Below are 54,685 nucleotides of genomic sequence, written 5' to 3'. Positions count from 1 at the left end.
CTCCTCTTCGGGAGGCGCCACCGGGCCGGAGGTCAGACCTTCGCGACCTTCAGCATGTACCCGAATCCTCGCTTGGTCTGGATGAGCGATTCCTCCGAATGCGTGTCGAGCTTACGTCGGAGGTAGGAGATGTAGGACTCGACGATGCCGGCATCGCCGTTGAAGTCGTACTCCCAGACGTGGTCGAGGATCTGCGCCTTGCTGAGCACCCGGTTGGGGTTGAGCATCAGGTATCGGAGCAGCTTGAACTCGGTCGGGCTGAGCTCGACCGGGTCGTCGCCGACCAGGACCTCGTGCGTGTCCTGGTCCATGGTCAGCTCGCCGGCGCGGATGACGGCGTCCTCCTCGGCGTGCATAGTGCGGCGGAGGATCGCCTTGATGCGCGCGACGATCTCGTCGAGGCTGAACGGCTTGGTCACGTAGTCGTCGCCGCCGACGGTGAGACCGGTGATCTTGTCCTCGGTGTCGTCCTTCGCCGTGAGGAAGAGGATCGGCGAGGTGTAGCCCGCGGAACGGAGGCGCTTGGTGACTCCGAAGCCGTTCATGTCGGGCAGCATCACGTCGAGGATGATGAGGTCCGGCTCCTCCTCGAGGACTGCGGAGATGGCCTGCGCGCCGTTGCCGACCGCACGCACGGCGAAGCCGGCGAAGCGGAGGCTCGTGGTGAGCAGGTCGCGGATGTTGGGCTCGTCGTCGACGATGAGAATGCGGGGTCCGTCCATGGTCGACAGTATCTGCGCGTCAGCTGGACGAAGTCTGGGAGTCGCATGGCCGGGCTATCGACGTCGGCCCGACGTCCTCGGTGAGCCGTCTGGTCAGGAGGCGCGACGTCGCCGCACGCCGACGATCAGCATCGCGATCATCATCAGGAACGCGATCGGGAGGCCGACGAGCGGGAGGGCGAAGACGAATTCCCAGAGCGGGCCGCTGTACTCGCGGATTCCCAGCACCGGCGCGAGCAGGATGGCGAGGAACGCGAGGACCGTCACGACGATGATCGCGATGAACATGTAGGCGAGAGTGCGCTCGACGCGTCCGATGCCCGCGGGCTCCTGTGGCTTCACCCGTCAAGGATAGGGCGGCGCGCAGTCGTCTAAACTGATGGTTGCTTCATTTCAGGAGGGGTTCTGCATGCCTACCGGCAAGGTCAAGTTCTACGACGAGGAGAAGGGCTTCGGCTTCATCAGCACTGATGACGGCCAGGAGGTCTTCCTGCACGCTTCCGCGCTGCCCTCGGGGACCGCGGTGAAGGCCGGCACTCGCCTCGAGTTCGGCATCGCCGACGGCAAGCGGGGCGCTCAGGCGCTCTCGGCCCGCGTCCTCGACGCACCGCCCAGCATGGTCAAGCTCAACCGCAAGTCGGCCGACGACATGTCGGTCATCGTGGAGGACACGGTGAAGCTCCTCGACGGGATCGGCACCGGCCTCAAGCGAGGCCGCTACCCCGACAAGGCGCACGGCAAGACGATCGCGGCGCTGCTGCGCCGAGTGGCGGACGAGCTGGATGCCTGACGCCGACGAGACGACCGGAGGCGCCCTCGAGTGGTCGGACGACCAGCCGTTGACGTTCTCGGGCGACGCCGATCGCGCCGGTGACGACTCCGACGAGCCGGGATCCGAGACCGACGACGCCGATCCGGTCGAGCCGGAGCGGGTGTACGACCTCGATCCTGTGCTCGCCGGGTCCGAGGACCGCGCCAGAGCCGCACTCGCCGAGATCACGACTCCCGACATGATCGGCGCGCTCGTCGCGACGCTCGCGCAGGGCGAGCACGTCGTCTCGCTGCAGTTCGCGAACCTCATGCGCGGGTACCCGGGCTGGCTGTGGACCGCGACGCTCTCGCGGATCGACGAGAGCGAGGACGTCAACGTGCTCGAGGTCGAGCTGCTGCCGGGCGAGGGCTCGGTACTGGCTCCCGACTGGGTGCCGTGGTCGGTCCGTCTGGCGGACTACGAGGCCGCGCAGGAGTCCGGCGAGGGCGAGTTCGACGAGTCGGATGACGACGACGAGTCCGATGACGACGACGAGTCCGATGACGACGACGAGTCGGATGACGACGACGAGTCGGACGATGACGACGAGTCGGACGATGACGACGACTCGGAGGACGACGACTCGGATGACGACGACGAGGAGTCCGACGATGACGAGGACGACCTCGACCGTCGCTGACGGCGGGTCGCGACGTTCCGGCGGCCGGCGATGATCGACTCCGACACCCTGATCACCTACCCCGACGGGGCGACGACCGGCACCGGCGCCGTCGTGCACGTCGAACAGCTCGCCGACGGTCGGTGGGCGACGGTGCTCGACGAGACGCCGGCGCACCCGGTCGATCCCACGTGGCCCGACCAGGGTCCGGATCTCGGCGCGCTGGTCGTCGGCGGAGTCCGCCACGAGCTGCTCGACTGCCGGATCGGTGCCTGGCAGGACGGAGTGCTGCACGTCGGGGACCGGCTCCCGGAGCGCCTGGGCACTCCCGGGTGGAGCTTCGTCGTCGTCCATCTGCTCGCCGATCCGATTCCCCTCGGGGCGTCGGTCGCGGTCGAGATCGACGTCGCTCACCGCGAGCAGCTCTCGCGCGGCCACACCGCCTGCCACCTCGCCTCGCTCGCGCTCAACGCGGCGGTCGCCGATCTCTGGACCAAGGCCGCCCGCGTCGACTCGCTCGGGCGCCCCGACTTCGATCAGGCGGCGATCCAGAGCTCGCTCATTCGCCCCTCGGGCTCGACCGACGTCTACCGGCTCGGGAAGTCGCTGCGGCGCAGCGGGTTCGACACGGCACGCCTCCGGGACGAGCTGCCGGCGATCACCGAGCGGATCGAGGCGCTGCTCGCCGTCTGGGTCGATGCCGATCCCGCCGTGCGCATCGAGCGGGACGACTCCCTCCTCAGCACGCGACGGAGCTGGCGGTGCGACGTCGCGCCCGGAGGCGACGCGACGATCCCGTGCGGCGGCACGCACGTGTCGCGCCTCTCGGATCTCGGGCGGGTGCGCGTGGAGCTGTCGCTCGACGAGGACGCCACCTCGCTCCGGATGGAGACGCGCGCCTCTTGATCAGCGGCGGTTGCGGCTGTAGAAGAGCCCGATCGTCCCGAGCACGAAGCCGATCACGACCGTCGAGAACACGATCGGCGGCACGTCGACTCCCACGGCGACCGCGATCAGGACGCCGACCAGCGCGAGCGCCCAGGCGATGCAGCCGACCAGCAGCGCGGTCGCGTCATCGCTCGGGTACGCCGGTGGGCTCGGACGACGCTCGTCCGTCCTCAGCCACAGGCGCATCCGGATCGCCGCCTCAGTCGGCCAGGCGCTCGACGACGTAGTCGACGCAGGCGAGGAGCGAGCGGACGTCATCGGGCTCGATCGCGACGAAGGTCGCGACGCGCAGCTGGTTGCGTCCGAGCTTGCGGTAGGGCTCGGTGTCGACGATGCCGTTGGCGCGGAGGATCTTCGCGATCAGCGCCGCGTCGATCGAGGCGTCGAAGTCGACGGTCGCCACGACCTGCGAGCGGTGCTCGGCGACCTCGACGAACGGAGTCGCGATCGCCGAGGCCTCTGCCCAGTCGTAGATCGCGCCGGAGGACTCTGCGGTGCGCGCCGACGCCCAGGCGAGGCCGCCGTTGGCGTTCATCCAGTCGAGCTGCGACTCCATCAGGAGGAGTGTGGAGAGGGCGGGAGTGTTGAGCGTCTGGTTCAGGCGCGAGTTGTCGACGGCGTTCTTGAGGCTGAGGAATTCGGGGATGTAGCGGCCGCTCGCGGCGATCCTCTCGACGCGCTCGATCGCGGCGGGGGAGAAGAGGCCGAACCACAGGCCGCCGTCCGAGGCGAAGTTCTTCTGCGGGGCGAAGTAGTAGACGTCGGCCTCGGCGGTGTCGAAGGCGATGCCGCCGGCGGCGCTCGTCGCATCGATCACCGTGAGAGCGCCGTCGTCGCCGTGGACCCGGCGGACCGGCGCCATCACTCCGGTGGACGTCTCGTTGTGCGGCCAGGCGTAGACGTCGACTCCCTCGACGATCTCGATCTCGCTGCGCGATCCTCCGGCGGCCGACACGACGTGCGGCGGCTCGAGGAAGGGGGCGGCGGCCGCCTTGGCGAACTTCTGGCCGAACTCGCCGAAGGTGAGGTTCTCGGCGCGACGCTCGATGAGCGAGAAGGCGGCGGAGTCCCAGAAGGCGGTCGATCCTCCGTTGCCCAGGAGCACCTCGTAGCCGTCGGGCAGGTCGAAGAGCGTGGCGAGGCCGCTGCGGACGCGGCCGACGAGGTCCTTCACGGGAGCCTGCCGGTGCGAGGTCCCGAGCAGGTGCGCGCCCTCGGTCGCGAGGTGGGCGAGCTGGTCGTGCCGCACCTTGGACGGGCCGCAGCCGAATCGTCCGTCGTGCGGGAGGAGCTCGCGAGGAATGGTGACGTCCGGCATGCGTTAATACTAAGGTTCCCGGCTCGCCCCGCCTTCGAGTCACGAAGGCCGGAGCGCTGTGCGCCCTCGCGGATGAGGTCGTTCGGCGCCCACTAAGGTTGAGCGCGCCGAGACGGGAAGGCTGTCATGACGGATCTGATCGACACGACCGAGATGTACCTCCGCACCATCCTCGAGCTCGAGGAGGAGAACATCATCCCCCTCCGGGCCCGCATCTCGGAGCGCCTCAGCCACTCGGGGCCCACCGTCTCGCAGACCGTCGGCCGCATGGAGCGCGACGGCCTCGTCGTCGTCTCGGGCGACCGCCACCTCGAGCTCACGACCGACGGACGCCGCAAGGCGATCCACGTGATGCGCAAGCACCGCCTGGCCGAGCGACTCCTCCACGACGTGATCAAGCTCGACTGGGAGTTCGTGCACGAGGAGGCGTGCCGCTGGGAGCACGTCATGAGCGAGCAGGTGGAGCGCCGCCTCCTCGAGATGCTCGACCACCCCACGGAGTCGCCCTACGGCAACCCGATCCCGGGACTCGACGAGCTCGGCGACTCTCCGGCATCGCGCTTCGCGGACGGCGTCATCAGCCTGCCGCGCTTCGTCGCGGGATCCGCCGAGCCCAAGCGCGGCGTCGTCCGCCGACTGGGGGAGCCGGCGCAGGTCGACCCGGAGCTGCTGCTCCAGCTCAAACAGGCGGGCGTCATCCCCGGAGCCGAGGGCGAGTTCTCGGCGCTGAGCGGCTACGTGCTGGTGCGCATCGACGACGTCGAGGCGGGCATCGAGCTGCCGAACGAGGTCGCGGCGCACATCTTCGTCGTGGTCTGAGGGCCAGGCATTATCCGATCGCAGGAGTCGCGCGCATCATCCGCGCGGAGATCATCGGCGTCGAATGGTGACAAATCGGTAACGGTCGCTTACGCTCTGGGGAGCCCACCGGTCGAACCCCGATCGCTGGGCGCGGAGTCCGACGCCCCCTCGCCCGTCTCGGACCTCGTGAACTTCGATGCTTCGCGCATGAGACGGGACAGCTGCCTGGGCTGACGGGACGTCGGAGGATCTCCCCCTTGCCCCAGAACACTCCTTCCGGTTCACCCGACCGGTTCCGCTCCACCCACCCGAACCGCAATGCCGCCTCGTTCGAGAACCAGCCGCCCGTGATCCGGGCCCGGATGCACGACGAGGCACCCGTCGCCCGCCGTGCGGTCCCGACCGCCCCGGTTCGCCAGGGCGACGTGACCGACTTCGTCCCGTCTCCGCTCGGATCGCCGCGCAGGCGTCGCGGCCGGAAGCTCGGCAAGATCGCGATCGTCGGCTTCGCCGGTGCCCTGGTCGCCACGATGGCGCTGCCCGCCTACGCGTTCTCTCCCGGGACCGAGGACGACGGGCTGTTCGCCGCCTCCAAGGCCGACCTTCTGCGACAGGGTGATGCGCAGAGCGTCGACGTCGCCGGGAGCGTCGTGCTGGCCGCGATCGCGCGCGACGGCTTCTCGGCCGAGGCCGCGCCGCCGCCGCCCGAGCCGGAGCCCGTGGTCGAGCCGGTCGCCGAGACCACCGACGTCGCCGAGGCCCGCGCCGAGACGGCCGAGGAGTTCAACTCCTACGACGGTGCTTCGGCCAGCGAGCTCGCCGCGTCGGCACCGACCACCGGCTACAGCCTCTCGGCGGTCTTCAACACGGCACTGCAGTACCAGGGAGTGCCCTACGTCTTCGGCGGCGCCGACCCGAGCGGCTTCGACTGCTCCGGCTTCGTGATGTACGTCTTCGCGCAGTACGGCATCTCGATGCCGCACTCCTCGACCGCCCAGGGCGCTATGGGGACTCCCGTCTCGCTCGCCGACGCGCAGCCCGGCGACCTCGTCATCATGGACGGGCACGACGGCTTCTACGCGGGCAACGGCAACATCCTGCACGCGCCGTACGAGGGTGCGAGCGTCCGCGTGCAGCCGATCTGGACGTCCGACTACCGCATCGTCCGCATCCCCGGCTGAGCCTGTCCGCTGTACGTCGAGCCCGTCCCGAACCTCCGGGGCGGGCTCCACGCGTTTCGGCGACGGTCTCGCGGTGTGAACTGCGGGTAACGAATCCGGGAGTTCCTCTGGTGTTCCGGGCGTGAAGGGTTAATCTGAACCCCAGTCCGCTCGTGGCGAGCGGACCGGTTCGTCGAGGGACGGAGTGCCGGATGGCCGGGCGGAACGGGCACCACTGCGTGGGGCTGCGTTGGCGCGTGCGGCGGACCGACTCGATCCGGGCGGAGATCCTCTCCGCCTCGGTGCACTCCTCCGACACGCGGATACGACTCCACGACGTCACGCGCCTGCGCGCTGGGGACTCGAAGGGCGCTGTCATCATGACGGCGTCCTTTTTCGTGTCCGCGGCGACGGAGCGGGGCCGAGTGCGACAGCCCGGAGGTCAGTGATGCGCACTTTGGTTCTCAACGCCGGATACGAGCCGCTCGCGGTCGTGTCGTTCAAGCGGGCGCTCGTCCTGCTGATGACCGAGAAGGCGACGATCATCGCGGCCGACGACGAGAATCCGGTGCACGGGGCGGCCGGCGACTACGTGCGGCCCTCCGTGATCCTGCTGACGCGCTACGTGCGGATCCCGAACTCGCGGACCGTACCGGTCTCTCGGCGCGGGGTGCTGCGACGGGACAACCACCGCTGCGGATACTGCGGATCGCACGCGAACACGATCGACCACATCCAGCCCAAGTCGCGCGGTGGGCGCGACACCTGGGAGAACCTGGTCGCCTGCTGCCACCGCTGCAACAACGTCAAGAGCAATCGCACGCCGCTCGAGATGGGCTGGCGCCTGCGCACCGTGCCGCGGGTGCCGCGCGCCGGCTCTTGGCTCGTGCGCGGAGCGGAGCGCACCCAGCCCGAGTGGGACGACTACCTGGTGGCGTCAGCCGCGTGACGCGCCGCGGGCGCTCCTCTCGCGGCGTTGTCGTCGGTCGCGATACCGCCGGTATCGCTTCCTCCTCCGCCTTGCGAGAGAAACGCCCGCGACGCGTCAACGGTTGTGGTCACTCGTTGTCGCCGCCGGTGGCGTCGGAGGCATTGCCGGAGCGCTCGCCGGCCCAGCTCCAGTTCGCGACCTCGGGGAGGTCCTCGCCGAACTCGCGGGTGTAGGCGCGGGCGCGGATCCGGGAGTCCTGCATCTCCTGGCGGAGGCCGGCGGCTCTGGCGCCGAGGCCGGGGGTGCGGTCGATGACGTCGATCACGAGCGAGTAGCGGTCGAGGTCGTTCAGCATCACCATGTCGAACGGAGTGGTCGTCGTCCCGTTCTCCTTGTAGCCGCGGACGTGCAGGTTCTGGTGGCCGGTCCGCTTGTAGGTCAGACGGTGGATCAGCCACGGGTAGCCGTGGTACGCGAAGATCACGGGGCGATTGGGCGTGAAGATCGCGTCGAACTCGCGGTCGGAGAGTCCGTGCGGGTGCTCGGACTCGGACATCAGGCGCATCAGATCGACGACGTTGACGGTGCGGATCGCGAGGTCCGGGAGCTTCTCGCGGAGGATGCTGACGGCAGCGAGGGCCTCGAGGGTCGGCACGTCGCCCGCGCAGGCGATCACGACATCCGGAGACTCGCCCCGGCGCTCGTTGCTGGCCCACTCGAGGATGCCGAGGCCGCGCGTGCAGTGCGCGACAGCCTCCGCCATGGTGAGCCAGGCCGGGGCGGGCTGCTTGCCGGCGACGACGACATTGACGTAGTCGACGCTGCGGAGGCAGTGGTCGTAGACCGAGAGCAGCGTGTTGGCGTCGAACGGCAGGTAGACGCGCACGACCTCCGGCTTCTTGTTGACGACGTGGTCGATGAACCCGGGGTCCTGGTGGCTGAAGCCGTTGTGGTCCTGCCGCCAGACGTGGCTCGAGAGCAGGTAGTTGAGGCTGGCGATCGGGCGCCGCCACTCGATCTCGCGCGTGCCGTTGAGCCACTTGGCGTGCTGGTTGAACATCGAGTCGATGATGTGGATGAACGCCTCGTAGCAGGTGAAGAGCCCGTGGCGGCCGGTGAGGAGGTAGCCCTCGAGCCAGCCCTGGCACTGGTGCTCCGAGAGCACCTCCATCACGCGACCGGCGCGGGCGAGGTGGTCGTCGAACGGGCTGAGCTCGGCCTCCCACTGCTTGTCGGTGGCGGCGTAGACGCTCTGCAGGCGGTTGCTGGCGACCTCGTCCGGGCCGAAGATCCGGAAGTTGGTGGGGTTGGCTCGGATCACGTCCGCGAGCCACTCTCCGAGGACCTTCGTCGCCTCGGCGATGGTCCCGCCGGGCTGCTCGACGACGACCTCGTACTTGCGGAAGTCGGGGAGGCGGAGGGTCTGCCGCAGCAGTCCGCCGTTGGCGTGCGGCGTGGCGCTCATCCGCAGGTCGCCCTCGGGGGCGAGGGAGCGGACGCGGTCGGTGACGCCTCCGCTCTCGGTGAAGAGCTCGTCGGGGCGGTAGGACCGCAGCCACTCCTCGAGGAGGCGGGTGTGCGCCTCCGTGTCGCGGGCGTTGGCGAGCGGGACCTGGTGGGCGCGGTAGGTGCCCTCGACCTGGACGCCGTCGATCTCGGCCGGGCAGGTCCAGCCCTTGGGGGTCTTCAGGATGATCATCGGCCAGGCCGGGCGGGTTGTGTCGCCCTCGGCCGCGCGCTTCTTGATGGCGGCGATGCGGTCGAGCACCGTGTCGAGGACGGCGGCGAAGCGCTCGTGCACGCGCATCGGGTCCTCGCCGTCGAAGCCGCCCTCGACGAGGAACGGCTCGTGGCCGTAGCCGCGCATCAGGCTCTCGAGCTCGGCGTGCGGGATGCGGGCGAGGATCGTGGGGTTCGCGATCTTCCAGCCGTTGAGGTGCAGGATCGGCAGCACGACGCCGTCGGTCGCGGGGTTCACGAACTTGTTCGAGTGCCAGCTGGTGGCGAGTGGCCCGGTCTCGGCCTCGCCGTCGCCGATGACGGTGGCGACGAGCAGGTCGGGGTTGTCGAAGGCGGCTCCGTAGGCGTGGCTCAGCGCGTAGCCGAGCTCGCCGCCCTCGTGGATGCTGCCGGGCGTCTCGGGGGCCGCGTGGCTCGGGATGCCGCCGGGGAAGCTGAACTGGCGGAAGAGGCGGCGCAGGCCGTCCTCGGTCTCGTCGATGTGCGAGTAGATCTCGCTGTAGGTGCCGTCGAGGTAGGCGTTGGCGACCATGCCGGGGCCGCCGTGACCGGGACCGGTGATGTAGAGCGTCGGCTGGCTGCGCTCGCGGATCGCCCGGTTGAGGTGCGCGTAGACGAGGTTCAGGCCGGGCGTCGTGCCCCAGTGGCCGAGGAGGCGGGGCTTGATGTCGTCGCGGCTCAGCGGCGTCCGGAGCAGCGGATTGGCGAGCAGGTAGATCTGGCCCACCGCGAGGTAGTTCGCGGCGCGCCACCAGGCGTCGATCGTCTCGAGGGTGTCGGGGTCGAGGGGAGTGTCGTCGCGCGTGGCCCAGACGTGCTGGGCGGCGGTGGTGATCTCGGATGCGGCCATGAGGCAACGCTGGCAGCACCTGGCCGAGTGCGGAAGGGTCTTGTGGCCCGAGGCTCCGTCTCGGCCCCGGCTCAGCTCCGCCTCAGCCCCGGGGAGTGGCGCGGCGGAGGATCAGGAACCCGGCGACCGCGGCCAGCACCGTCGGGATCAGCAGGAGGGCGAACGCCCCGGTCGGACCGATCGTCGTCGCGATCTCGCCGATCGCGCCCCAGCCGTCCGTCAGGGTGACGAGCGCGAACAGAGCGAGCAGGAGCGCGCCGAGGGCGGTGAAGAAGATCGTCATCCCGCGGGACTGCCAGCGGACGTAGACGGAGGCGGTGGCGGAGCCGACGAAGAAGAAGAAGAGGAACAGGACGAAGGTCGCGAAGGCCTGCTCAGCCCACCCGGTCCCGGCGAAGTCGTCCGACCGGAACATGCTGCCACCGAGTCCCCAGCCGTCGGTCGCCGCCTCGAGCGCCGCGAGGAGGGAGTAGAGCACCGTCCATCCGGCGGAGAGGAGGACGAAGGTCAGCGCGCTGCCGAGGACGTAGTCGCGCCTCGTCGAGCCGTAGCCCAGGGCGAGGGCGAACGTGACGTTCGTGGCCTGGATCGCCACGATCAGCATGTAGATGAAGATGAAGAACGTACCCCCGGTGATCCTGACTCCGGAGTCGCCGCCGGCCGTCTCGACCCCGATCAGCCGGAGGACGAGCAGCCAGATGACGAGGCTCCCGGCGACGATGGCCGCGAGGATCAGCAGGGGTGAGTAGAGCAGCGTCGCCGGGTTGGCGAAGTGGAGGCGGACGACGGCGAGCAGTCGATTCGCCCGGGTGGGGCGCCGTCCGGTGGCGGTGATCGTCGTGGTCATGGTGCTGGTCCTTCCTGTGCGGTGGGCCGACGCTCAGGGCGCCGGGATGTCGGTGCGGTCGTTCAGCCGCGTGGCGTCGCGCGGCGGAGGATCAGGTGACCGGCGAGGGCGGCGAGCGCGGTCGGGATCAGCGAGAGCGCGTATCCGCCGACGAAGCCGACGCGGGCGAAGAACGCGCCGAACTCCGCCCAGCTCTCGGTGAGGGTGAGCAGCGTGACCGCTCCGAGCACGAGAGCGCCGAGCGCGGTGAAGAAGACGAGCATGCCCCGCTGACGCCAGCGGACGTAGGCGGAGGCGGTGGCCGCGCCGACGAAGAAGAAGAACAGGAACGCGCAGAGAACCGCGAAGACGCGCTCGAGCAGCGAGCCGTCGCCGAAGTAGATCGAGCGGAAGAAGTTGCCGCCGAAGCCCCACCCGCCGGTCGATTCCTCGAGGCCGCCGAGGACGGCGAAGAGCGCGGTCCAGGCGAACGAGAGTCCGATGAAGGTGACGGCGCTGCCGAGGGAGAACTCGCGTCGGGTGGAGCCGTAGCCGAGAGCCAGCCCGAAGCTGATGTTCACGGCCTGGACGGCGACCACCCCCATGTAGACGAAGATGAAGAACGTCGCGCCCGAGTACTGCATGCCGAGCGTCGTCTCGTCGATCTCGGCCTGAGTGTCGAGGTTCTGCAGGATCAGCCACCACACCGCGAGGTTGCCGAGGAAGATCACCATCAGGATCAAGAACGGCGTGTAGAGGATCGTGGCCGGGTTCGCGAAGTGGAGCCGGACGACGGCGAGGAGCCGGCCGCCGCTGCGGGAGCGGGTGTCGGTGAAGGCGGTCATCTCTCGTCCTTCCCGGTGGTGAGCTGCACGACGAGCTGCTGGAGCGAGACCGGCTCGAGCTCCAGTCCGAAGGCGCGGGCGCTCTCACGTCCTGCCTGGTCGAGCCGGGGGAGCGTGGCCGTGGCGAGGCCCCCCATTGCGGTGCGGCCGATGACCTCGCGGCTGCTGGTGAACGAGTCGACCGCGCCGCGGGGCCCGGTGACCGTCGCGGCCGAGCCGCGCAGCTCCTCCGTGTCGCTGTCGATGAGGAGGCGGCCGTCGTCGATGACGAGGACGTGCTCGAGGAGGTTGCTGACCTCGTCGATCAGGTGGGTCGAGAGGATGACGGTGCGCGGGTGCTCGGCGAAGTCGGCGAGCAGGCGGTCGTAGAAGAGCTGCCGGGCGACGGCGTCGAGACCGAGGTAGGGCTCGTCGAAGAAGGTCAGCGGGGCGCGGGAGGCGAGGCCGACGATCACGCCGATCGCCGAGAGCTGGCCGCGGCTCACCTTCTTGACCTTGCGGTCGAGGGGGAGGCGGAACTCCCCGACGAGCTGCTGGGCGAACTCCTCGTCCCAGCCCTCGAAGAACCAGCGGGCGCTCGTGAGGACGTGCTTGACCCGGAAGTCGTCGGGGTACTTCTGGCTCTCCTTGATGAAGCAGGTGCGGGAGAGGACCGCGGCGTTCTCGACGGGGGAGGCGCCGAAGACGCGGATGTCGCCGCTGCTCGCGAACTCCTGGCCGGTGAGCAGTGACATGAGGGTGGTCTTACCGGCGCCGTTGCGGCCGAGGAGGCCGTGGATCCGGTTCTCGTCGAGCGCGAAGCTGACATCGGTGACCGCGTGCATGGAGCCGTAGTGCTTGCTGAGGCCGGCGACCTCGATGACCGCGCTCATCGCGATCCCCCTTCGTTGATCATGGCGGCGAGCTGCTCTGTGGTGAGGCCGAGCTTGGCGGCCTCGGCGAGCAGCGGTGCGACGAACTGGTCGCGGAACTGCGTGCGGCGCTTCTCGACCAGCCGGTCGCGGGCGCCCTCGGCGACGAACATGCCGATCCCCCGTCTCTTGTAGAGGACCCCGTCGTCGACGAGCAGGTTCACGCCCTTGCCGGCCGTGGCCGGGTTGATGCGGTGAAACGCTGCGAACTCGTTGGTGGAGGGGACCTGGGTCTCTTCGGGGAGCGCCCCGGCGATGATGTCGTTCTCGATCTGCTCCGCGATCTGCAGGAAGATCGGGCGGGAGTCGTCCATGGGGGCCTCCTTCCCTGGCTGGTGTGTTGGTTAGTTGGTGCAGTAACTAACCAAGCAGGGTGCGGGGCTGCTGTCAAGGGTGCGCGGTCGTGGCGAGGCGACCGGTCGTCGGTACACTGGACCCGGCCAGCCTCTGTAGCTCAATGGAAGAGCGACTCCGTCCTAAGGAGCAGGTTGGGGGTTCGAGTCCCTCCAGGGGCACCACAGCGTCGGTACGAGAACCGTTGCCGACGTCGGCGCCTCGGCTGCAGGGCGGCCAGCGGAGAGCTTCTGCCGGTCCGAGCGGGGCGCCCTCTTGCCTGCGTGGGGCAGCACGCTGCGGCGAGTCGTGTGCCGCGGCGTGTGATGTCCGGTGGTCCGCGACGGCGGCGGAGGTGCGGGCGGTGGTGACGCCCGCGGTCACGCCTCTTCGCGCAGCCCGAGCGTCGAGAGCGCTGCCGCGGCACCGTCGACGCGCTCCGAGGCGTTGATCGTGGGTCCGTGCTGTGCAGTGACAGCGTCGGTGAGGGTGTCGCCGTGCAGGTGCGGGTGGTGCCAGATGGTCGCGGCGATGCCGTCGAGCACGTGCACGGTGCCGGCGGCCAGGACGATGACCCGCTGTCCGTCCGTGACCGCATTGCGATTCTCGACCTCCCGCCAGCTCTCGTCCGGTGCGGGTGGCGCCGAGAGCAGCTCGGCGGTGATCGGGACGAGCTGCTCCGCGTCGCGGTAGCGGACCCGGTGCACGCCTCCGAGGCCCGCTGCGAGGCGGGCGAGGATCGGGATGCCGTTCTCGAGCGCGGGCAGGGCACTGGTCTCGGGCACCAGCAGCGGGATCGCGTCGGCCAGGTCGAGGAGTGCGAGCCGGCAGCAGGCCGAGCTCGTCGGGCGAGAAGGGCCGCTTGGGCATGCCCTCCGCGGTCCGGATCAGGAGCGGCTTCTCGTAGGGGAGGATCCGCCCCTCCGGGGTGATGCCGGTCGTCTCGTCGGTCAGGTACCCGTAGGTGCGGCCCAGGGTCGCGGCGGCCGTCGTCTTCCCTCGACCGGAGGGCCCGACGAGCACGATCGTGGCGCCGGTCGGGTCGGCGAGGGCGCAGGCGTGCAGCATCAGGAGCGAGCCCCGCGCGGCCTCGATCGCCCGCAGCGTCACCTCCGCGATCGCAGCCGAGGCCCGATGATCGAAGGGATCCGTCGAGCTGTGGAGGGTGAAAGAACTGTCGCCCACGGAATCCGGAAGACTGACCGACGCGCGATCCCAGAGCGCTCTCATGGCGGCACGGTCCGCAGTGGAGAGACGACGCACATCCATCGCGATGGTCCGGTTCAACGCCCGAATCAGCACTGCAGTGTCCTCGCTGCCTCACGCCGGAGCGTGAGCCGTGGAGTCACGGTCAGGAGGGGTATCCAGGCATGTGGACGGTCGTGAACGACGTCGGAACCCCGTTTCCCGTTGCGTACACGATCAGATCGGATCCGCGTTCGAGCGTGCGGTTCGTGAAGCAGTCGAACGAGACGCTCTGCCCGGGCTGGTACACGTCGGAGCCGGTATAGAGTTCGGCGGCGTTATCGAGCTCTCCGCCACGGTTGAAGATCGAGTAGCTGTAGGCGTTGCCGGGGCCGCCGGCGATCACGGAGCGAGCGATGTTGGTGTCGGCGTACTCGAACACCAGCGTGAGGAGTTGCTGGGGCGTCTGCGACGTGTTCGTGACGGTGAAGACAGCGTGCACGATGCCGGTCCCCAGTACCTCCGGTGCGCTCCACGTTCCCGTCAATCCATCGAACGGCTCCGGAGTCACGCTCGCCTGAGCAGCCGGCGCGCAAACCGCTGCGAGGACGAGGGGCGCGGACCAGCCGGCGGCCTGGGCGAGGTGGCGACGCGAGAGGCCGGTCGACTCAGTGGCGGTCTCTTCGAGGTCAGTCATGAGCGTGCTCCAGGGCGTTCGGTCCGGCGAGGGATCGGAAGCGCGACGGCCGCCGGTCGGCGAGGCGGGCCCGTCTCCGTGCCGCACACCATCGGCGCGACCCGGTCGACCGGAGTGGGGTGCGCAACGGTCGACGCGCTCAGTGTGACCTACTCCGCCCTGATCGGCCGCGGATCGGGACACCCCCCTTTAAGCGCGGCTCCAGGTCTGGATCCGATTCTCGGGCCCGCGCCCGGAGCCTCGCCTTCTGGTCCACCCGGATCGTGCTGCTGCCTGAGCGCTGATCTGATTGCTCTCACAGCTGACGCCTGCGCACCGCATCGCTTCGGCGACCGAGTTGCGCCGCGGGGCGTGAAGGGCGGCGCTTCGCGGCGGTGTCCTCCCGGCGCCTTCCGCCGTGGCTCGGGATCCCTGATCCTCGGCGAGGTGGCGGTAGGTTCCGTCCATGAGACTGACGGCACTGCCCGATGGGGCGAGCTGGAACCACAGGGGAGCACGAGCCGGTTTCGAGGTCGCTTTCTTCGAGGTCCTGAGCGACGGGCATCGTGTGGTCGGTCACACGACCGCACACGAGTCCTCCGCGCTCTGGTCGGTCGGCTACGACGTGACGGCGGATCGTTCGTGGACAACAGTCGCGGTCAAGGCGGCGAATCTGTCGGACGCAGGGAGAGCCGAACTGACGCTGACGCGCGACTCCACGGGACGGTGGACCGCGAACGGTGAGCTGCGACCCGAGCTCGACGGATGCCTGGATGTCGATTTCGAGTCGTCCGCGGTGACGAACACGCTCCCCCTCCACCGTCTCGACTTCGTCGAGGGAGTCGGTGTCGACGTGCCGGCAGCCTTCGTCCGCGCTGATGACCTCCGCGTGGAGCGTCTCGAACAGCGCTACACCTTGATCGAGGCCGGCCCGGAGCAGATCCTGTTCCACTACGAGTCGTCGACTTTCGGATTCGCGTGCGATCTCAGGTACGACGGCTCAGGGCTCGTCGCCGAGTACCCCGGGATCGCGGACAGAGACGCCTAGGCGCACGATGAGCGAGCCGAGCCGTGTCAGAGCCCCGCGGGCTTCTCGGGGGTGTAGAGCCAGGTCTGGAAGAACGCCGACAGGTCGCGTCCCGAAAGGTCCTCGGCGAGGTCCTCGAGGTCGGCGGTGCTCACCGTGGAGTAGCGGTTCTCGGAGGCCCACCGCGTGAGCAGCGTGTCGAACGTCTCCGCACCGATCTCGTCGCGGAGCTCGACGAGGAAGAGCCCACCTCGGGCGTAGACGGGGCCGTCGAACAGGCCGGTCGCGCCCGGATCCGCGACCTTCGTCGACCAGAACTCGTCGTCGGCGGGGATCGCGGCGATCTCCCCGGCGGACTCGGCGACGCTCGATCGGCCGGCGTGCTCCTCCCAGAGCCACTCCGCGTAGGTCGCGAAGCCCTCGTTCAGCCAGATGTCCGACCAGACGCCCGGCGTGACGCTGTCCCCGTACCACTGGTGCGCGATCTCGTGAGCGACGGTCGTCTCGTCGGCTCCGCCGGAGTAGAAGGAGCGGCCCTGCGTCTCGAGCGCGTATCCGATCTCCTCGTCGTCGACCACGGCGCCGCCGGAGCGGAACGGGTAGCGCCCGAAGGTCGCCGAGAAGAAGTCGATGATCTCGCCCTGCTTCGCCAGGGCGGCCTCGGTCTGGACCCTGGTGTCTCCGGTGATGTCCCGGTCGATCGCGTCGATCGTCGTGACTCCGCCCTTCTTCGAGGTGACCAGGTCGTAGTCGCCGATGTTGACCATGGCGAGGTAGCTCGCCATCGGGCTGGTCTCGACCCAATGCGACGTCGTCCAGCCCTTCGAGGTGGTCGGGGAGCCGATCGGGACGCCGTTCGCGACCACTGTCTTGCCCTGCGGAACGGTGATGCTGAAGGAGTACAGCGCCTTGTCGGCGGGGGAGTCGTTGACGGGGTACCAGGTGGAGGCGCCGTTCGGCTCGCTGGCGACGAGAGCGCCATCGCTGGTCGACCACCAGCCGAAGGGGGCGCCGGTGTCGTCCACCGGGTTGCCGGTCGTGCCGGCGTACTCGATGCTCACGAGCGCGGGCACCCCCTTCTTCAGCGCGCGAGCGGGGGTGATGGTCAGTTCGTCACCGGACTGCGTCGCCACGGCTGCGCGCGCATTGACCGTGACCTTCGAGACCGTCAGGCCGGTGAGGTCGAAGGAGAACGAGCGGAGGTCCTGCGTCGGGGCGAGCGTCACGACCGCCCGGCCGCCGAGGGCGCGCGAGGCCGGGTCGTATCTCAGGAAGAGGCTGTAGGAGAGGGCGTCGAAGCCCGTGCTGCCGAGGCCGGGGAAGTACGGGTCGCCGGCACTGGTGCCGCCGTCGACGGGTCCTGCGCCGGCGGAGGGGGCTGCCGCGGCGGCCGGGGCGAGGAGGAGCGAGGAGGCGACGAGCGCGCTGAGCGCGAGGGTGGCGGGTGTGCGCATGTGCTCACGCTAACCGTCAGAGGTCTTGCGCGCGCCTTCCCTTTCTCCGCTCTGATCGCTCTCCTCGCGTCTCGCCTCCCGCGTCCTCTGCGGGAGGCGTGTCAGGCGACGCTGGAGACGTGCGGGAGGTCAGGCGACGCGGGAGCGATCCGAGCGGCGAGCCGCGGTGACGCGGAGGAGGAGGGTCGCCACGAGCACGACGGCTGCGGCGATGAGCGCGGCGATACCGGCGGGGACCGAGATGAGCTCGCCGGTGAAGCGGCCGACCGCCACCCAGGCGAGGCCCCAGCAGAGGGAGAGCATGGGGGCGAGGCGGCCGCGGCCGGTGACGGCGAGGAGCAGGCCGACCAGCGCGGCGACGGCCAGGACGACGGCCGCCCAGACGGAGGCGCCGGGGCCGTCGGCGGTGCCGAGGCCGGCGGCGACGAGGCCGGCGGTGACATTGGCCGCGGTGGCGACGCAGACCCAGCCGAGATAGAGGCCGAAGGTGCCGTCCGTGATGATCGCGTCGACGACTCCGCTGGTGCGGGTGGCGCGGAGGAGCACGAAGATGCGGGCGAGGACGGCGAGCAGGAGGGTGATCACCACGACGCTGAGGGCGAGGAGGCCGGCCTGCACGACGAGGATCCACGCGGCGTTCAGGAGCAGGCTCGCGGCCGCCCAGTAGCCGAGGCGGCGGTGACGGTCGCGGGTGGCCTGCGAGGGGAGGAACTGCCAGATCGCGTAGGCGATGAGGCCGAGGTAGATGACGCTCCAGATCGCGAAGGCGGGACCGTCGGGGGCGATGGGCGTCGAGGAGGCGGACAGCGCTCCTCCGGCAGCGTTCTGGATCTGCGTGCCGCCGGCGGCACCCGAGCCGATGAACGAGCCGACGATCGCGAGCACGGCGCTGACGGCGACGACGGACTGCCGGATGCGGTCGGCGCGGGTGGGGGATGCTGTGGCGGTCATGTCGCTCCTCGATTAGTCAGCTAGCTGATTAAAGAGCCTAGCGGGTTCGGGGCGGGTCGTGCCGACCAGTGGCCGCTCAGAACAGGCGGGTGGCCCTGACCTCCTCCGGCTCCTCGAGGTCGAGCAGGTGGCGCTTGCGGGCGAGGCCGCCTGCGAAGCCGGTGAGGGCGCCGTCGGCGCCGAGGACGCGGTGGCAGGGGACGATGATCGAGACCGGGTTGTGGCCGACGGCCTGGCCGACGCGCTGGGCCAGGTGAGGGTTGCCGAGATCGCGGGCGATCGCTCCGTACGTCGTCGTCCCGCCGTAGGGGACCGCCAGCAGCGTCGCCCAGACCGACTGCGAGAAGGCGTCGCCCTGCAGTGCCAGGGGTAGATCGAAGGAGCGGCGATCGCCCGCGAAGTACTCATCGAGCTGCTGCGCCGCGTCGCCGAAGATCGCGGCCGAGGGGTCCTCCTCGCCGATCGATCCCGCAGCGGGCGGATAGCGGTGACCGTCGAAGTAGAGCCCCGCCAGGGTGTCGCCGTCGGCCACCAGGAGCAGGTCGCCCACGACCGTCGGGATGCCGGCATGCCTCATCGGGCCAGGGTAGTGCTGCTCCCTCGGACGGGGTGCGTCCCGGGGCCGTGCCTCCGGAATGGCGGGGGAGCAGCGCGCGTTGCCTCGAGAATGACGATCGAACCCGCGGTGCTCGAGGATGTCCTGGCTTCGCTCGAGGTGACGCTCGGGGCGACTCGGCGCGCGACCCTCGCCTCCGGAGAGCGGACCGTGCTCGCGGCCGGCGCCGTCGTGCTCGTGTACGTCGCCGAGGGCGAGGTCACGGCGCTCGCTCCGGAGGCGACCGCCTGCGCGCTCGACGTGTGCGCGGGGGACGCTGTGGCCGCCTCCGTGCCCCGGACCCTGCTCGCGGGGGACGCGCTGGTGACCTTCGGGCGGCGGGCGGCGACGCTCGCGTCGGTCTCGGGCGCTCGGCTGACGATCGTCGAGGTGCAGCTCGATACCGGAGCGTGCCCTCGGTCGCTGCCGAGTCTGGTGTTCGCGACCGGCTTCGCGCGGCTCGAGCCCGCCGCCGCGGCGCTGGCGGCGCAGCTCGGACCGGCATATGACGGCTCGGCGCGATCGGGCGACCCCGTGATCTGCCGGCTGATGGTGCGGACCGTGCTGCTCTCGGTGGTGCGGGCGTGGGCGTTCGGGGACGCGAGCGCAGCGCCTCCGGTGACGGGCGACCGCTACCTCGACCGGGTGGCGGCGGCCGTGAACAGCGAGCCCGGCCGCGAGTGGACGGTCGACCAGCTCGCGAGCGTCGGCGCCATGTCGCGCACGGTGCTGACGGAGCGGTTCCGGGCGGCGTTCGGGCGGAGCCCCGCGGGCTATGTCACCGAGGTGCGGATGCGGAGGGCGAAGGAGCTGCTGGAGGCGGGAGGGACCGTGTCGGAGGCGTCGAGGGCGCTCGGCTACTCCTCCGACGACGGGTTCAGCCGGGCATTCCGGCGCCACGCCGGCGTCGTGCCGTCGCAGTGGCGAGCGGCGCGACCCGCGGCGTGAGCGGTCAGGCCGTGCGCCTGCGGTTCGACGAGCCGAAGAGGGCCGCGCCGACGAGGAGCAGGACCACACCGATCAGGTAGTCGGCCTCGACTCCGACCGCATCCACGAGGACCCCGCCGGCTCCGGCCGCGACGACGATCGCGGCCTGGAAGCCGACGACGACGAGGCTGCCCCCGGCCTCGAGACGGTCGGTCATCCGGTGCCCGACCCAGGCGTTGACGATGATCAGCCAGGAGGCGAAGAAGAAGCCCCAGACGAACACGGCCACGGCGATGGCGGCGACGGAACCGGGGAGCAGCAGGACGCCTCCGACGGCGACGGCGATGGCGACGGGCGCGACGACGCCGAAGACGGCGAAGGTGCGGTCGATCACCGAGCCGATGACGATGTTGCCGATGAGACCGCCCGCGCCGAAGACCGCCAGCAGGGCGACGACGGTCGCGGGCTCGATGCCCTCGGCGCGCTCGAGGGCGAGGCGGATGTAGGTGTAGGCGAGGAAGTGGCCGAGGACGACGAGGATGTGGCCCGCGAAGCCCTGGCGCACGCCGCGGCGGCGGACGGTGTCGAGGAGGACGCCGAGCCCGGCGGCCGGGGCGGCGGGGACGCGGGGCAGGAGCAGACGCAGCGGGACGGCGAGCAGCGCGGTGAGGACGCCGATCAGGACGAAGGCGGCGCGCCAGTCCACGAGCTCGCTGAGGATCACGCCGAGGGGGACTCCGGCGACGGTCGCGAGCGAGAGGCCTGCGCTGGTGAACATCGTCGCGCGGCCCACGCGGTCCGGGCCGGCGACGCGGGCGGCGACGGTGATCGACATCGACCAGAAGGCGCTGATCGCGGCTCCCAGCAGGAGGCGCGAGAGCAGCACCAGGGGGAGGGTCGGCGCGAGGCCGGCGAAGACGCTCGAGGCGCCGGCGGCGAGGGCCGTCCAGATGAAGAGGGTGCGGCGGTCGAGCCGGGGGAACATCAGGCCGACCGTCGGCGCGACGAGGAGGCCGACGAGCGCGGTGACGGTGACGGTCTGGCCCGCCTGACCGGGGGGGACGTCGAGGCCGGCCGCCATCTCAGTGAGGACTCCGTTGGGCAGGAACTCGGCGGTCACGAGCAGGAAGCTCAGGAGCATCAGGGTGACGAGCCGGACGTAGGGGAAGCGCCTCGTCGTCGGCTCGGGGCGGACGACGGGGACGGACGCGGTCGAGGGCATGGGTCGAGCCTGGCGGATGGGCGCCCGGTGTGCCCGACCGGACGGCCGCGGGATCCGACCGATCGGCCGGGGAAGGGCTGGTTCCGGCGTCTCTGCGGCTCGCAGAACGGCGTTCGGCTCGCGGAATCCGAGAGATCCAGCGGGCCGAACGTGATTCTGCGAGCCGGAGGTCGGTCGTGCGCGTCGTGCTCGGCTGATCGCTGCGTCGATCGGTCGCGAACGGCTCCCTTCGCTCGCGCCGGGGCGCAGTTCGTGACGCATCGAGAGATTGTGGACGAGGAGTCGGCGTCGCGCGGTGGGACGGTTCCAAGGGTCCGGACGGGTCTCGGACGGGTTCTCCACAGGCTCCGTCGACATGATCGAGGCTGATACCCGACGGAAGGTTCTCTGTGAGCATGTTCAAGCGCGTCCTCGGCATGGCGTCGAAGGCACTCGACTCGAAGGGGTCGTCGAGCACCGGCGGCACCACCGACTGGCGCGACATGGTGCGCACCGCCGCCGACAAGGTGACGGGCGACTCGCGGCAGGCGCAGCCCGCACCCTCGTACGGCACGCCGCGGACTCCCGTGCGCCCGCAGGACGCACGACCGGGGCAGCCCGCCGTGACGCAGGAGGATCGCGCCGCGATCGCGCGCTACGACTACCTCCTCCGCACCGCCGACCCCGAGCAGCTCGAGCAGGTGCACCGCGACGCGTTCGCGAAGCTGACGCCGGCGCAGCGCTCGCAGGTCGAGGCGCGCCTGCGCGAGGAGCTGCCCGCGAACGAGCAGCCGAGGTCGTCGAATCCCGACGACCTCGCGCGCGCGGCGACGCGGGGCGAGGCTCAGCACCCGGGGTTCCTGAAGAAGATGTTCTCGAAGCCGGGCACCCGCGGGGCTCTTGCGGGCGCCGGAGTCGGCGCGGTCGCCGGAGTGGGGCTGGGCGCGGCGGGCGGACTGCTCGCAGCGGTCGCGGGCGGCGCGGTGCTCAGCAGCGTCGCCGGTCCGCTCCTGCAGGGCGTCGACCTCGAGGGGATGGCCGGGAGCTTCGGCGACCTCGGCGAGTTCGGCGACATCACCGGCGGGGCGGGCGAGTTCGTGTCGGGGGCCGGCGAGCAGGTGTCGGGGCTCGGTGAGCAGGTGTCGGAGTTCGGCTCGAACTTCGAGATGCCGGGCCTCGGCGACCTCGGGAACCTCTTCGACCGCTGAGCGGTCAGCGGCGCCGGCGGAACGCGGCGACGAGCAGGGTGACCACTCCGACGAGCAGGATCGCCGCTCCGGTGATCGCGACCGCGGTGCTCGACCAGTCGGGCTGATCGACGCGGGTCGCGCCGTCGAGGGACTGCCACTCGCACGAGGCGCCGAGGGGCCACCACGACCACGAGCCTCCGACGAGGGTGCCCTCGCCGGGCGGGACACCGCCGACGCTCGCGGAGCAGACGGCGTCGAAGCCCTGCTGCGCGAGGCTCCAGTACTGCAGGGGGATCAGGGCGACGAGGGCCAGGCCGACGAGGGTGAGCACGGCGCCCGAGATCAGGGCGAGGCGGCGCGGGGTGAGGCGCCGAGCGGGGGCGGAGGCGTCCGCCGCGGCGGCGGGGGTCGGCTCGGTCATCCGTCGATCGTGTCACGAGCTGCATGGGTGCGGTCTGCGGGCGGGGCGGGTCCGGAGGCCGATCCTGCTGGGGGATCGCGCGCGAGGCCGCCGCATCGCCTGCTGATCGCACCGTCACCCGCGGATCGCACACCGTGCACGACCACCTCGCGCACTGCGAGAGCGCTCAGCCGGCTCGCGTCGTACCCTCGAACCCATGGGGTTCCTGTTCTCGCTGCTGATCATCGTGCTGACGGTGCTGGCGCTCGTCGATGTCGTGCGTCAACCGGACAACGTGGTCCGCAACCTGCCCAAGATCGTCTGGATCCTGCTGATCTTCTTCATCCCGCTGATCGGCGTGACGCTGTGGTTCGTGCTCGGCCACGACTGGAAGAAGGGTGACGGCGCCTCCTTCGTGCCCGGTGGGCAGAAGACGCGGCTGCGCCGCCCGAAGACGACGCCGCCCCCGATCGTGATGCGGCCGGCCCCGAAGAGCACCGAGGAGCAGCTCGCCGACCTCGAGCGCGAGGAGGCGCACTACGCGCGGCTCGCGGAGGAGCAGCGGCGCCGTCGGGAGGGAGAACGTCCCCAGGACGCCTGACCCACCCGGCGCCGGGCTCAGCCGGTCTTCGAGAAGTTCGACGCGCTCCACTGCACCGAGGCGATCTTGGCCTGTCCGGCGACGCTCGGGTGGAAGTAGTCGACCGTGCCGATCAGGGCCTTGGTGACCGGGGTCGCGGTGAGCGCGCCTCCGTCGTAGTCGCAGAGCGGACCGGCTGCGGCGCAGGCGTTCTGCAGCGCACTGTTGTACTGCGTGGTGCGGGTCTTGGCGGCGGTCGCCGATGCAGCCGCCGCCGCGGTGCTGAGTCGGGCGCCGGTCGCGCTCACCCCGCGGGTGGTGCGGCAGAGCTTGCCGGAGGACCAGGTGAGCGCGCCGATGCCGCCCTTGACGACCGCCCACTCCGCGGCGACGTTCGGCATCGACGAGAGCACGATCTTGGCGCTCGGCCAGGTGGTGCGGATCTTGGTGATCGCCGCGCTCGCGTTGGTGCTGAAGGTCGCGGCGGTGGTCATCGTGTAGCCGTCGGGGGCGACGGGGTTGCCCGCGGCGCAGAGGTCGTTGCCTCCGATGAGGAGGGTGACGACATCGGGGCGGACTCCGGCGGCGACGGCGGCGTCGATCCGGGCCGGGACTCCGGCGACGAGGCTGCCGGTCTGCGCGAAGTTGGCGGTGGTGACCGTGGTGCCGGGGTTCGCGGTGCGCAGCCGCGAGGCGAACGACACGACCGTCGTGTTGGTGCCGGTCGACCAGTTGTTGCGCGGGCAGTCGGCGAACTGGCCGCAGGTGCCGTAGGCCTGGGTGATCGAGTCGCCGAGGCTGAGGAGCGAGAGCGTCGGAGTCGCGGCCGAGGCGGCTCCGGCGGGGATCAGTGCCGCCGCGAGGGCGAGGACGGCGCCGGTCGCGAGGGCGCGCAGGCGGCGACTCCCCGAGCGGCGCGGCGAAATGGGCAGGGGGAGTCGCATGGGGAACCGCTCTCGGTCGTGTGGTCGACGGTAGGGGCCGCCGCTGCCGACGTTAGGGGAGCGCGATCCTGAGCGGACCTGCCCCTCTGGCCCCAGAACGGGGCTCAGGAGAACGGGCCTCGGGCTCGGAGGAGCCGCACGCGGCTCAGCGCCCAGATCAGCGCGCCCGAGAGCAGGAAGGCGACAGCGATGAGAACGACGTAGACCGCGACGGTGCCGTAGCCGCCGGCGGGGTCGAGGAACGGGTACGGCACCCAGCCGTCCGTCGCTCCGCGCACGAGCACGACGACCAGCCAGACGATCGGATACACGATCACGATCCAGAGGCGGCGCCACGGCAGCGGCGGCCGGTCGGCGAACAGGATCCAGTCGAGCAGCCCGTAGATCGGGAAGAGGAGGTGCATGACCGTGTTCGCCCACGGCAACGCGACTCCACCGGCGAGACCCACGAGCAGGGTGTTGTAGACGAGGCCGACGACGACGATGTAGCTGGTCGCTGCGCCCCGGGCGAGCGAGAGACTCCGACCGGTCACGGCTGTGATCAGCAGGATCGCTGCCAGCAGGATGTTGCCCTGGATGGTGAAGAAGCCGAAGAAGTTGACCGGGACGATCGGGGTCCGCGAGGCGGTGTCGACAGCGGTCGCGACGACGGCGGCGAGCACCGTCAGGGCGACGACGATCCGGAGGGCGGCGACGCCCCTGCGCGAGGTGGCGGTGGCGGGCGGCGTCATCGCTCGAGCGTAGCGGCGGGCTAGCCTGATCCGATGCCCACGACGACTGCGATCCGATGCTGACCATCGGGGTCGACCTCGCCGCCGAGCCGGCCCGCACGGCGCTCGCCGCTCTCGAGTGGCGGAGCGGCCGAGCGAGGGTCGTCTCCCTCTCGCTCGATGCGGGCGACGACGAGATCGTCGCGCGCTCGCGCGAGGCGACCACGATCGGCGTCGACTGCGCCTTCGGCTGGCCGCTCGAGTTCGCGGCGTTCGTCTCGGCGCACACCCGCCGCGAGGTCGCTCCGCGCGCACTCGCCGGTCGCGAGTGGCGCCGCCGGCTCGCGTACCGAGAGACGGACCGCGTCGCCCGGGAGGTGACGGGACGCTGGCCCCTCAGCGTCTCGACGGACCGCCTCGGGATGACCGCGATGCGCTGCGCCGAGCTGCTCGACGCCTTCGCCGCGGCGGGGGAAGAGGTCGACCGGTCGGGAGGCGGGCGGCTCGTCGAGGTGTACCCGGCGGCGGCGCTGCGGCACTGGCGCATCGACACGACCGGCTACAAGACGCGTCCGGAGGCGGTGGCACTCGCGGTGGAGGCGCTGCGTCGCGCAGCTCCCTGGCTCGACGCCTCCGAGGAGACCGTCTCCCTCATGGCACGCTCGAACGACGCCTTCGACGCCGTCATCGCGGCCTTCAACGCTCGGGCGCACGCGCTGGGCGAGACACTGCCGGTGCCCGACCCCCTCCGTGAGGCAGCGGAGGCCGAGGGATGGATCGCGCTGCCGACCGGACCCCTCGACGGGCTCGTCAGGAGCTGACGGCGAGCGGGCGGATCAGTCGGGCGGCGGCGGCCTCGGCGGCGCGCTCCGCCTCCTCGACGCTCGAGAAGAGGTCGCCGGGGACGAGGCGCGGGTCGGAGGCGAGGCAGGGGTCGATCTCGAGTCGGAACCGGGGCAGCTCTGCTCCGGGGACGACGACGATCCTGACTCCGTTCCTGCTCCATCGGGCGGGTTGGATGAGGGGGATCTGTGTCATGGTGCTCTCTCGCGTGCATCGTGCGCGGGTGGCTCTCGCCTCGACCGCGCTCACTCACGCTATGTCGCGAGAGCGGCCGGGCGTACGGGGTTGACCTCCCAGGTACTGCGGAGTACCCGGCCGGCGCGCAGAGGGTCCGCGGTCTTCGGCGTCCGCGGTTGCGCAGGGGGGCGTCGCAGGGGTCATCGGGCGTGCTCGAGTGCCGCGGCGACCTCGTCCTCGAGAGCGGCGAAGTCCTCGACGCCGGCGGCGTCGGCCGGCCGCGGCACTGTCGCGGCCGCGCCCCTCCGCTTCAGGCGCAGGCCGTGCATCGCGAAGATCGCGAGGATCGCCAGGGCGAACGCGGCGACCCCGGTCGCGCCGATCGGGAGGGCGACGGTGCCGAGCGGGCCCGGAACGGCGTCGCCCTCGTCGGTCACGGTGAGGGTGACCCGCGCGTCGGCGGGGATGCCGTCGGCGTCCTGCTGCTGGGCGACCTCGTCGAGGAACACGGAGGCGGCGGTGCGCGAGAGATCCACCGCCCGGGCCGGGTCGAGCGACGTGCCGATGATGGTGAGGACGGGCAGCGACATGCGGCCCGGGTTCTCCTCGGTCCGGCTGGGCTGGGAGGTGCGGCGGACCGCTCCGATGCTCTCGCGCTCGCCGAGCGGACCCTCGCGATCCGCGACCTGGCTGCGCACGCCCTCGCCGCTGACGAGATAGGCGTAGACGGCGGCCGTGGCGCTGAGGTCCTCGGTCTGGGCGGCGGTCACCCCCTGCTCCCTCTCGACGACCGGCGTCGCCGCGGCGAAGGCCGAAGCGGGCCCTCCGCCGAGGAGCACGGTCACGGCGGCGCTGTACTCGCGGTCACCGCGGTACTGCAGGGAGCCGTCCTTCAGATCGAAGTGCGCGACGAGCGCGACGACGACGGCGAACACCGCGGCCCCCACGACGGCGAGGCGGTAGTACCAGAGGACACGGAGGTAGACAGGGATTTCCACGCGCCACAGCCTGCGGCGCGGGGCCTTTCGCCAGCCTGAACGGTGGTGAGGCCCGCACGACATCAGCCAGGAGTGCCTGTCGCGCACGATCGTGCGCGAGCGCCGTTCTCAGCTGACGTCGTGCGCGACCGGGAACCGGATCTCGAGCCGCGCCCCGCCGAGCGGTGCGTCGAGGATCCGGGCCGAGCCTCCGCTCGCTCGCGCCGCCTCGGCCACGATCGCGAGCCCGAGACCCGAGCCGCCGGTGTCGCGCGCCCGGGCGTCATCGCGCCGCTCGAAGCGGTGGAAGACGCGCTCCCGGTCGGCCTCCGGCACGCCGGTGCCGTCGTCGTCGACGCGGACGACGGCCTCGTCCGCGCGCTGCTGCACCGTGAAGGCGACGACGGAGGCGGCGTGCCGGCGCGCATTGTCGGCCGCGTTCCGCACGGCGCTGCGCAGCAGCGGCATGTCTCCCAGCACTCGAGCCGGGCCGACGCCCTCCGTCCGCACCGTGACGCCCAGGGCGCGGAGTCGCTGGGCCTCGACCAGGACGAGGTCGTCGAGGTCGATCTCCTCGCGGGCGGGACCGCCTTCGTCGATCCGCGCGAGCAGCAGGAGGCCTGCGACGAGCGCCTGCATCCGCTCGGCCTCGTCGTCGACGACGTGGGCGAGCTCGGCCAGCGGCACCGCCTCCGGGTGCCTCAGCGCGACCTGCGCGTGCTGCCGGATCGCGGCGACGGGCGAGCGCAGCTCGTGCGAGGCGTTCGAGACGAAGGCGCGCTGGGCGATCTGCGAGCGCTGCAGGCGCTCGAGCATTCCGTTCATCGTCTGCGCGAGCCGGGCGATCTCGTCGCGTCCACGCGGCTCCTGCACGCGCCGCTCCAGATCGGCGGTCTCGATCGCCTCGACGTCGGTGCGGATGCGCTCCACGGGCCGGAGCGACCGGCCGACCACGAACCAGACCAGGGCGCCGACGACGACGGTCACCAGCGGGACGGCGACCGCGAGCAGCGAGACGGCCGAGGCCGTGGCGTCGTCGGCTCCCGCCAGGGTGCGCGCGACGACCACGGTCTCGCGCGGGTCGGCACCGAGCTGGAGGCCGGCGGACCGGACGACGAACCGCGTGCCTCCGATCGACGTGATCACCGACTGGTCGGAGACGGGCAGCGGCACGGCGTAGACGAAGTCGTCGTCGGCGACGGCGATCACCGCGCCCGCGCGCTGCAGCTGGATCACCACCTCGTCGGCGTTGTACCGGGGGAGCCGGCCGGCGTTCTCGGTGTCGGACGCGATCTGCGATGCCTGCTGGCCGGCGGTGAACGCCTCCGCGTCGACGAGCGAGCGCTCGAGCAGGCCGACGAACGCGAGCGATCCGGCCACGAGCACGACGAGGATCGCGCCGGCGACGAGGGCGGTGAGCCGGACGCGGATGCTCCACTCACGCGGGCCGCGCTCAGGCATCGCCGCTCTCGACGAGCCGGTAGCCGGCCCCGCGGAGGGTCGTGATCGACTCCGTGCCGAAGGGCCGGTCGAGCTTCGCGCGCAGCCGCGCGACATACACCTCGACGATGTTCATGTCCCCGTCGAACTGGTCGTCCCAGACCCCCTCGAGGATCTCGCGCTTCGCCACGATGCGATCGCGGTTGCGGGCGAGGAAGTCGAGGACCGAGAACTCGCGCGAGGTCAGCCGCACGGCGATGCCTCCGCGCGCGACCTCGCGGACCGTGGGGTCGATCACGAGGTCGCCGACGCGGTGCACGACGGGCCGCTCGGGGCGGCCCCGCCGCACCAGGGCCCGGAGGCGCGCCACCAGCACCGAGTGCTCCAGCGGCTTCACGACATAGTCGTCGGCGCCGGCGTCCAGGCCCTCGATCTGGTCACCGTCACCGTCCTTGGCCGTCAGCATGAGGACGGGTGTCCAGACCCCCTCGTCGCGCAGGGTGCGGCAGAGCGCGAGGCCACTGAGCCCGGGCATCATCAGGTCGACGACGATCGCGTCTTAGGCGACCTCGCGCGCCCGCCACAGGCCGTCGACTCCGTCGTGCGCGAGATCGACCGAGAACCCCTCGGCCTCGAGGCCACGCCGGACACCGTCGGCGAAGCGCACCTCGTCGTCGACCACCAGGATGCGCATCCTTCGAGTATCGACGCTCCGCGGGTCAGTCGAGGTGGTCGAGGGTGTCGCTGATGATGCGCAGGCACTCGATGAGCACCGACATCTGCCGGGTGTCGAGGTTCGCGAGCACCTCGCTCTCGGCGGCGACGAGATGGCGCATCGCCTCGTCGACACGCTTGGTGCCGCGCGGAGTGAGCGAGACGATCTTGCTCCGCGAATCGGCCGCGTTCTGCTCGCGCAGCACGAGGCCGCGGGCGCCGAGGCGGTCGACGCGGCTGGCGAGATTGCCGCTCGAGATGCCGAGACGGAGGGAGAGGACGGAGGGGGTCATCCCGCTCGCCCCGGTCTGCCGCAGGATCGAGAGCAGCTCGAACTCCCACGGTGCGAGGTCGCTGGCCGCGAACGACTGCCGCCGGATCTCCTGCACGCGCGGGCTGAGGCGCCTCAGCCGCGAGACGACGTCCAGCGGCGCGAAGTCGAGATCGGGCAGGGCGTCGGCCCACGCGTCGATCACCAGATCGACATCGTCGTCTTCGCGCATGGCTCCGATTATCCCGGGCCCGCCGCTGCCCGGCGACCGCTGGTGGGCGTGGCGCCGGGCGCCTACTCTGGGCGGCTGCGTGCGCTCACCAGCCCGTGGTCAGCACCTCGTCGAGCTGGTCGGCGAAGAAGTCGGCGCTCTCGGCGGTGAAGCAGAGCGGCGGCTTGATCTTGAGCACGCACTGCCGGTCGGAGGTGGGCTGCACGATCACGCCGCGCTCGCGGAGGCGCTCGCAGATCGCACGGGTCTCCTCCGTCGCCGGCTCGAGCGTCTCGCGGTCGCGCACCAGCTCGAGGCCGAGGTAGAGGCCGTGACCGTGCACCGCACCGATCAGGGGGTGCCGCTCGGCGAGCTCCTCGAGTCGCGCCCGGAGGTGCGCACCGACGACGGCCGCGTTCTGCTGCAGCTGCTCGCCCTCGATCACGTCGAGGACCGTGAGGCCGACCACCGAGCTGACCGGGCTGCCTCCCGCGGAGGAGAAGAAGTAGCCCTGCGTGCGGTAGTGCTCGGCGATCTCGCGGGTGGTGATCACAGCGCCGAGCGGATGCCCGTTGCCCATCGCCTTGGCGACGGCCACCACATCCGGGACCACGCCCTGCTGCTCGAAGCCCCAGAACCACTCGCCGAGCCGGCCGTAGCCGACCTGCACCTCGTCGGCGATGCACAGCCCGCCGTGCGCGCGGACCGCGGGGTACACCGCCGCGAGGTACCCGTCGGGCAGCGCGATGCCGCCCGCGTTGCCGTAGTAGGTCTCGGCGATCAGGCCGCCCGCGGGAGTGCCGGCCGCAGCGAGCGCGTGGATGCGGTCCGCCGCCTCCGTCGCGTAGCGGTGCGCGTCGGTACCGCGGTGCGTGCCGCGGTAGCTGTTGGGTGCGTCGAGGGTGTGCACCCACGGCGGCCGCGTCGCGAGCGCGTCGGGGTTGTCGGCGACGGAGGTGGAGACGGCGTCGGAGAGTCCGGACCAGCCGTGGTACGCCTCCCGGACCGCGAGGACGTCGTCGCGGCCCGACCAGGCGCGGGCGATGCGCAGGGCGAGGTCGGTCGCCTCCGTGCCGCTATTGACGAGGAAGACGGAGTCGAGCCCCTCGGGCAGCAGTGCTGCGAGCCGCTCGGAGAACTCGCCGATCGCCGGGTACGAGAAGCGCGAGTTGGTGTTGAGAAGCCGCCACTGCCGTTCGACACGCTCGACCAGCAGCGGGTGGCCGTGGCCGATCGACGAGACGTTGTTGAGCACGTCGAGGTGCACACGGCCGGAGTCGTCGATCAGGTGCTCGCGCCAGCCGCGGAGAAGAGTGGGCGGCTCGTCGAAGTAGTGCTCCTGCACGTCGGCGAGGTGCGCGACGCGGCGCTCGAGGACGGTGCGGTCGGGGCAGGGGGCTTCCAGGGTGTGCCCCAGGAGGAGCGGGGTCGGGTCGATCAGGACGTCGAGCCAGGCGTCGGCCCACGAGGGCTCGGCGAAGAAGGGCGCCTCCTCGATCGCCCGAGGCAGTGCCCGGGCGCGGAGGATCGCGGAGGCGGTGCCGATCGGGTCGCCGGCCGCGACGGTGCCGGTCGCGGAGGCGTCGACTCCCTCGAGCACCAGCCGGACATCGGGGGCGAGCAGAGTGAGCGTGCCCGGAGCCCCCGCGACGATCTCGGTGTCGAACGGGGCGCGGAGGGTCGCCGGCTCGGCGAGGTGCACCTCGACGCCCAGGGCGGTGGTCGCGGGCTCGTGCGCCGAGTGAGGGCGGGCGCGCGTCAAGCGGCGCTCGCCGTAGCGGAGGACACCGGCTCCCGCGATGAGGGTGCTCTCGTCCTCGAGCCAGCGCCCGCTGTCGAGGAGGGCGCTCTCGGGTGAGAGGTCGATGACGCTGGGGTCGACGTCGAGCACGGGGATCGCGCTGGTGACGACCGATGCCGGCGACTCTCTGCCGAGAGCCCGGCGGACCAGCGCCTGCAGCACCGGGAGCGGTGCGGCGGTCGCGCGCTCGAGGATCAGGCGCTCGTGCTCGAGGTTCTCCCGCGCGTAGTCGTTGCCCGGATCCTGCGCGAGCACGTCGTACGCGCTGACGACGAGGACGGCCGCGCGCAGGGTGATGAGCGGCCAGAGCGCCTCGACCTCGGTCTCCGAGAGTGGGCGCTCGGCGTTGTAAGCGGCCGCTGCCCGGAGCACCGTGGGCGCCGACGCGTCGGCGTGGTGCAGGAGGGACGAGATCGTGATCGCCAGCTCGCCGACAGCCCAGCCCGCCGCGAGATCGCCGAAGTCGATCACTCCGTCGGGGAGGGTGCCGTCGCCCACGACGACGTTGTCGTCGGTGAGATCGCCGTGGATCAGCTGCACCGGCAAGGCGGGGGCGAGCGGCTCCACGACCGTGCGCGCCTGCGCCACCGCGTGGCGGATCGCCCGCGCCACCCGACGCGGCACCTGCGGGAGGAGGGCGTCGACCACCGCGCTGCCGTTCCTCAGATCCCACTGGCCGCCGTTCTCGAGGCCCGTCACCGGCTGCCCCGCCAGTGCGAGATCGAGGCGTGCCGCGAGCGAGCCCATGGCGCGGACGACGGCGGGCGAGAGGTAGCCCGAGCCCGAGAGGGTGCGGCCGGGGACGAAGTCGAGGACGCGGGCGATCGCGGGAATCCCGCCGAGGTCGATCTCGCGGTGGGTGCGCCCCTTGCGATCGGCGACGACCCGGGGGAGCCGCACGCCGTCGAGGCGCTCGGCCAGGCCGGCGACCGCCTCTGTCTGGGCCGCGACGACCTCGGCCGGGGTCGCCGGGTTGGCGACCTTCAGGAGGAAGCGCTGCTCGCCCGTCTCGACCAGCAGGTTGCGGTCCTGGTTGCTCCCGAGGTCGCGGAGGCGCCCCTTGAGCCCGTAGCGCTTGCGGAGGAAGGCGGCCGCGACGTCGTGGTCGAGAGCGGGCGGCGCCGGCGGGGCGGTGAAATCGGACGGCATGCGGAGTCCTGTCGTGCGGGGATCGGGTGGCTCCATGATCGCGCGTGTCGGCGGACGCCGCTGTCAGCCGTCGGTCCGGCTGTGGAGCACCCGCAGCGCGTCGACCACTGACTCCGCGCGCTCGTCCCCGACGACTCTGCGCCACTGCTGGTAGGCGGCTTCGAAGCCCGCGGCTCCGACCGCGATCGCCTCGCGTCCGCGCTCCGACACGGTCAGGCGCTTCCGGCGCGCGTCGGCGTCATCGGCGGCTCGGCGGACGTAGCCGGCGCGCTCCAGCGACGTGATCGTCTTCGCGGCCGCCTGTCTGCTGACATCGAGCGCCCGTCCGAGCTCTGCGGCGCTGTCCGCTCCGGCATCGATCGCCTGCAGCGCGAATTCCGCACCGACGGTCAGGTCCGGGTGGCCGGCTCGCACGAGCTCCGATCGAGCGCTCTCGACCATCGCGTCGAACGACATCATCAGCAGTTGCGCGAGCTGCACTCCGGAGTCGCCCTGCATGACCCCACCGTAGCGCGAGCCAGCATTGACAACCAGATTGCGCTCTCGCATACTGGGCAACCCGGTTGTCATTCGAAGGAGTCTCCATGTCCGTCACCCCGCGCGGCGCCACTCTCCCCGGTGCCGAGCACCACCTCATCGCCGTCAACGGGACGACGCTGCACTGCGTCTTCGCCGGTGACGTGGAGGCGCCGCCCCTCCTGCTCGTGCACGGTTTTCCCGAGTCGTGGTGGGCGTTCCACCGGCTCATCCCGCTCCTCGCGCCGCATCTGCGCGTCATCGCCGTCGATCTCCGCGGCTTCGGCGACTCCGCCACCGCCGAGGAGGGCTTCACGAGCGCCGATGCCGCGGAGGATCTGCACGCTCTGATCACGGCCTTGGCGCTCGGTCCCGTCCACCTCGCCGGACAGGACATCGCCGGCGGCGCGCTCTACCGGCTCGCCACTGACCACCCCGAGGACGTGCGGAGTGTGATCGCGACCGAGATGGGGCTCGCCGGCTTCGGCCTCGAGGGCTTCGCGGACGTCACCCGCGGCGGATCCTGGCACATCGGCGCGCTCGCGGCGCCGGGGATCGCGCGTCTGCTCTTCACCGGACGCGAACGAGAACTGCTCGGCTCGTGGGCCTTCCCCTCGATGTCGGCCGTGCCCGGCTCGATCACCGATGTCGACACCGATGAATTCGCCCGCGGATTCTCGCGGGAGAACGGCTGGAACGGCGCCGTCGGGCTCTACCGGTCGATGCTCGCCGAGGGGGAGGACCTCCGCGCCCGCACCCCGTTCTCCGTTCCCGCTCTCGCGGTCGGAGGCTCGGGTGGCCCGTTCACGGCGTGGACGCTCGCGCAGGTCGCGTCGGGGCCTGTGACCGCCGTCGAGCTCGAGGGCGTCGGGCACTACGTTGCTCTGGAGGCACCCGAGCGGCTGGCCGCCGCGATCCTCGCCTTCGTCGCGGGGTAAGGCTCGATCCGTCGGAGAATCACCGTGTGGCCGTCTCGCACGGACCGTTCGCGACGGGTCGATCGGGTCCGCAGGCGCCCGGAGTCGGCAGCGAGACAGCGCACCCGTTCAGGCCGACGCGTACGCCGCCGGGTCGAAGCGACCGAGCTCCTCGCGGAACGCGAACGCGAAGTCGGGCCACAGCAGGGTCAGGCGACGGCTCGCTGCGTCGACGTACCAGCTCTCGCAGCCGCCGTTCGTCCAGACGGTGTCGGCGCTCAGCGCGTCCACCCGCTCGACCGACGCGGCCTCGGCCTCGGCGGTCACCTCGAGCACGTCGATCCCGGCGGCCTCCCGGTGATCGAGCGCCGCGAGAAGGTAGTCGACCTGCGTCTCGATCATGTGGATCGCCGAGTTGTGGCCGAGGCTCGCGTTGGGTCCGTTGATCACGAAGAGGTTCGGGAAGCCGTGGACCGTCGTCGAGTCGTAGGCCGACATCCCCTCGGCCCAGCGGTCGGCGAGCAGCAGGCCGTCGCGGCCGCGGATCCGGCGGGCGAAGGGCGGCCGCGTCGAGTGGAACCCGGTCGCGAAGACCAGCACATCGACCTCGTGGGCGAGACCGTCGTCGCCGATCGCCGACGACCCCTCGATCCGGCGCAGCGGGCTCGGCACCACCGCCACGTGCGGCTGCGTCAGCGCGGGGTAGTAGTCGTCGGACAGCAGCACCCGCTTGCAGCCGATCTCGTAGTCGGGAGTCAGCGCGGCGCGCAGATCCGGGTCGGCGACCTGGGCGGCGAGGTGGCCTAGCGCCTCCGCGCGCAGCCGGTCGATCGCAGCAGGCATGCCGACACGGCCCGCGAAGCCGAGCTCGGCCCGCCAGAACAGCTCGTCGCGGAGGCGTTCGAGAGCACCGGGCACGCGGGCGAGGGTCCGGCGCTCCTCCAGCGGGTACTCGCGGTTGCGGCGCGGGACCACGTAGGGCGCCGAGCGCTGGAAGAGCACGACCGACGCCGCCCGCTCGGCGAGGTGCGGCACGATCTGCACCGCGGAGGCGCCCGAGCCGACGATCCCGACCCGCGCGCCCTCGAGATCGACGTCGTGCCGCCACCGAGCGGAGTGGAACACCGGCCCCGCGAACGCCTCGAGCCCCGGGGTCGCCGGGAGCCGCGGCTCCGACAGTCGCCCCGCGCACACGACGAGCACCGCGGCCGACCAGTCGCCGCGCGAGGTGCGCACGCGCCAGCGCCCCGGCGGCTCGTCGAACGCCATCTCGAGCACCTCGGTGCCGAGCTGCAGGTGCGGAGCGATCCGCTCCCGCTCCACCACCCGCTCGAGGTAGCTCTGGATCTCGGCGCCCGGCGCGTAGAACGCCGACCAGTCCGGCTCCGGCGCGAACGAGTACGAGTACAGGTGCGAGGGGATGTCGCACGACACGTTCGGGTAGTCGTTGTCGCGCCAGGTCCCGCCGACGCGATCGGCGCGCTCGAGCACCGCGAAGGAGGCGCCGCCGCGGCGCGCGAGGCGGGTCGCCGCGCCGATCCCCGCGAATCCGGCGCCGACGATCAGGACGTCGACGTCCATCAGACCGTCATCCGCGGCAGGACCGAGCCTGCCGGATCGCGCTGGGGGTCGGCGAGGAAGTGCTCGAGCAGGGCGAGCAGTTCGGCAGGCCGCTCGGCGAGCACCGCGTGGCCCGAGTCGACGACGGCGTACCGGGCGTCGTCGATCGCGCCGAGCAGTGCCTCCGCGCCCTCGACGCCGACCACGGCGTCGGCGCTGCAGCCGACCACGAGCACCGGGATGCGCAGGCGTGCGGCGGCGGCACTCGAGTCGGCGGAGGCGGCCGCGACGAGCAGCTCGGAGTCGACGGCGAGCGGCCACGGCCTGCCGGGTCCGAGCTCGGTGAGCGAGCGGACGGCGATCAGGCGGGCGAGGTCGCCCCGTGCCTCGGCGGGCAGGGTCTGCCAGAGCCGGGCGAGGGTCACGAGTCGCTCGGTCGGCCGCAGCCAGCCGGCGACGAGGGCCAGGGCCCGGAGGCGCGGATCGACGTCGGCCGCGGCGATCGCGACCGCGGCGCCGAGGGAGTGACCCACGACGATCGCCTCGCGGGCACCGAGGTGATCGAGCGCGGCGCTCACGGCGCCCACGGGATCGTCGAGCCCCTCCAGGTCGAGCGCGGCGACCCTCCGCCGCCGCGCGAGCATCGGCAGCAGCAGCGCCGTGTCGGCCTGCACCCCTCTGCCCGGCCCCGTGACCAGCAGGACGACATCCGCCGAGGGCTCCCCGGCGGTCAAGAGGCGCATCGCACGCCCGCCGACGTCGATCGACTCGTCGTGGACGATCGCGGCCTGGCGCGCGAGGAACTCGGCGCGCCGCGTCATGACACGCGGCGGATCCGCGACTCGCGCACCGGGAGCAGCGGCCGTACGACGGGACGCAGCGCCCGCTCGGCGGGAACGATCCCGTAGTCGGTCGTCCGCTGGCGCCATGTCCGCCCGATCTCGCCGGCGAGCCGCGCGACGGTGGCCGTGTCGAGCGAGCGGTGCGCCTCGGCGCCCAGCTCCGGGGCCGACCCGTCAAGCAGCAGCCCGCCGATGTCGTCGGCGCCGCCGCGCAGCAGCACCTGCGAGGCGTGCAGCCCGAGCTTCGTCCACGCGGTCTGCACGTGGGCGATGCGGCCGTGCAGGAGGAGACGCGCCACCGCGTGCACCGCCCGCGTCTCGCGCAGGGTCGGCCCGCCGCGGGTGACGGCCACGACCGTGGGAGGTGCCTCTGCCGGCACGAAGGGCATGGCGATGAACTCGGTGAAGCCGGCCGTCTCGTCCTGGATCCCGGCGAGCAGTCGCAGATGCGCGATCTGCTGCTCCGGAGTCTCGACGTGGCCGTAGACCATCGTCGCGGTCGAGCGGAGCCCCGCGCGGTGGGCGGCCGTCACCGACTCCCGCCAGGCGGCGACCGTCGGATCCGTGCCCTCGCTCAGGATCCGGCGGACGTCGTCGTCGAGGATCCGCGCGGCGGTGCCGGGGACCGAGTCGACTCCGGCGTCGCGCAGCGCCTCGAGCATCCCGGGCAGGGTCCGACCGGTCCGCGCGGCGGCGTCGAGGATCTCGGCGGGGCGGAACGCGTGCAGGTGCAACGAGGGCTGCCGCGCCTTCAGCGTGCGGGCGATGACGAGCAGGTCGTCGCCCGAGTGCTCCGCGGGCAGGGCGCCCTGGAGGCAGAGCTCGGTCGCGCCGAGGGCCACGGCCTCGTCGGCGAGGGCCTCCAGCCCGTCGACGCTCAAGCCCCCACCCCACAGCGACGTGTCGACGTTGCGGTTGGCGACCACGCTGATCGCGTCGCCGACCGCCTCGCGGCGCACATCGTCCGCGAGTGCCGCGAGGGCCTCCAGATCGTCGCCGTCGGCGGCCAGCAGCGCCAGGTAGTCGGAGTCGTCGAGCCCGGCCGGGTCGGCGGCGGCGCGCTCGAGGACCGCCGAGAGCGTCGGAGCCGTCGGGCGCGCGGGCGCGTCGAGCGTCTCGTGGTACGGGCGGGGCAGCACCGCGGCCGCCTCGTCGGCGAGCCACGACTCCCGGTCGGCGAGCGAGAGCACGTAGGGCTGGACGCGCGGATCGATCCAGGTCGCCGCCTCGCGGAGGTACTGCGGGTGCGCGGTCAGGCGCTCGTGGAGCGTGTAGCCGGCGGCCGCGGTCAGGCGTGCGAGGTCGTCGATGTTGGGCCACGGGCGCTCGGGGTTCACGTGGTCGGCGGTCAGCGGGCTGACTCCGCCCCAGTCGTCGATCCCGGCACGGATGAGGAGCCCCAGCTCCTGCTCGTCGGTGAGGTTCGGCGGCGCCTGGATCGTCACGTCGGCGCCGACGACCAGCCGGGCGACCGCGACGTTGGCGACGTACTCCTGCAGCTCGAGGTCGACCTCGTTCTGCATCGCCGTGCGCGGCTTCGCGCGGAAGTTCTGCACGATGCACTCCTGCACGTGGCCCCAGCGCTCGTGCGACTCGCGGATCGCGAACAGCGCGTCGGCGCGCTCGGCGTCGTTCTCGCCGATGCCCAGCAGCACCCCGGTGGTGAACGGGATGCGGCTGCGGCCGGCATCGTCGAGCACGCGGAGGCGCAGCGCCGGATCCTTGTCGGGCGACCCGTAGTGCACGCCGCCCTTCTCGGACCACAGGCGCCCGGCCGTCGTCTCGAGCATCATGCCCATCGACGGCGCGACCGGGCGGAGGCGCTGCAGTTCGGCCCACGACATCACGCCCGGGTTCAGGTGCGTGACCATCCCGGTCTCGCTCATCACCAGCACCGCCATCGCGCGCACGTACTCGAGCGTCGAGGAGTAGCCGTGCTCGGCGAGCCAGGCGCGGGCGACCGGCCAGCGGTCCTCCGGGCGGTCGCCGAGGGTGAACAGCGCCTCCTTGCAGCCGAGGGCGGCACCGGCGCGCGCGACCTCGAGGATCTCCTCCGGCTCCATGAACGTCGACTCGCGCTTGGCCGCGAGGCCACCGGGCGTCTCGACGAACACGCAGTAGTGGCAGCGGTCGCGGCAGAGCTTCGTCAGCGGCACGAAGACCTTGCGCGAGTAGGTGATGACGCCGGCGCGGCCGCGGCGGGCGAGCCCCTCGTCGCGCAGGCGCCCCGCCGCGTCCAGGAGCGCGTCGAGATCGTCGCCGCGCGCCGAGAGCAGGATCTCAGCGGTGGCACGGGTGATCGGCTCGCCGTCGGCGAGGCGGGCGAGGACGGCGGCCGTGGGGGCGGTCATGCGGCTCTTCCGGAGGGGTCGGCCGACGCGGAGTCGGCGGGGGAGGACGACGGGCGGATCAGAGCGCGCGCAGCCGCGGTGCCAGATCGCGCTCGAAGGCGTCGAAGAAGCGCTGCTGGTCGTCCCCGGGAGCGTGGAACACCAGGTGGGTGAAGCCCGCGTCGACGTAGGGCTTGATCTGCGCGACCGTCTCGTCGGGGTCGGAGCCGACGATCCATCGCTTGGCGACCTGCTCGATCGGCAGCTCGTCGGCGGCGCGCTCCATGTCGACCGGGTCGGTCAGCGAGTGCTTCTGCTCGGGGGTCAGCGACAGCGGCGCCCAGAACCGCGTGTTCTCGAGGGCGAGGGCCGGGTCGGTGTCGTACGACAGCTTGATCTCGATCATCCGGTCGATCGCAGCGGAGTCGCGACCACCTGCCGCGAGCCCCTCCTCGACAGCGGGGAGCAGCTTCTCGGTGTAGAGCTCCATGCCCTTGCCCGAGGTGCAGATGAAGCCGTCACCTGCGCGGCCCGCGTACTTCGCGACGACCGGGCCGCCCGCGGCGATGTAGACGGGAACGCCGTCCTCGGGCTTGTCGTAGATGGAGGCCTCGTGGGTCGAGTAGTACTCGCCGTCGAACGTGACGCGGTCGCCGGCCCAGAGGGCGCGCATCAGGCGCACGGCCTCGCGGAGCCGCGCGAAGCGCTCCTTGAAGTCGGGCCAGGTCTGCTCGCCGGCACCCTGGTAGCCGGTCGCGACCTCGTTCAGCGCCTCGCCCGTACCGACGCCGAGCATGATGCGGTCGGGGTAGAGCACGCCGAGCGTGCCGAAGGCCTGCGCGATGACGGCCGGGTTGTAGCGGTAGTGCGGAGTCATCACCGAGGTGCCGAGGCGGATGGTCGACGTCCGCTCCCCGGCGGCCGCGAGCCACGCGAGCGAGAACGGAGCGTGGCCGCCGGTGTGCCGCCACGGCTGGAAGTGGTCGGAGACGACGGCGCTCTCGAAGCCGTGGCGCTCGGCGGCGACCGCGAGCTCGACGAGCTCACGCGCCCCGAACTGCTCCGCTGATGCCTTGTACCCGAGCGTGATCGTCATCTGCAGCCTTCGTTTCGCGGGAGGAGGAGCCGCCCGTCCGAAGAGGCGGCCCCTCCATTCTGCGCCCGCTCAGGCGCGGATCGGGACGCCTCAGGCGGACGGGCCGGAGATGTTGATCATCCAGCCGACGCCGTAGCGGTCGACGAGCATCCCGAACCGGTCGCCCCAGGGGGAGTCGGAGAGGGGCATCGTGACGGAGCCGCCGTCGGCCAGCGCGTCGAAGTAGCCGCCCGCCTCCTCGGCGTCGTCGCCGAAGACCGCGATCGTGACGCGGGCGCCGTCGTCGTAGTCCATCGAGGACGGCGTGTCGGAGCCCATCAGGATCAGGCCCTTCGGCGTGGTGAGCTGCGCGTGCATGATCAGGTCGTCGTCGGCGGGATCACCGCCCATCGGGAAATCGGCGAAGGTACTCGACTGGAGCTCGCCTCCGAAGACCGACCGGTAGTACTCCATCGCCTCGCGGGCGGTACCGCGGAAGCTGATGTAGGGGCTGAGGCTCGTCGACATGGGGGTGCCTTTCCGCTGGAGGGTCGCGCTGACGGGCTCAGTATCGACCTGCCCTCCGCCGATGAGCAATGGCTCTGCGGGGACTGCCTCAGAGCTCGGCGCGCGTCGGCGGGTTCGCACCGGAGCGCGACGTCGTGATCCCCGCCACCCGCGCCGCCCAGTGCCCGATCGCCCGGAGCGACGGCTCGTCGAGCAGCATCCCGTTCGGGGCTCCCAGCCCCTGGCGGAACGCCTCGTCGAGGATGGCGCCCATCGCCGAGTCGCCCGCGCCGATGGTGTCGGCGACGACGATCTCGGCTGCCGGCACGGTCGCGCGCGCGACGGCGGAGGCGAGCAGCAGCCCGTCGCCGCCGCGAGTGACCACGGCCAGCTGCGCACCGAGCGAGAGCAGCCGGGTCAGCACCTCGTCGAGCTGCATCGTCGGGTACAGCCATTCGGCGTCCTCGTCGCTGAGCTTCACGATCTCGCAGGCGGAGGCCACGCGCTCGAAGCGCGCGAGGGCGTCGTTGTGCGCGCCGACCAGCGCGGGGCGGATGTTCGCGTCGACGCTCGCGGTCACTCCGGCGGGCAGTGCCTCGAGCAGCTCGAGGACGGCGGAGCCGCCGGGCTCGAGGTAGATCGCGATGGAGCCGGTGTGCACGTGGGCGGCCGTCGTCGGGTCCGCGGCGGGCGGGTTCCACGAGAGGTCGAAGTCGTACTCGGCGGAGCCGTCCGCGCGGATCGTCGCCCGGGCGGTGGAGGTGCGCTCGGAGTCACCGCGCAGCACCTCGACTCCCGACGCGCCGAGGTGCTCGGCGATGCGCCGACCGCGGGCGTCATCGGCGATGTCGGTGACGAGCGTCGCCTCGCGCCCGAGGCGCGAGAGCGTGAGCGCGACGTTGGCGGGCGACCCGCCGACGTGCTCGCTGCTCGCGCCGTCGCGCTCGACGATGTCGATCAGCGCTTCGCCGATGACGAGGACTCGGGGTGCCGCGCTGTCGCGGTCGTTCGCGGAGGACATCCCGCCATCATGCCGCGTCCGCGCCTCGACGTCAGCGCTGAGCGGTCTGCAGGCTCGCCAGCACCTCGTCGACCGTCGTGAGCGTGATCAGCGGCGCGTACAGCGCCATCGCGTCGAGGGCCCTGCGGTGGTCGGTCTCGGAGGCGCCGGCGCAGGCGTCCACGACGACCCGCACGTGCACTCCCGCGTCCGCCGCGGCGAGCGCCGTCGACAGCACGCAGCAGTCGGTCGAGACGCCGGTCAGCACCATCTCGCGCGCCCCGTCGAGCATCGCCTCGAGCTCGGGCCCCCACTTGCCGAACGTCGTCGCCGTCAGCGTCCGGTGCCCCTCGACGCCGTCGACCAGTTCGTAGAGGCGATCGCCGTCGGGCACGAGGGCGAACGGCCAGTCGCGGTAGTAGGGGATCCACGCACCCGCAGGCTCCGCCGGCGCCACGAACCGCGTGGTCACCACGCGCTCGCCGAACGCCGGGATCAGGCGCCGAGTGCCCTCCGCCGCGCGCGCGAACTCTCCCGAGCCCCACGGCGACTCCGGATCGGCGAAGACGTGCTGCAGATCGATCGCGACCAGCGTCGTCATCCGCGCGACTCCTGCCGGCGCACGGCCGACCGCGAGAACACGAGGGTGCCGACGAAGCCGATCACGAGGGCCACCAGCACCCCGAGGTTCGCACCCGCCCACTCGCCGTCGCGCCCGCCGATCGGGCCGAGGAGGTAGCCCTCCCACTCGAAGCCGGGGGAGTAGTTGACGACGAGCCCCCAGCCGATCACCGAGCCGACGACGACCAGCAGGACCGGTGCGATCGAGACGCTGCCGTAGCGCCCGCGGGAGTCGTAGAGCGCCTCCTGGTCGTAGTCGCGACGGCGGAGGATCAGGTCGGCCAGGAACACACCGAGCCAGCCCGCGATCGGCACGCCGAGCGTGATCAGGAAGCCCTGGAACGGGCCGAGGAAGTCGCCCGCGATGAACACCACGTAGATCGCACCGAGGATCATCAGCACCCCGTCGATCCCGGCGGCGACCGGGCGGGAGACCTTGAGTCCGGTGCTCAGCAGCGCGAGACCGGAGGAGTAGATGTCCATCACGGCCCCGCCGATCAGCCCGAGGAGCGCCACGACGATGAACGGCAGCAGGAACCAGGCGGGCAGGATGCTCGCGAGCGCCCCGATCGGATCTGCGGCGATCGCCCCCGAGAGGTCCGAGGACGAGGCCGCGAGCAGCAGGCCGACGACGACGAGAACGACCGGGGCGACCGCACCCCCGACCGTCGTCCACCCGACGACCCCGGCGGTGCCCGCCGTGCGCGGGAGGTAGCGCGAGTAGTCGGCCGCCGCGTTCACCCAGCCCAGGCCGAAGCCGGTCATCATGAACACCAGCCCGCCGATCACGGCCGCGGCCGACCCCGCGGGGAGGCTCGCCACCGCCGCCAGGTCGATGCGGTCGAGCACGAGAGCGACGTAGACCACGGTGAGCACCGCGGTGGCGATGGTGATCGCCAGCTGGAGGCGCATGATCAGCCGGAAGCCGGCGATCCCCGCGATCACGATCAGCGCGGCGACGACGATCAGCGCGACGACCTTGGTCAGCACTCCGCCGTCCCAGCCGAACTCCTCGAACACCGTCGCCGTCGCCAGCACGGCGAGGGAGGCGAGCACCGTCTCCCAGCCCACGGTCAGCAGCCACGAGACCGCCGCGATCAGCCGGTTGCCGTCGACGCCGAAGGCCGCGCGACTGAGCACCATCGTCGGAGCCGAGCCGCGCTTGCCCGCCACTGCCACGAAGCCGCAGAAGAGGAAGGAGAGCACGATCCCGACGACGCTCACCGCGGTCGCCTGCCCGAACGAGAGGCCGAAGTCCAGCAGGAACGAGCCGTAGCTCAGCCCGAGCACCGACACGTTGGACGCGAACCAGGGCCAGAACAGGTCACGCGGACGGCCGTGCCGCTCCGACTCCTGGATCGTGTCGAGCCCGTTGAGCTCGATGCCGCCGGCGGGGCGGGTGGTCGGTTCGGGAGAGGTCATCGCATCCCTCGTTCTCGCGCGGAGTGGCGCCGGAACGCCGACGGTGCATCGAATCTATCCCCGCCGGAGCGCCTGATCCTCCGGCGCCCGTGATCGGGTGCGTCTACGAGCCGGTGGAGGAGTCCTCGCGCTCGAGCAGCCCGCGCAGCGTCTCGAGATCCTCGGCCACGCGCGCGCAGTCGTCGTCCCACTGCTCGAGGCTCATCCCCGGCTGCCGGCGGACCGTGAACGCGACCTCCGCGCCGTCGCCGTTGACGAGGATTCGGAGCGGGTTGTCGACCGACGTGCCGTCCGGCAGCGTCACCACGTGGTCGGCCACCCCGAACGGGTTGCGCGGAGCGAACCGCACCTCGACCCGCCCCATCGGAGAGTCGGCGAACCAGTGGCCGTCCACCTCCTCGACCGAGGCGGAGGCGAGCCCCGCGGCCCACAGCGGCAGATTGCCCGGATCGACGACGAACGAGTAGACCTCGTCGGCGGGGGCGTCGATGACGACGCCCACCGGGCGCGATTCGAACAGGGTCATCGGAGTGTCCTCTCAGTCGGCCTCGGCCGCGAAGCTCGCCACCAGGAGCGATGCGAGCGTGATCCTCTCCAGGATGCCCTCGATGCTCACCGACTCGCCGCGAGCGTGCGCGCCCTCGCCGGGAGCGCCGAGACCGTCGAGCACCGGGATCCCGAGCGCCGCGATCAGGTTGCCGTCGCTCGCCCCGCCGACCGCCGTCTCGGTGAGCGGGACGTCGATGGTGCGCGCGATCCGCTCGGCGCGGCGGAACAGCGCGGCGACGGCGGCCGTCCGCTCGAACACGGGGCGCTGCCACGAGCCGCGCACCTCGATCCGGATGCGCGGATCCGACGCCTCGAGCGCGTTCATCTCGGCCTCGACCCGGGCCGCCTCCGCCGTACCGCGGATCCGCGCCTCGAGCTCGAGCCGCACCCTGCCCGTCGTCACATTGACGCGGTGCCCGCCGCCCACGAGTCCGATGTTCACGGTCGTGCCGGCGTCGGGCCGGGCGATGCCGAGGATGCGGGGGATCAGCTCGCCCAGCTCGTGGATCGCGCTCGCGCCCTTCTCGGGCTCCACCCCCGCGTGCGCCTCGACACCGACGATGTCGACCACGAAGTTGCCGATCCCCTTGCGCGCCGTCTTCACCGCATCGCCGATGGCGCCCTCGAACACGAGCGCAGCCTCCGCCCCCCTGCTCTGCCGCTCGAGGAACCCGCGGGAGGAGAGGCTGCCCACCTCTTCGTCGCCGTTCATCACGAGGCGCACGGCGGGATGCCCGAGGCGTGCGTGCCGCAGAGCGGCGACCAGCCACACCATCTGCACGAGGCCGACCTTCATGTCGTAGGTGCCCGGCCCGCTCAGCCGGTCGCCGTCGACGGCGAAGGGCCACGAGCGGGTGGTGCCGAGCGGCCAGACGGTGTCGTAGTGGCCGAGCAGTGCGAGGAACGGGCGGGAGCCGCGAGCACCGCGACCGGGCGCGGAGCCCGGGAAGGTCCAGCTGGTGGCGCGGGGGGCGTCCTGCTCGCGCAGGTGCTCGACCTCGGCGGCGTGGCCGAGGCGCTCGCCGACCCAGTGCACGAGATAGGAGTGCAGCTCCTCGAGCGCGTCGAGCGAGTCGCTGGGGCTCTCGATCATGACCAGGTGACGGATGTCGTCGAGGATGTGCCCGCGGTTGTCGCGGAGGAAGGTGCGGACGCGGGCGGCGTCGGCGGCATCGGGGAAGGTCACCGTACCCGGAGTACCAGAGTGCGGGCGCCGGCGCGAACCGGCGGCCGCGGCCGCGCCAGAGCTGAACCGAGTGCGCCCCCGTTACGTTGGAGAAGGAAGAGGTGGAGATGTCCGAAGATCAGGCCGAGATGCTGCGTGCGCTGCACGACGAGCACTCCGCGGCGCTGTGGAGGTTCGTCCTCCGGCTCACGGGCGATCGCCATCTGGCGGAGGACGTGGTCCAGGAGGCGCTGCTGCGTGCCTGGAAGCACCCCGAGATCCTCGCGCAGGGCGAGGCCGCCGCCCGCTCCTGGCTCTACACCGTCGCCCGCAACCTCGTCATCGACGACCGCCGGAGCGCCCGCCACGCGCGCGAGTTCGGCACCGACGAGGTCCCCGAGCGCGCCCACGGCGACCGCACCGACCAGGTGCTCGACGCCTGGCTCCTCTCGGACGCGCTGAGCGGCATCAGCTACGACCACCGCGCCGTCATCGTGCACGCCTACTACGGCGGGCGCAGCGTCAGCGAGATCGCCGAGCTGCTGGGCATCGCCCCCGGCACCGTCAAGTCGCGGATGCACTACGGCATGCGGGCGCTCAAGCTCGCCCTCCAGGAGCGGGGGGTGACCGAGCTGTGAGCGACGAGATGCACGACGACGAGTTCCGCGACTGGGATGCCGCCTACCTGCTCGGCGCACTGTCGGCGACGGATCGCCGCGCCTACGAGCTGCACCTGCGCGCGTGCCCGGGCTGCCGCGACGGGCTCGCCGAGTTCGTGCCGCTCCCCGGTCTGCTCGCACACCTCCCGCACGACGAGGCGCTGAGCCTGCTCGAGGTCCCGGAGGAGCGCAGCGTCGAGTCCGCACCGCCCGCGCTCCTCGAGCGGCTGGCCGCCACCGCCGCCGCCGTCCGCCGGCGCACACGGCTCAGGATCGCCGCGCTCGTCGTCGCGGCGGCCGGAGTCTCGGCCGCGGCGGCCCTCGCCCTCCCGCTCCTCGTCGGCTCGTCGCTGCCGTCCGTCGAGACCGCCGGCTCCGTCGTCTCGCTGGCAAGCGCACCGGGAATCCCCGTCGAGGCGACCGTGGAGTTCGTGTCGGAGGAGTGGGGCACGCGGATCGACATGGACTGCAGCTGGGGCGCCCCCGAGGGCGACGCCGGCCCGTACTCCGGCGGCGTCGGCTACGTCATGTACGTCACCGACACGTCTGGAGCGACCTCGCCGGTCGGCTCCTGGACGAGCACGCCCGGCAGCACCGTGCACCCGACCCTCGCGACCGGCCTCGCGCTCGCCGACATCGCCGCCGTCGAGGTGCGGGTCCAGGGCTCCGACGAGGTCGTCCTCACCGGCTCGCCCTGACCCCCGCGACCGGATTCCCAGGTGCTCGCGGGTGACACTGAGTAGCTTCTCAGTCATGACGATCGCGACCCTCGCCCTCGCCCCGGCGTCCCTGGCCACCGCCTCCTCCTCCGACAGCATCGACGAGCTCTCCGGACTCGTCGGCGTCGCCGCCCGAGTCATCGCCGCACTCGGCGAGGCCGGTGTCGGCCTGCTGACCCTCATCGAGACGGTGTTCCCGCCGATCCCGAGCGAGCTGGTGCTGCCGCTGGCGGGCTTCCTTGCGCAGCAGGGGCGGATGAATCTGATCCTCGTGATCATCACCGCGACCCTCGGCGCCTACCTCGGCGGGCTGGTCCTCTACTGGCTCGGCTACCGCATCGGCACCGAGCGCTCGATCCGCCTGCTCTCCAAGCTCCCGCTGGTCGACCGCGACGACTTCGAGAAGGCCGTCGGCTGGTTCCGCCGCCACGGCACGTGGGCGGTGCTGTTCGGCCGGCTGATCCCGGGCGTGCGGAGTCTCATCTCGCTGCCCGCGGGATCCGAGCGGATGAACCTCCTCGTGTTCTCGGGCCTCACGGTCCTCGGGTCCGGCGTCTGGAACGGCCTGCTGATCGGCCTCGGCGCCGCGCTCGGAACCCAGTACGAGCTGGTCGATCAGTACGCCGGGGTGCTCGACGCGATCATCTACGGAGCGATCGGCGTCCTCTTCCTGCTGCTGGTCGTCCGGAGCGTGCGACGTCACCGCGCGGCGCGGGTCGGTCGGCGGCACTGACGGCGGTCTGCCGGGCGGCGTCGCCGTCCTGCTCCGAGCGCGGAGCGCGCAAGACCGTGCCGGGCGCCGCCCCGGTGCCCTAACGTTCGAGGTGCCCGACCCCGCCCCTCCGACGCGAAGGAACTCCATGTCCGAGACCACCCCCGCGCCCACGATGTCCCGCACCGCCGTCGAGCGCGGCTGGATCATCGGCGTCTCCCTCATCGCCATCGTGCTGGGCGTGATCGCCGTCCTCATCCCGGGTCCGACGCTCCTCACCGTCGCCATCGTCTTCGGCATCCACCTGATCGCGGCGGGCGTGTTCCGCCTCCTGCTCGCGTTCACCGCGTCGCGGCTGGAGGCGCGGGTGCGCTGGGTCGCCGGCCTGCTCGGCGCGCTCATCCTCGTCGCCGGCATCCTGTGCCTCTCGAACCCGTTCGAGTCGCTCAGCGTGCTCGGCGTGGTGATCGGCGCGGGCTGGATCCTCGACGGCGTCTCGAGCATCACGAGCGGCCGCAGCGTCGCCGGACCGGCGTGGCTGCCGATCGCGGCGGGCATCGCCTCGGTGATCGCGGGCGTGCTGACGATCATCATGCCGGTGCTCGCGCTGGCCTCCTTCGTGACCGTCGTCGCGATCCTCCTGATCGTCGTCGGCGTCTCGGGCCTCCTGCTCCTCCCCGGCCGTACCAAAAAGGACTGACGCGAGCGCCGTGCGTGCGGTCTGCAGGTGCCGGTGCGGTCTGCAGGAGCCGCAGCTCGAAGAGCGCTCTCCGCCGCATCGATTCCGGGTGAAGGCCCTGATCACCTGCAGATCGCACCAGCTCCTGCAGATCGCACGAGCTTTTGCAGACCACGCGCGCAGCTTCGAACCGCACCGGCGCGAGCCTGCCAGCATGGCTCAGTGCCCGACTCCGACCCCGACCTCGTCCCCGAGCTGCTGGTCGGCGATCTCGAGCGCAGTCTCGCTTTCTGGTGCGGGCCCTGCGGCTTCACCGTCCGCTACGCGCGCCCCGAGGAGGGCTTCGCGTACCTCGTCTCGGGCGGCTCGCACGTGATGCTCGATCAGATCGGACGCACGCGCGACTGGATCACCGGCCCGCTCGAGCGACCCCTCGGCCGCGGCCTCAACCTCCAGATCCGCGTGCCGGACGCCGACGCCGTCGCCTCGGCCCTGACGCGTGCCGGGATCGAGCTGTTCGCTCCTTCCGAGACGCGCTGGTACGGCGTGGGCGAGGAGGAGGCGGGGGTCCGCCAGGTCCTCGTCACCGATCCCGACGGCTACCTCCTGCGCTTCCAGTCGCCGCTCGGTCGCAGGCCCCGCGAGTAGCCGATCCCGACGGCGACGGCAGGGGCGTCGCGCCCGCAGGGCCATACCGGAGTTGCGCGCCATCATGCCAGCGGAGGACGCCCCTGTGGCCCTCGGTCTGCTTGCATCATCCGCATGCCCCTCTCCTCGCCCACCGGCGCGCTCGAACTCGCTCCGCCCGCGCTCCCCGTCGCTCCCGACACGGCGCCGATGCTCGAGTCGGAGCACCTCGTCCGTCCCGCCGATCTCGTGTCGGCGCTCACCGGTGTCGCGCTCTGCTTCTTCTCGCTGTTCGTCTTCGCCATCGCGCACTGGCAGTACTTCGGCCCCGACGTCGACGAGGTGAGCGTCCTCGGCTGGCTCGCGCCCCTGATCGCCGGAGCCGTGTGCCTCGTCGCCAGCGCGATCGCGGTGGGCCTGCGCGTCGCGGCCCGCTCGGCCGAGCGCTCGGGAGCGCAGTCGTGACGGCCCGGTCGCGTCCCCTGGCGGGCCCCTCCGTCGGTACCGCGGAGGAGCTCCTCAGCCGCGCGGGCTGCCTCCGTCCCGAGCACCCCTGGGTTCTCGGGACGCGCGCAGACGGCCAGCCGATGGTCGACTTCGGCGTCCTCGATCGAGAAGCGGGCGTGCTCGATCTGTCGGAGGAGGCGGTCGCCCGCATCGCCCTCTCGCTCGCGACGGGACGCCCCGTCGACCTGCGCAGCGCCCTCGGCTACCTCACGCGCGACCACGCCGAACTGGTGATGACCGCGGTCGCCTGCGCCGGCGGGCACGACCGGGCGGGCAGCCGCATCCGCCTCGTCGGCGGGGAGCGCCGCGTCGAGAACGCCCCGCCGCTCGGCGCCTGGACGCTCTGAGGCGCGGGTCGCCGAGACGGGATCGACGCCCCTCCGCGTCGCTACGGCCTTTCGGATGTACCCGGTTTAGGGTGTCCGTGTGCAACGTGTCGACGATTTCCCAGGAGCCGGACCGGTGGCGACCTCACCCGAACCCGGTGACCCGCGGGAGGCGTCCGCCCTCCAGCTCCCCCCGAACGCCACCGCCCCCGGTCAGGTGACCAGCGGTGAGGCCGGCTACCAGAGCGGCAATGTCGCCGACCCGGTCTGGCAGTCGTGGCGTGAGGAGCTCGCCAAGGTGGGCGGCCCCTCCCCGCTTCTGCACTTCGTCGACTCGCCGCGCACGCGGATCGAGCTCTCGACGACGCACCCGGGCGGGCTGCCCCCGTTCATCTCCGGCAAGACGACCCTTCTGTCGTCGCTGATCCGCGACGAGCTGGCTCTGCGGACCGCGAAGAACGCCGCCGCGGCGATCACCGACAAGGGAATCGAGCTGCGCTCGGTGCGCGGCATCGAGGGCGTCCACCTCGCGATCGGCCTGGCCCAGTGGCGCGCCGGCGAGACGGAGTTCACCGCCCCGGTCCTGCTGCGTCCGCTCGCGATCCGCCGCTACGGCCGCGACTTCGAGCTCAAGCTCAAGGGCCAGCCGTTCTTCAACCCGCAGCTGGCTCGCGCCCTCAAGCAGCAGTTCGGGATCACCATCGATCCCGAGCAGTTCGTCGAGCTGGCCGTGCAGAACGGCGTCTTCAAGCCCCAGCCGGTCATCGACCAGCTGCGCGGGCTGACCTCGCACCTGCCCTGGTTCGCCGTGCATCCCCGCCTCGTCGTGTCGAGCTTCGCCGACGTCGCGGGCGACATGCTGCGCGACGCCCGGATGCTCGAGCACCCCGTCCTCGACGCGGTCGCCGGCAACCCGGCCGCCAAGCGCGCCCTGCAGCAGTCGCAGAAGGTGGCGTCGATCATCCCGCAGGACGAGCGCCCTCCGGCGACCGACAACCTGCTCCTCGACGCGGACGCCGAGCAGGAGCAGGTCATCGCGAACATCGCGGCCGGCAACTCGCTCGTCGTGAAGACCCTCCCGGGCACCGGCGGCACGCAGACGATCGTCAACGCGATCGGTGCCCTGGCCGCGCAGCACAAGCGCGTCCTCGTCGTGAGCGCCCGCCGCTCGAGCCTCGACAGCATCCACCAGCGCCTGCTCTCGGCGGGCCTCGGCGGCATCGCCGTCAGCCCCCGCACGCTGCGCCGCGACCTCATCCAGTCGATCGGTCGCAACGAGAAGGCCGCGCGGCCCTCCGTCAGCGAGATCGACGACGCCCTGCTGCGCCTGCGCAAGGTGCTGCTCGACTACCGTGGCGCGCTCTCGCGCCGCGACGGCAGCTTCGGAGTGTCGGCACTGCAGGCCCTCGAGGAGCTGGCGCGCCTCTCGCAGCTGCGCACGCCTCCGTCGACCACCGCCCGCCTCGACCGCCGCGCCGTCACCGCGCTCGCGCACAGCCGTCCCGAGGCCACGCGCATGCTGATCGAGTCGGCGCGCCTCGGCGAGTTCCGCTACGGCCCGGGCGACTCGCCCTGGTACGGCGCGCAGTTCGAGTCCACCACCGACGCCGAGGCCGCGCACGAGCTCGCGAAGCGCCTGCACCTGCGCGATCTGCCGCGTCTGCTCGACCGCGCTCAGGACGTCATCGGCCAGACCCGCATGCGGCCCTTCGAGTCCGTCGCCGAGCTGGGCATCTACCTGCGTCTCCTGCAGGACGTCCGCGACACTCTCGACAAGTTCCAGCCCGCCGTCTTCGACCGCTCGATCCAGGATCTGATCGTCGCGACGTCCCCGCGCCGCGACGCTGCCGAGATGTCGTCGACGAACCGACGCCGCCTCAAGAAGCTCGCCCGCGAGTACATGCGGCCCGGCGCCCATGTCACCGACCTCAACGCGGCGCTGCGCCGAGTGCAGCAGCAGCGCACCCTCTGGCAGCGCTATGCGGTCGCCGGAACCGTACCGGAGGTGCCGGTCGGCGTCGCCGACGTGCAGGTCGCGTTCCAGCACGTCTCCGAGCAGCTCGGCCGTCTCGACGAGCCTCTGGGGCGCCTCGGCGGCACGAACCAGCTCGCCTCCCTGCCCCTGGCCGAGCTGATCTCGATGGTCTCGGGTCTCGCGGAGGACAGCGAGGTGCTGGCGAACCTCCAGGAGCGCACGACTCTGCTCTCGACTCTGCGCGAGTGGGGTCTCGACCCGCTGCTGACCGACCTCTCGCGCCGCCACGTGCCCGCCGAGCTGGTCGCGATCGAGCTCGACCTCGCCTGGTGGCGCTCGGCGCTCGAGATCATGCTGACCGACGAGCGGGCGCTCCTCGGCGGCAACACCGGCGTGCTCGACCGCCTCGAGGCCGACTTCAAGCTCGTCGACGAGGCGCACGCCGCGTCGAGCTCCGAGCTGCTGGCCTGGAAGCTGTCAGAGACCTGGAAGATCGGTCTCGTCGACTGGCCGCAGGAGCGCGACGCGCTGAAGGCGCTCCTCCGCACCGAGTCGGCGACGACGCCCCAGGAGCTGCAGAAGGCGGCGCCGCACCTCTCGCGCGTGCTCGCCCCGGCCTGGCTCGCCTCGACCTACGAGGTGCACAGGATCGGCACCGAGACCACCTTCGACGCGGTGTTCCTCGTCGATGCCGGAGCCACGACCCTCGCCGAGAACGTCGGAGCGATCCGCCGGGCGAAGCAGGTCGTCGCTTTCGGCGACCCTGTGACGCAGACCCCGACTCCGTTCGGCCTGCGGGTCGACGAGGCGGTCGAGTTCGGCAACGCCGCGTCGCGCACCGATGTGGAGGCGCTGCACGCGCAGTCCGCGCTGGCCCGTCTCGGCGAGCTGCTCAACACCGTCACCCTGACCCGCAGCTACCGCGCGGGCGGCGAGGACCTCGCCGAGCTGGTGAACCGCCGCTTCTACGGCGGGCGCATCGACTCGCTGCCGTGGGCGGGCTCGTTCCTCGGCCACGACTCCCTGCGCTTCCACTACATCGCCAGCGGTCACGGGATGCCCGAGAACGACTCCGGAGCCGTCGAGTCGGTCGATGCCGAGGTCGCGAAGGTCGTCGAGCTGGTCCTCGAGCACGCGGTCATTCGGCCGCGGGAGTCGCTCATGGTCATCACCGCGAGCCCGCGCCACGCGGTGCGCGTGCAGCAGGCGGTGCTCACGGCATTCGCCAAGCGCGCGGATCTCAACGACTTCATCCTCGGCGACAGGCCGGAGCCGTTCGCCGTGGTCACGCTCGAGCAGTCGGTCGCGCAGAGCCGCGACCGGGTGATCTTCTCGATCGGGTACGGACGCACGCCCCACGGGCGCCTGCTGTCGAACTTCGGCGCCCTCGCCGAGCCCGGGGGAGAGCGCCTGCTCGCCGTCGGGATGACGCGTGCCCGGCGTTCGATGGACATCGTCTCGTGCTTCCGCCCGGGCGACATCGACGAGTCGCGCATGCGCTACGGCATGGTCGCTCTCGCGCAGGTGCTTCAGGAGGCGGAGGACCGCGTCCAGCCGAGTGATCGCGACGACTACTCCGAGCCGATGCTCGTCGACCTCGCCGCCCGCCTCGAGCGCCGCGGTCTCCGCGTCAACATCGGGCACAAGGGCAAGCTCGCGCTGGTCGCGGCGCACGGCACCCGCGCGGTCGTCGTCGAGACCGACCGCGACGTCAGCACGCAGAGCCTGCGGGTGTCGCTGCGACTGCGTCCCGAGCTGCTGCGCCGCCTCGGCTGGCACTACCTGCGAGTGCACAACTTCGAGCTGTTCGCCGACCCCGAGGCGGTCGCCGCCCGTGTCGCCGGCCTGATCGGCGCACCGACGGACGACGGCGCCACGGGTCCGATCGCGGTCCCGGCCGGGGCCGGCCCGAACGAGACGCACCCGATCCCGCCGCTGGTGCGCGACTGACCGTGGCGGAGGGACTCTCGCCCGCCGGCTCCGATCGGCCGCTCCGGCGGTCGCGCGGCGGTCGGCGGGCGACTCTGCCGGCCAAGCCCGGGACCGACCCGTCGCCGCACGACGCCCCGATCCCCGATCCGGAGGCACCGCCGGCCCGCCCGGACACCGGCCCGAACGACGCCCGCCTCCGCCAGGACGTGCCGCCCCACTACTGAGGTGCGCCGCGGCCTCGGTCGGCTCCTGTCGGCAGTGAGGGAACCCCGGACCGTCGAAGCCGTCCGGTGTGAAGTCTCGGGACATCGGTGACAGTTCTGTCTCAGGACATCGGTGACGGTTCGGTGGATTTGGTGGTGACGGTTCTCTCGGTCGTGATCGTGGGATTTGTGAAGTCTCGGGACATCGGTGACAGTTCTGTCTCAGGACATCGGTGACGGTTCGGTGGATTTGGTGGTGACGGTTCTCTCGGTCGTGATCGTGGGATGGCTGGTGTCGTCCCGATCTCTTCGTCCGTCCGTCTTGCGATTGCGCAGTGGCCCGAGGACGCTCCGCGGGGAGCTGTGACGGCGTTCTGCTTGGAGTACGGCATCAGCCGGAAGTCGTTCTACGCGATCCGGGCGCGAGCGCGGGATGAGGGCCCGATTCAGGTCCTCGCCCCGCGGTCGCGTCGCCCGAGGACATCGCCCACCAAGACCGGTGAAGCCGCGCTCGTGCAGGCGTTGCAGGTGCGGGCGTCGCTGGAGCAGTCAGGGTTGGATCACGGTCCGATCAGCGTTCACGACCGGATGCTGCAGCTAGGGCTCGCAGCGCCCTCACGAGCCACTCTCGCGCGAGCGTTCCGGCTGGCGGGCGTGGTGGTGCCGGAGCCGAGGAAGAAGCCCCGATCGGCGTATCGGCGATTCGTGTATCCGGCGCCGAACTGTCTCTGGCAGCTCGACGCCACCCAATACACGCTCACCGGCGGGAGGACGTGCGTGATCTTCCAGCTCATCGATGACCACTCCCGCGTCGCCGTCGCCTCTCACGTCGCGTCCGGGGAGACCGCGGAGGGCGCTCTGGCCGTGGTGCGCAAAGGGATCGCCGTCCGTGGAGTTCCCCAGAAGCTCCTCTCCGACAACGGCGCCGCGTTGAACCCCACCCGACGCGGGTTCCGCGGCCAACTCGTCGACTACGTCACTGCGCTCGGAGTGGAAGCCATCACCGGCAAACCCGGGAAACCGACCACGCAGGGAAAGAACGAACGCTTCCACCAGACCCTGTTCCGCTGGCTCGACAAACAGCCGTTGGCGGACACCCTCGAGCAACTGCAAACCCAGGTCGACGCGTTCGATGACCACTACAACACTCGGCGCGGACACCAAGCCCTCCCCGGCCGCATCACCCCGCAACAAGCCTGGGACGCGATCGACCCCGTCGAACCACCACGCCCCGCGCCCGCCGGCGACCTGCTCGAACCACTCGCGAACACCTCCGGGACCGCAACCCGGACCGCCTCCGCGAACGGCACCATCGGAGCCGCCGGCACCCACCTCAGAATCGGCAAAACCCACGCGAACACGACCGTCCACGTCACCTGGAATCTGGCCGCCATCGACGTCTTCGACGCCGACGGCACCCACCTCCACACCTTCCCCCGACCCCCCAAAGGCACCCGCTACGTCGGCAACGGCAAACCCCGCGGCTTCATGAACACCCGAGAACCGTCACCGAAGTCCTGAGACACAAACCGTCACCGAAGTCCCGAGACAGAACCGTCACCGAAGTCCTGAGACATCACACACCGAAGTCCTGAGACATCACA

55 protein-coding genes, 1 tRNA gene and 1 pseudogene are annotated in these 54,685 nt (G+C 71.5%); 22 read left to right on the top strand and 35 right to left on the bottom strand.

The genetic code is table 11. The features are described 5' to 3' along the window. Positions 1-32 precede the first annotated feature (32 nt). Together ASG06_RS00295 and ASG06_RS00290 are read right to left on the bottom strand one after the other, a co-directional pair. A complete protein-coding gene (locus ASG06_RS00295) occupies positions 33-722 on the bottom strand; it encodes a response regulator transcription factor (RefSeq protein ID WP_056036932.1) in 690 nt (229 codons plus the stop codon). A 93-nt stretch (positions 723-815) separates the two neighbouring features. Beyond that, the gene (locus tag ASG06_RS00290) at positions 816-1,064 is read right to left on the bottom strand and encodes a hypothetical protein (protein ID WP_231727570.1); all 249 of its coding nucleotides are present in this window, start codon (positions 1,062-1,064) and stop codon (positions 816-818) included. A gap of 67 nt (positions 1,065-1,131) precedes the next feature. On the opposite strand from ASG06_RS00290, the gene ASG06_RS00285 reads away from it, so the two are divergent. The 3 genes from ASG06_RS00285 to ASG06_RS00275 are packed head-to-tail and all read left to right on the top strand — an operon-like array spanning position 1,132 to position 3,058. Further along, a complete protein-coding gene (locus ASG06_RS00285; RefSeq protein WP_056036929.1) occupies positions 1,132-1,512 on the top strand; it encodes a cold-shock protein in 381 nt (126 codons plus the stop codon). Then, a complete protein-coding gene (locus tag ASG06_RS00280) occupies positions 1,505-2,173 on the top strand; it encodes a DUF3027 domain-containing protein (RefSeq protein ID WP_082498833.1) in 669 nt (222 codons plus the stop codon). The genes ASG06_RS00285 and ASG06_RS00280 overlap by 8 nt, the downstream gene beginning before the upstream one ends. A gap of 30 nt (positions 2,174-2,203) precedes the next feature. Continuing rightward, complete coding sequence (locus tag ASG06_RS00275; RefSeq protein WP_056036926.1) at positions 2,204-3,058, top strand: hypothetical protein; 855 nt, start codon at positions 2,204-2,206, stop codon at positions 3,056-3,058. Here ASG06_RS00275 and ASG06_RS00270 read toward each other — a convergent pair whose 3' ends face one another. Together ASG06_RS00270 and serC are read right to left on the bottom strand one after the other, a co-directional pair. Continuing rightward, positions 3,059-3,286, bottom strand: coding sequence for a DUF2530 domain-containing protein (locus ASG06_RS00270; protein WP_056036923.1), 228 nt, complete (start codon positions 3,284-3,286; stop codon positions 3,059-3,061). Positions 3,287-3,299: 13 nt separating this feature from the next. Next, positions 3,300-4,418, bottom strand: a complete 1,119-nt coding sequence (gene serC / locus ASG06_RS00265; RefSeq protein WP_056036919.1) for a phosphoserine transaminase — start codon at positions 4,416-4,418, stop codon at positions 3,300-3,302. Between the two features lie 126 nt (positions 4,419-4,544). Between serC and ASG06_RS00260 the strand changes: the two genes are divergently transcribed. From ASG06_RS00260 to ASG06_RS00245, 3 genes are all read left to right on the top strand, one after another. Next, positions 4,545-5,237, top strand: coding sequence for a metal-dependent transcriptional regulator (locus ASG06_RS00260; protein WP_056036916.1), 693 nt, complete (start codon positions 4,545-4,547; stop codon positions 5,235-5,237). A gap of 239 nt (positions 5,238-5,476) precedes the next feature. Beyond that, complete coding sequence (locus ASG06_RS00255; protein WP_056036914.1) at positions 5,477-6,400, top strand: C40 family peptidase; 924 nt, start codon at positions 5,477-5,479, stop codon at positions 6,398-6,400. A gap of 427 nt (positions 6,401-6,827) precedes the next feature. After that, positions 6,828-7,328, top strand: coding sequence for an HNH endonuclease (locus tag ASG06_RS00245; RefSeq protein ID WP_056036907.1), 501 nt, complete (start codon positions 6,828-6,830; stop codon positions 7,326-7,328). Positions 7,329-7,437: 109 nt separating this feature from the next. Here ASG06_RS00245 and ASG06_RS00240 read toward each other — a convergent pair whose 3' ends face one another. The 5 genes from ASG06_RS00240 to ASG06_RS00220 all read right to left on the bottom strand — a co-directional run bounded on the left by ASG06_RS00240 (position 7,438) and on the right by ASG06_RS00220 (position 12,796). Beyond that, entirely contained in the window at positions 7,438-9,900 is a 2,463-nt protein-coding gene (locus ASG06_RS00240; protein WP_082498832.1) for a phosphoketolase family protein, read from the bottom strand. Between the two features lie 82 nt (positions 9,901-9,982). Beyond that, positions 9,983-10,747 (bottom strand): hypothetical protein, encoded by a 765-nt coding sequence (locus tag ASG06_RS00235; RefSeq protein WP_056036904.1) that lies wholly within the window; start codon positions 10,745-10,747, stop codon positions 9,983-9,985. A gap of 62 nt (positions 10,748-10,809) precedes the next feature. Continuing rightward, the gene (locus tag ASG06_RS00230) at positions 10,810-11,571 is read right to left on the bottom strand and encodes a hypothetical protein (RefSeq protein ID WP_056036900.1); all 762 of its coding nucleotides are present in this window, start codon (positions 11,569-11,571) and stop codon (positions 10,810-10,812) included. After that, the gene (locus ASG06_RS00225; RefSeq protein ID WP_056036896.1) at positions 11,568-12,443 is read right to left on the bottom strand and encodes an ABC transporter ATP-binding protein; all 876 of its coding nucleotides are present in this window, start codon (positions 12,441-12,443) and stop codon (positions 11,568-11,570) included. The genes ASG06_RS00230 and ASG06_RS00225 overlap by 4 nt, the downstream gene beginning before the upstream one ends. Next, the gene (locus tag ASG06_RS00220; RefSeq protein ID WP_056036893.1) at positions 12,440-12,796 is read right to left on the bottom strand and encodes a GntR family transcriptional regulator; all 357 of its coding nucleotides are present in this window, start codon (positions 12,794-12,796) and stop codon (positions 12,440-12,442) included. The genes ASG06_RS00225 and ASG06_RS00220 overlap by 4 nt, the downstream gene beginning before the upstream one ends. A 129-nt stretch (positions 12,797-12,925) precedes the next feature. On the opposite strand from ASG06_RS00220, the gene ASG06_RS00215 reads away from it, so the two are divergent. Then, positions 12,926-13,000 (top strand) — tRNA-Arg (locus tag ASG06_RS00215). A 195-nt stretch (positions 13,001-13,195) separates the two neighbouring features. On the opposite strand, the gene ASG06_RS00210 is transcribed toward ASG06_RS00215, so the two are convergent. Further along, the gene (locus ASG06_RS00210; RefSeq protein WP_056074116.1) at positions 13,196-13,600 is read right to left on the bottom strand and encodes a hypothetical protein; all 405 of its coding nucleotides are present in this window, start codon (positions 13,598-13,600) and stop codon (positions 13,196-13,198) included. A 566-nt stretch (positions 13,601-14,166) separates the two neighbouring features. Further along, positions 14,167-14,697 carry a hypothetical protein gene (locus ASG06_RS00205; protein ID WP_056036887.1) on the bottom strand — a complete coding sequence of 177 codons (531 nt, stop codon included), beginning with the start codon at positions 14,695-14,697 and terminating at the stop codon, positions 14,167-14,169. Between the two features lie 445 nt (positions 14,698-15,142). Between ASG06_RS00205 and ASG06_RS00200 the strand changes: the two genes are divergently transcribed. Beyond that, the gene (locus ASG06_RS00200) at positions 15,143-15,724 is read left to right on the top strand and encodes a putative glycolipid-binding domain-containing protein (RefSeq protein ID WP_082498831.1); all 582 of its coding nucleotides are present in this window, start codon (positions 15,143-15,145) and stop codon (positions 15,722-15,724) included. Between the two features lie 26 nt (positions 15,725-15,750). Here the strand turns inward: ASG06_RS00200 and ASG06_RS00195 are convergent, their stop codons facing one another. The 3 genes from ASG06_RS00195 to ASG06_RS00185 form a co-directional block, all read right to left on the bottom strand. Then, positions 15,751-17,157: a M1 family metallopeptidase gene (locus tag ASG06_RS00195; RefSeq protein ID WP_056036880.1), complete on the bottom strand. Its 1,407-nt coding sequence runs from the start codon at positions 17,155-17,157 to the stop codon at positions 15,751-15,753. Between the two features lie 129 nt (positions 17,158-17,286). Then, complete coding sequence (locus tag ASG06_RS00190; protein ID WP_056036876.1) at positions 17,287-18,108, bottom strand: tryptophan-rich sensory protein; 822 nt, start codon at positions 18,106-18,108, stop codon at positions 17,287-17,289. A 76-nt stretch (positions 18,109-18,184) separates the two neighbouring features. Then, positions 18,185-18,685 carry a methylated-DNA--[protein]-cysteine S-methyltransferase gene (locus ASG06_RS00185; protein WP_056036873.1) on the bottom strand — a complete coding sequence of 167 codons (501 nt, stop codon included), beginning with the start codon at positions 18,683-18,685 and terminating at the stop codon, positions 18,185-18,187. A 90-nt stretch (positions 18,686-18,775) separates the two neighbouring features. Here ASG06_RS00185 and ASG06_RS00180 point away from each other — a divergent pair, with 90 nt between their 5' ends. Beyond that, positions 18,776-19,651 carry a helix-turn-helix transcriptional regulator gene (locus tag ASG06_RS00180; protein ID WP_056036869.1) on the top strand — a complete coding sequence of 292 codons (876 nt, stop codon included), beginning with the start codon at positions 18,776-18,778 and terminating at the stop codon, positions 19,649-19,651. 4 nt (positions 19,652-19,655) lie between these two features. On the opposite strand, the gene ASG06_RS00175 is transcribed toward ASG06_RS00180, so the two are convergent. Continuing rightward, positions 19,656-20,852, bottom strand: coding sequence for an MFS transporter (locus ASG06_RS00175; protein WP_056036866.1), 1,197 nt, complete (start codon positions 20,850-20,852; stop codon positions 19,656-19,658). Between the two features lie 395 nt (positions 20,853-21,247). Here ASG06_RS00175 and ASG06_RS00170 point away from each other — a divergent pair, with 395 nt between their 5' ends. Next, positions 21,248-22,039 carry a hypothetical protein gene (locus ASG06_RS00170; RefSeq protein ID WP_056036862.1) on the top strand — a complete coding sequence of 264 codons (792 nt, stop codon included), beginning with the start codon at positions 21,248-21,250 and terminating at the stop codon, positions 22,037-22,039. Positions 22,040-22,043: 4 nt separating this feature from the next. On the opposite strand, the gene ASG06_RS00165 is transcribed toward ASG06_RS00170, so the two are convergent. After that, positions 22,044-22,442: a hypothetical protein gene (locus ASG06_RS00165; protein ID WP_056036859.1), complete on the bottom strand. Its 399-nt coding sequence runs from the start codon at positions 22,440-22,442 to the stop codon at positions 22,044-22,046. A gap of 196 nt (positions 22,443-22,638) precedes the next feature. On the opposite strand from ASG06_RS00165, the gene ASG06_RS00160 reads away from it, so the two are divergent. Continuing rightward, a complete protein-coding gene (locus ASG06_RS00160; RefSeq protein ID WP_056036856.1) occupies positions 22,639-23,022 on the top strand; it encodes a PLD nuclease N-terminal domain-containing protein in 384 nt (127 codons plus the stop codon). A 17-nt stretch (positions 23,023-23,039) separates the two neighbouring features. On the opposite strand, the gene ASG06_RS00155 is transcribed toward ASG06_RS00160, so the two are convergent. Further along, complete coding sequence (locus tag ASG06_RS00155) at positions 23,040-23,945, bottom strand: SGNH/GDSL hydrolase family protein (protein WP_056036850.1); 906 nt, start codon at positions 23,943-23,945, stop codon at positions 23,040-23,042. 104 nt (positions 23,946-24,049) lie between these two features. Continuing rightward, a complete protein-coding gene (locus tag ASG06_RS00150) occupies positions 24,050-24,676 on the bottom strand; it encodes a Pr6Pr family membrane protein (protein WP_056036848.1) in 627 nt (208 codons plus the stop codon). Between the two features lie 56 nt (positions 24,677-24,732). Here ASG06_RS00150 and ASG06_RS00145 point away from each other — a divergent pair, with 56 nt between their 5' ends. After that, positions 24,733-25,476, top strand: a complete 744-nt coding sequence (locus ASG06_RS00145; RefSeq protein WP_056036842.1) for a DUF429 domain-containing protein — start codon at positions 24,733-24,735, stop codon at positions 25,474-25,476. Here ASG06_RS00145 and ASG06_RS00140 read toward each other — a convergent pair. From ASG06_RS00140 to ASG06_RS00110, 7 genes and pseudogenes are all read right to left on the bottom strand, one after another. Next, complete coding sequence (locus ASG06_RS00140) at positions 25,466-25,693, bottom strand: hypothetical protein (RefSeq protein WP_056036839.1); 228 nt, start codon at positions 25,691-25,693, stop codon at positions 25,466-25,468. The two genes, ASG06_RS00145 and ASG06_RS00140, sit on opposite strands and share 11 nt — an antisense overlap. Before the next feature lie 182 nt (positions 25,694-25,875). Then, positions 25,876-26,673: a hypothetical protein gene (locus ASG06_RS00135; RefSeq protein WP_056036835.1), complete on the bottom strand. Its 798-nt coding sequence runs from the start codon at positions 26,671-26,673 to the stop codon at positions 25,876-25,878. A gap of 108 nt (positions 26,674-26,781) precedes the next feature. Beyond that, positions 26,782-28,113, bottom strand: coding sequence for a sensor histidine kinase (locus ASG06_RS00130; protein WP_056036833.1), 1,332 nt, complete (start codon positions 28,111-28,113; stop codon positions 26,782-26,784). Then, positions 28,106-28,786: pseudogene (locus tag ASG06_RS00125) on the bottom strand (response regulator transcription factor). Before ASG06_RS00125 ends, ASG06_RS00130 begins: the two are co-directional and overlap by 8 nt. Before the next feature lie 25 nt (positions 28,787-28,811). Next, on the bottom strand, positions 28,812-29,309 hold the full coding sequence (locus tag ASG06_RS00120) for a MarR family winged helix-turn-helix transcriptional regulator (protein WP_056036830.1): 498 nt from the start codon (positions 29,307-29,309) through the stop codon (positions 28,812-28,814). Positions 29,310-29,394: 85 nt separating this feature from the next. Then, positions 29,395-32,238: an aminotransferase gene (locus ASG06_RS00115; protein ID WP_056036828.1), complete on the bottom strand. Its 2,844-nt coding sequence runs from the start codon at positions 32,236-32,238 to the stop codon at positions 29,395-29,397. A 63-nt stretch (positions 32,239-32,301) separates the two neighbouring features. Further along, the gene (locus tag ASG06_RS00110) at positions 32,302-32,736 is read right to left on the bottom strand and encodes a MarR family transcriptional regulator (protein WP_056036825.1); all 435 of its coding nucleotides are present in this window, start codon (positions 32,734-32,736) and stop codon (positions 32,302-32,304) included. Positions 32,737-32,822: 86 nt separating this feature from the next. Here ASG06_RS00110 and ASG06_RS00105 point away from each other — a divergent pair, with 86 nt between their 5' ends. Then, complete coding sequence (locus ASG06_RS00105) at positions 32,823-33,692, top strand: alpha/beta fold hydrolase (protein ID WP_056036822.1); 870 nt, start codon at positions 32,823-32,825, stop codon at positions 33,690-33,692. A 108-nt stretch (positions 33,693-33,800) separates the two neighbouring features. On the opposite strand, the gene ASG06_RS00100 is transcribed toward ASG06_RS00105, so the two are convergent. From ASG06_RS00100 to ASG06_RS00055, 10 genes are all read right to left on the bottom strand, one after another. Continuing rightward, a complete protein-coding gene (locus tag ASG06_RS00100; RefSeq protein WP_056036820.1) occupies positions 33,801-35,252 on the bottom strand; it encodes a flavin-containing monooxygenase in 1,452 nt (483 codons plus the stop codon). Next, positions 35,252-36,052 carry an alpha/beta fold hydrolase gene (locus ASG06_RS00095; protein WP_056036818.1) on the bottom strand — a complete coding sequence of 267 codons (801 nt, stop codon included), beginning with the start codon at positions 36,050-36,052 and terminating at the stop codon, positions 35,252-35,254. Before ASG06_RS00095 ends, ASG06_RS00100 begins: the two co-directional genes overlap by 1 nt. After that, positions 36,049-38,424 carry a 7,8-didemethyl-8-hydroxy-5-deazariboflavin synthase CofG gene (gene cofG / locus ASG06_RS00090; protein WP_082498827.1) on the bottom strand — a complete coding sequence of 792 codons (2,376 nt, stop codon included), beginning with the start codon at positions 38,422-38,424 and terminating at the stop codon, positions 36,049-36,051. Before cofG ends, ASG06_RS00095 begins: the two co-directional genes overlap by 4 nt. 58 nt (positions 38,425-38,482) lie before the next feature. Continuing rightward, positions 38,483-39,499: a glucose-6-phosphate dehydrogenase (coenzyme-F420) gene (fgd, locus tag ASG06_RS00085; RefSeq protein WP_056036815.1), complete on the bottom strand. Its 1,017-nt coding sequence runs from the start codon at positions 39,497-39,499 to the stop codon at positions 38,483-38,485. Positions 39,500-39,589: 90 nt separating this feature from the next. Next, a complete protein-coding gene (locus ASG06_RS00080) occupies positions 39,590-40,006 on the bottom strand; it encodes a VOC family protein (protein WP_056036812.1) in 417 nt (138 codons plus the stop codon). Between the two features lie 88 nt (positions 40,007-40,094). Then, a complete protein-coding gene (locus ASG06_RS00075) occupies positions 40,095-41,006 on the bottom strand; it encodes a carbohydrate kinase family protein (RefSeq protein WP_056036809.1) in 912 nt (303 codons plus the stop codon). 31 nt (positions 41,007-41,037) lie between these two features. After that, positions 41,038-41,586, bottom strand: a complete 549-nt coding sequence (locus ASG06_RS00070) for a cysteine hydrolase family protein (RefSeq protein ID WP_056036805.1) — start codon at positions 41,584-41,586, stop codon at positions 41,038-41,040. Beyond that, complete coding sequence (locus ASG06_RS00065) at positions 41,583-43,028, bottom strand: purine-cytosine permease family protein (RefSeq protein WP_056036801.1); 1,446 nt, start codon at positions 43,026-43,028, stop codon at positions 41,583-41,585. The genes ASG06_RS00070 and ASG06_RS00065 overlap by 4 nt, the downstream gene beginning before the upstream one ends. Before the next feature lie 103 nt (positions 43,029-43,131). Then, entirely contained in the window at positions 43,132-43,554 is a 423-nt protein-coding gene (locus tag ASG06_RS00060; protein ID WP_056036798.1) for a polyketide cyclase, read from the bottom strand. A gap of 12 nt (positions 43,555-43,566) precedes the next feature. Next, positions 43,567-44,763, bottom strand: coding sequence for a M20/M25/M40 family metallo-hydrolase (locus ASG06_RS00055; RefSeq protein ID WP_056036795.1), 1,197 nt, complete (start codon positions 44,761-44,763; stop codon positions 43,567-43,569). 107 nt (positions 44,764-44,870) lie between these two features. Here ASG06_RS00055 and ASG06_RS00050 point away from each other — a divergent pair, with 107 nt between their 5' ends. The 9 genes from ASG06_RS00050 to ASG06_RS00005 all read left to right on the top strand — a co-directional run bounded on the left by ASG06_RS00050 (position 44,871) and on the right by ASG06_RS00005 (position 54,602). Beyond that, positions 44,871-45,380, top strand: a complete 510-nt coding sequence (locus tag ASG06_RS00050) for a sigma-70 family RNA polymerase sigma factor (RefSeq protein ID WP_056036793.1) — start codon at positions 44,871-44,873, stop codon at positions 45,378-45,380. Then, entirely contained in the window at positions 45,377-46,099 is a 723-nt protein-coding gene (locus ASG06_RS00045; RefSeq protein ID WP_056036789.1) for an anti-sigma factor family protein, read from the top strand. Before ASG06_RS00050 ends, ASG06_RS00045 begins: the two co-directional genes overlap by 4 nt. A gap of 55 nt (positions 46,100-46,154) precedes the next feature. Further along, a complete protein-coding gene (locus tag ASG06_RS00040; protein ID WP_056036786.1) occupies positions 46,155-46,853 on the top strand; it encodes a DedA family protein in 699 nt (232 codons plus the stop codon). 127 nt (positions 46,854-46,980) lie between these two features. Further along, positions 46,981-47,532 (top strand): HdeD family acid-resistance protein, encoded by a 552-nt coding sequence (locus ASG06_RS00035; RefSeq protein WP_056036782.1) that lies wholly within the window; start codon positions 46,981-46,983, stop codon positions 47,530-47,532. A 201-nt stretch (positions 47,533-47,733) separates the two neighbouring features. Beyond that, entirely contained in the window at positions 47,734-48,159 is a 426-nt protein-coding gene (locus ASG06_RS00030) for a bleomycin resistance protein (protein ID WP_056036779.1), read from the top strand. A 114-nt stretch (positions 48,160-48,273) separates the two neighbouring features. Beyond that, positions 48,274-48,603 (top strand): hypothetical protein, encoded by a 330-nt coding sequence (locus ASG06_RS00025; RefSeq protein ID WP_056036778.1) that lies wholly within the window; start codon positions 48,274-48,276, stop codon positions 48,601-48,603. Beyond that, complete coding sequence (locus ASG06_RS00020) at positions 48,600-48,992, top strand: hypothetical protein (RefSeq protein WP_056036776.1); 393 nt, start codon at positions 48,600-48,602, stop codon at positions 48,990-48,992. The genes ASG06_RS00025 and ASG06_RS00020 overlap by 4 nt, the downstream gene beginning before the upstream one ends. Before the next feature lie 115 nt (positions 48,993-49,107). Then, positions 49,108-52,896 (top strand): DEAD/DEAH box helicase, encoded by a 3,789-nt coding sequence (locus ASG06_RS00015; protein WP_056036773.1) that lies wholly within the window; start codon positions 49,108-49,110, stop codon positions 52,894-52,896. Between the two features lie 470 nt (positions 52,897-53,366). After that, positions 53,367-54,602, top strand: a complete 1,236-nt coding sequence (locus ASG06_RS00005) for an IS481 family transposase (protein WP_056036767.1) — start codon at positions 53,367-53,369, stop codon at positions 54,600-54,602. The last annotated feature ends 83 nt before the right edge of the window (positions 54,603-54,685 follow it).

Origin of the sequence: Rathayibacter sp. Leaf185 (genome assembly GCF_001423885.1) — a bacterium.
Lineage (GTDB): Bacteria > Actinomycetota > Actinomycetes > Actinomycetales > Microbacteriaceae > Rathayibacter.
This window is presented reverse-complemented; position numbering and strand designations above follow the sequence as displayed.

Excerpts from the sequence above, each read along its gene's own strand:
- ASG06_RS00075 (WP_056036809.1), bottom strand. The coding sequence starts at position 41,006 with ATGTCCTCCGCGAACGACCGCGACAGCGCGGCACCCCGAGTCCTCGTC.
- ASG06_RS00160 (WP_056036856.1), top strand. The coding sequence starts at position 22,639 with ATGGGGTTCCTGTTCTCGCTGCTGATCATCGTGCTGACGGTGCTGGCG.
- ASG06_RS00220 (WP_056036893.1), bottom strand. The coding sequence starts at position 12,796 with ATGGACGACTCCCGCCCGATCTTCCTGCAGATCGCGGAGCAGATCGAG.
- ASG06_RS00225 (WP_056036896.1), bottom strand. The coding sequence starts at position 12,443 with ATGAGCGCGGTCATCGAGGTCGCCGGCCTCAGCAAGCACTACGGCTCC.
- ASG06_RS00100 (WP_056036820.1), bottom strand. The coding sequence starts at position 35,252 with ATGGACGTCGACGTCCTGATCGTCGGCGCCGGATTCGCGGGGATCGGC.
- ASG06_RS00165 (WP_056036859.1), bottom strand. The coding sequence starts at position 22,442 with ATGACCGAGCCGACCCCCGCCGCCGCGGCGGACGCCTCCGCCCCCGCT.
- ASG06_RS00185 (WP_056036873.1), bottom strand. The coding sequence starts at position 18,685 with ATGAGGCATGCCGGCATCCCGACGGTCGTGGGCGACCTGCTCCTGGTG.
- ASG06_RS00140 (WP_056036839.1), bottom strand. The coding sequence starts at position 25,693 with ATGACACAGATCCCCCTCATCCAACCCGCCCGATGGAGCAGGAACGGA.
- ASG06_RS00270 (WP_056036923.1), bottom strand. The coding sequence starts at position 3,286 with ATGCGCCTGTGGCTGAGGACGGACGAGCGTCGTCCGAGCCCACCGGCG.
- ASG06_RS00195 (WP_056036880.1), bottom strand. The coding sequence starts at position 17,157 with ATGCGCACACCCGCCACCCTCGCGCTCAGCGCGCTCGTCGCCTCCTCG.
- ASG06_RS00145 (WP_056036842.1), top strand. The coding sequence starts at position 24,733 with ATGCTGACCATCGGGGTCGACCTCGCCGCCGAGCCGGCCCGCACGGCG.
- ASG06_RS00065 (WP_056036801.1), bottom strand. The coding sequence starts at position 43,028 with ATGACCTCTCCCGAACCGACCACCCGCCCCGCCGGCGGCATCGAGCTC.
- ASG06_RS00005 (WP_056036767.1), top strand. The coding sequence starts at position 53,367 with ATGGCTGGTGTCGTCCCGATCTCTTCGTCCGTCCGTCTTGCGATTGCG.
- ASG06_RS00155 (WP_056036850.1), bottom strand. The coding sequence starts at position 23,945 with ATGCGACTCCCCCTGCCCATTTCGCCGCGCCGCTCGGGGAGTCGCCGC.
- ASG06_RS00050 (WP_056036793.1), top strand. The coding sequence starts at position 44,871 with ATGTCCGAAGATCAGGCCGAGATGCTGCGTGCGCTGCACGACGAGCAC.
- ASG06_RS00260 (WP_056036916.1), top strand. The coding sequence starts at position 4,545 with ATGACGGATCTGATCGACACGACCGAGATGTACCTCCGCACCATCCTC.
- ASG06_RS00120 (WP_056036830.1), bottom strand. The coding sequence starts at position 29,309 with ATGCGCGAAGACGACGATGTCGATCTGGTGATCGACGCGTGGGCCGAC.
- ASG06_RS00230 (WP_056036900.1), bottom strand. The coding sequence starts at position 11,571 with ATGACCGCCTTCACCGACACCCGCTCCCGCAGCGGCGGCCGGCTCCTC.
- ASG06_RS00180 (WP_056036869.1), top strand. The coding sequence starts at position 18,776 with ATGACGATCGAACCCGCGGTGCTCGAGGATGTCCTGGCTTCGCTCGAG.
- ASG06_RS00130 (WP_056036833.1), bottom strand. The coding sequence starts at position 28,113 with ATGCCTGAGCGCGGCCCGCGTGAGTGGAGCATCCGCGTCCGGCTCACC.
- ASG06_RS00295 (WP_056036932.1), bottom strand. The coding sequence starts at position 722 with ATGGACGGACCCCGCATTCTCATCGTCGACGACGAGCCCAACATCCGC.
- ASG06_RS00240 (WP_082498832.1), bottom strand. The coding sequence starts at position 9,900 with ATGGCCGCATCCGAGATCACCACCGCCGCCCAGCACGTCTGGGCCACG.
- ASG06_RS00035 (WP_056036782.1), top strand. The coding sequence starts at position 46,981 with ATGTCCGAGACCACCCCCGCGCCCACGATGTCCCGCACCGCCGTCGAG.
- ASG06_RS00150 (WP_056036848.1), bottom strand. The coding sequence starts at position 24,676 with ATGACGCCGCCCGCCACCGCCACCTCGCGCAGGGGCGTCGCCGCCCTC.
- ASG06_RS00285 (WP_056036929.1), top strand. The coding sequence starts at position 1,132 with ATGCCTACCGGCAAGGTCAAGTTCTACGACGAGGAGAAGGGCTTCGGC.
- ASG06_RS00025 (WP_056036778.1), top strand. The coding sequence starts at position 48,274 with ATGCCCCTCTCCTCGCCCACCGGCGCGCTCGAACTCGCTCCGCCCGCG.
- ASG06_RS00170 (WP_056036862.1), top strand. The coding sequence starts at position 21,248 with ATGTTCAAGCGCGTCCTCGGCATGGCGTCGAAGGCACTCGACTCGAAG.
- cofG (WP_082498827.1), bottom strand. The coding sequence starts at position 38,424 with ATGACCGCCCCCACGGCCGCCGTCCTCGCCCGCCTCGCCGACGGCGAG.
- ASG06_RS00245 (WP_056036907.1), top strand. The coding sequence starts at position 6,828 with ATGCGCACTTTGGTTCTCAACGCCGGATACGAGCCGCTCGCGGTCGTG.
- ASG06_RS00235 (WP_056036904.1), bottom strand. The coding sequence starts at position 10,747 with ATGACCACGACGATCACCGCCACCGGACGGCGCCCCACCCGGGCGAAT.
- ASG06_RS00190 (WP_056036876.1), bottom strand. The coding sequence starts at position 18,108 with ATGACCGCCACAGCATCCCCCACCCGCGCCGACCGCATCCGGCAGTCC.
- ASG06_RS00095 (WP_056036818.1), bottom strand. The coding sequence starts at position 36,052 with ATGACGCGGCGCGCCGAGTTCCTCGCGCGCCAGGCCGCGATCGTCCAC.
- ASG06_RS00040 (WP_056036786.1), top strand. The coding sequence starts at position 46,155 with ATGACGATCGCGACCCTCGCCCTCGCCCCGGCGTCCCTGGCCACCGCC.
- ASG06_RS00110 (WP_056036825.1), bottom strand. The coding sequence starts at position 32,736 with ATGCAGGGCGACTCCGGAGTGCAGCTCGCGCAACTGCTGATGATGTCG.
- ASG06_RS00105 (WP_056036822.1), top strand. The coding sequence starts at position 32,823 with ATGTCCGTCACCCCGCGCGGCGCCACTCTCCCCGGTGCCGAGCACCAC.
- ASG06_RS00200 (WP_082498831.1), top strand. The coding sequence starts at position 15,143 with ATGAGACTGACGGCACTGCCCGATGGGGCGAGCTGGAACCACAGGGGA.
- ASG06_RS00275 (WP_056036926.1), top strand. The coding sequence starts at position 2,204 with ATGATCGACTCCGACACCCTGATCACCTACCCCGACGGGGCGACGACC.
- ASG06_RS00070 (WP_056036805.1), bottom strand. The coding sequence starts at position 41,586 with ATGACGACGCTGGTCGCGATCGATCTGCAGCACGTCTTCGCCGATCCG.
- ASG06_RS00060 (WP_056036798.1), bottom strand. The coding sequence starts at position 43,554 with ATGACCCTGTTCGAATCGCGCCCGGTGGGCGTCGTCATCGACGCCCCC.
- ASG06_RS00115 (WP_056036828.1), bottom strand. The coding sequence starts at position 32,238 with ATGCCGTCCGATTTCACCGCCCCGCCGGCGCCGCCCGCTCTCGACCAC.
- ASG06_RS00205 (WP_056036887.1), bottom strand. The coding sequence starts at position 14,697 with ATGACTGACCTCGAAGAGACCGCCACTGAGTCGACCGGCCTCTCGCGT.
- ASG06_RS00175 (WP_056036866.1), bottom strand. The coding sequence starts at position 20,852 with ATGCCCTCGACCGCGTCCGTCCCCGTCGTCCGCCCCGAGCCGACGACG.
- serC (WP_056036919.1), bottom strand. The coding sequence starts at position 4,418 with ATGCCGGACGTCACCATTCCTCGCGAGCTCCTCCCGCACGACGGACGA.
- ASG06_RS00280 (WP_082498833.1), top strand. The coding sequence starts at position 1,505 with ATGCCTGACGCCGACGAGACGACCGGAGGCGCCCTCGAGTGGTCGGAC.
- fgd (WP_056036815.1), bottom strand. The coding sequence starts at position 39,499 with ATGACGATCACGCTCGGGTACAAGGCATCAGCGGAGCAGTTCGGGGCG.
- ASG06_RS00080 (WP_056036812.1), bottom strand. The coding sequence starts at position 40,006 with ATGTCGACGAGCCTCAGCCCCTACATCAGCTTCCGCGGTACCGCCCGC.